Origin of the sequence: Arenibacter sp. F26102 (genome assembly GCF_023015865.1) — a bacterium.
In the GTDB taxonomy this organism is placed as follows: Bacteria; Bacteroidota; Bacteroidia; order Flavobacteriales; family Flavobacteriaceae; genus Arenibacter.
In genome coordinates this window covers 57672-115342 of the sequence record NZ_JALKBC010000010.1, presented here as the reverse complement: position 1 = coordinate 115342, position 57671 = coordinate 57672, and the positions used below count along the sequence as shown (strand labels likewise).

Sequence of the window (57671 nt, the reverse complement as noted above, 5' to 3'; positions counted from 1 at the left end):
GTTTACAAAAAGCAATTCCCAACAGGTTCCTGGCTAGGGGTAAAAGAATTGGCTCTTCCTGAATTTATGATCGAAATTGAAATGGAAGTGCATAAAGCGGAATAATAATAAGGCAAACCAATAAAATCACAATCAAATTAACTGTGCTATCCGACTATATAGCATTCTAAAAACCAAATGGTTGCGAATCTAAAATATTTGTAAATCATTTAAAAAATAAGGTAATCAATATTCACAAAAAAAGAGTTAAAAACAATTAAAATGAAACAAACAATAGTAACACGACATAAGGTAGGTAACATTGATACTTGGCTTAAGGGTCATAAAGACCGAGAAAAATTATTTTCACCTGTTGTATCCAGTTTTAGGACATTTCAGGACACAAATGACCCTAATTCCGTGGTTTTGGTTTTTGAGGATGCTGACATGGATAAGCTTGGTGCTATTATTAACGACCCAAAGAACAAGTCCATTAAAGATAAACATACCGTATTGGAACCAATCATATTATCATTACAAATAGCGCTGTAAAACGGACCTTAAACCCCATTTCTATTCTTTATTTAAAGGCAGGGCAATAAATTGAAAGAGATTACATTACGCTCCCCCATAGAATAAAAATAAAATCCACAACTGAACCCACTAGAATAGAAAAAAAATCAACAAAATTTTAATGGTCTATTACTGGTTACATCTATTATATGTTTTTATAGGTTCCAAATTATTTTGGAAGGAAGTTGATCTTACTTCTAATCAAACAAGAAAACGAAGGGTAAGCATTTTAGATTGCGACACCTTCAGGTATATGTCCAATGCCAAGTACGCTTATTATATGGACTTCATTCGATTTGAAAAAATGTTTCGGTCAAAACTATTTGATAATACTGTAAAAAAAGGGATGTATGCCGTTTTGGGGTCTCAAAAAATCATATATAAAAAACCTTTAAAAATTTGGTCAACTTTTACAATTACCCTTATCCTGGAAGGATGGGATGACAAATGGGTATATCACAGTCAGGTTTTTGAACAAAATAACCAAGTATGTGCCATTGGCTATACAAAAGCCGCTTTTTGGAAAGACAAGAAGGCACAGGATTTAGAAATGATATTTAAAAATTGCGGCGTTACAATTAATGAAATGAAAATTTCAGCGGAAATAGATGACATATTTAATAGTGATTACCAACTTTTAAAAAATACAACTGACATATTAACCTAATTACTATGCATCATGGAGACAACAACACAGATAACGCTAGATCCCTCAAAAATCATGCAGGTCGGTACCGGTTTTTTTGGCACCAAGACCCTGCTTACTGCAGTAAACATGGACCTTTTCACCATTCTTGCGAAACGGGAATTATCAGGTAAGGACATTCAATCCAGGCTAGGTTTGCATTCGCGAAGCCTATATGATTTTTTGGATGCATTGGTAGCCTTGGGCTTTTTAAAAAGAAAAGGAATAAAGGAAACTGCTCTTTACAGCAATGCGGAGGATGCCGATTTCTTTCTGGACAAGAACAAACCTAGCTACATAGGTGGAATTTTGGAAATGTGCAACAACCGTTTGTACCCTTTTTGGAACGATTTGGAGGATGGGCTAAAAACAGGGTTACCGCAAAATGAAACCAAAAATGGTGGGAAGCCTATCTTTGAAGCGGTCTATGCCGATCCTAAAAAACTTCGGGAATTTGTTGGAGCTATGGCCGGGGTACAAATGGGGAATTTTATGGAATTTGCCAATGTATTTAATTTTTCCAATTACAAGACCCTGTGCGATATTGGTGGGGCGGGAGGATTTTTAGCGGCACACGTTGCCATGAACAATAAACATATGCAATGTACATCCATGGACCTGCCCCAAGTAGAACCAATTGCAAAGGAAAACATTCAGAATATGGGTTTAAAGGATAAGGTAAAAATAACATCAGGGGATTTCTTTACCGAAGATTTTCCAAAATCCGATGTCATTACCATGGGCAACATTTTACATGACTGGGGCACCAACGACAAAAAGATGCTAATCAAAAAAGCCTATGCCGCCCTACCTAAAGGTGGTGCCTTTGTAGTTATTGAAAACATTATCGACACCGAAAGAAACAAGAATACCTTTGGACTTTTAATGTCCCTGAACATGCTCATTGAAACCGCCGAAGGATATGATTTCTCCTTTTCGGATTTTAATAAAATGGCTCTCGAGGCAGGATTTAAATCAACTTCATTGATGCCGTTGAAAGGACCAACAAGTGCGGCGATAGCCATAAAATAAATTGAGAGTACCAATTGTAATATGCACAAAGCTTACGCATTTTATGTAGTAGGGTATATATAATTTAATTTGGCAATTTATCTATGAAACCAAAAACCAACCGAATAGAATCTATTGATATATTAAGGGGTTTGGTCATGGTTATTATGGCTTTGGACCATGTTAGGGACTATTTTAACTACGGCTCATTTTTTATTGACCCCACAGATGTGGAAACTACTACTCCCATTCTATTTTTTACACGCTTTATAACCCATTATTGTGCCCCGGTATTTATATTTCTTGCCGGAACTTCTGCTTTTTTGTACGGCAGAAATAAAACCAGTGCACAACTCTCAATATTTTTGCTAACCAGGGGTGTTTGGTTAATTTTCATGGAAATCGTGGTCAACAACCTAATCTGGACGTTTGATCTTACTTACAGTTTCCCCATTCTTCAAGTTATTTGGGCCATAGGCTTTAGTATGATCTGTTTATCATTTCTTATTTATTTACCAAAAAAGATTATTCTTGTTATTGGTTTGGTAATTATTTTAGGACATAATCTTTTGGATGGTATTGTTATGCAGGGCAACAGCCTGCAATCTATAACCTGATATCTATTGCACCAAAATCAAACATTAGTACTCGGACCCGATAAAATGATTTTGTTTCATTACCCCGTTATCCCTTGGATTGGATTAATGGCCTTGGGTTATTGTTTCGGACAGCTTTACGTAAATGACTTTGATGCAAAACTAAGACGATCATGGTTATTGCGAATAGGAATAGGGGCTTTGGGATTATTCTTTGTATTGAGAGGATTAAATATCTATGGAGATTTAGTGCCCTGGACCACGCAGAACACAAATACAAAAACTATTATATCCTTTCTCAATGTAACAAAATACCCACCTTCACTGGCTTTTCTCCTAATTACGATTGGGCCGGCCCTTCTTTTCCTATATGCCATAGAAAATGTAAAAAACTCCATTTCCAATTTCTTCATGGTTTTTGGAAGAGTTCCCTTCTTCTATTATTTTCTACATGTATTGGTAATTCATCTAGTGGCCATAGCCGGGATTCTAATTTTTGGCGGTAATTGGAAAGACATGATACTAACTGCCGATGTATTTATGAATGAAAAACTGGCTACCTATGGATATTCTCTATGGATCGTATATTTGGTTTGGGTTGGACTAATACTTGCCCTCTATCCCTTAAGCAAAAAATACATGAATTATAAAGCAAATAATCGGGATAAATGGTGGCTGAGTTATTTGTGAAATTAATATTTATACCCTCTTTTAAGGGGTAGCGTTCTATTTTTCTGCTTCATACCCCAACAAAGACTTTTTTCTTTTGGGAAGTATATACCCAAAATGCAATTGTAATGGTCAATGTTATTAGAGTACCTCCTATATAAGAAATTTCGTTTGGCAATTGGAAACCTTCCGGGGCAATTAAAATATAGGTACTACATACCATAGTCATAAAAATTGCAGGTAATAGCGTAACCCAATAAGCCTTATTTTCATAGATCAAATAAGCCGTAATTGTCCAAAGCACGATCATGGCCAAGGTTTGGTTGCTCCAAGCAAAATAGCGCCATATTATTCCAAAGTCAATCTGTGTAAGTGCGAAGGCTATGATAAATAGCGGCAAGCTAATAAGTAGCCTGTTCAATATTTTTTTTTGGTTGGACTTGAAAATATCGGATAGTATTAAACGAGCAGACCTAAAGGCAGTATCTCCTGAAGTAATCGGAGCCGCTACAATTCCCAACAAAGCCAATACCCCTCCAATCTTACCCAACATGTTAAGTGATATTTCATTGGCCGCCCAAGCTGCGTTGTTGTTGTTGGCGAGCATTGCCCCATTTAATTCTTCCACATTTCCAAAGAAGGTCATAGCGGCTGCAGCCCAGATCAATGCTACAATGCCCTCCGTTACCATTGTTCCGTAAAAAATCTTTCTTCCTAGCGTTTCGTTATTCATACAGCGTGCCATTAATGGAGACTGGGTAGCATGGAATCCGGAAATGGCACCACAGGCAATGGTTATAAAGAGAATTGGAAACAATGGAGTTGCCTCAGGGTCATTGGTCATATTTCTTAAATTACTGGGCACCAATTCAGGAATATTATAATCCCCAAAAAAAAGGGCTATTAATAGTCCAACGGCCATAAGTAACATGGCCACACCAAATATGGGGTAAAGCTTGCTTATTAATTTATCTATGGGCAATAATGTGGAAAGAATATAATAAACCAAAATGATGGCTACCCAAATCCAAACGCTCAAGATATTCCCGGTCATACCATCGATTATTTTTGCGGGTCCCACCAAAAAAACGGTCCCTACGAATATCAAAAGTACTACAGAGAAAAAACGCATAAATTGTTTAGCGGTGGTACCGAGATAAATCCCCACCACTTCGCTAATGCTCAGTCCATCGTGCCTTATAGACAGCATTCCTGAAAAATAGTCGTGAACTGCCCCTGCAAAAATACTCCCCAGTACAATCCACAAAAAGGCTGCAGGTCCGAACATGGCACCTGCGATAGCACCAAAAATTGGCCCCAAACCCGCTATATTTAAAAATTGGATCAAAAAAACCTTCCAAGTGGGCAATGTCATAAAATCTACATCATCCCTAAGCCTAACGGCCGGAGTCTCCCTATCCTTATCCACGCCAAAAATACGTTCCACAAATTTTCCGTACGTAAAATAACCAAGTATTAAAGCTACAATTGATAATAGGAATGATATCATTTAAATTATGTTTTATTTACTATTTTAAATTTATTGTAGGCCCATTCCCCTACCCCCTTTATTCAAATTCTTCCAAAAATTCGGCTACAATATAGGCGTAAGTATGGTTACCCGAATTTGTAAACCGCAAAAGCTGTGCGTTAATTTGTGGATTAGCCATTTCATTTTTTTCAATTGCCGCCAGGTAAGCTTTGAGCTGATTTTTTGTCATTAGCTCCAAATTGCCGCCCAATAAAACCAAAACCTCAACGGGAGCCTGTTGAATATGATTTAACAACAAACTTCTATTGTTAATATCTACTGCAGCAAAGCTTTCCCAAAAAGGCATTTGGAGATCTTCGGTTTCCCAGAACAATTTAGGAAGATTTTGTACAATATACGTACGGACCAAGGGAATACCCTTATTGAAAATTTGTACTATTCGGTCCTCATAATCAATATACTCTTCATCATTCAAAGACTTAAGCGCATACATTTGATAATCCTGCTCGTTGCTCATGAGCATATAGCCCTTCATTTCTTTATCAAAGTTGGATGTGGTATAATCCTGTAGTTCTCCCTTAATGGTTCCGTGCGCTATATTCCAAGCTACATAACAGGAATAAAGAGCCCCATCTACTACAGATTCCTTTACCTCGGTTATTGTAGCCCCCGCTTTGGCGTCTGCACCGTCGAGTTCTGAATCTTCGGGTTTTTCCACCAACTCATCAATCTTCTTTCTTTTCAGAATTGAATTGTCATCCATTAATAAGTGATGCAATTTTTCATAATCCTGTTCCAAGAATTCCTCATGATCATGTTTCGTCAATGTCTGGCCTTCCACCTTATCATAACCAGCATATGCTCCCAATAAATTCCAATAAAGTGTAAGATACATTAACCTGCATTCGCCATCTGCACAGACCGGAGTACAAATATCAACTGTATATAGTACTGGTCTATTCTGCGCGGTAACAAGGATATCAACGTTCTGATTGCCCAAGGTCTCTACTTCTATAAAATATGGGGTTGGTTTATTTTTTAACACCAAACCTTCCTGCCATTCCAAGGCAAAGAACTCCGGTTTTTTACTGAGCGTTTTATGTTGGGAAACACCATTAAGAGTCACGTCTGTTTTTTGAGTCCATACAAGTCCCAATCCACAAAATAGTAAAGTAGCAATTATTATTTTCATGATGATTTACATACTTCTTTCATGGATACAGAGGCGTTTTACAAACTATTTCTTGGATTCTGGAATAGGTATATATTTTTGTTTTTCTATTAGATCCATATATTCATCCAAATACCCTGTATAAATATCCCTAGGATTTACATCGTACTTTTTACAAAGTGATGCCGCAAAACCTACAGCGGCACCCATTTGCCCCGTGGTCCTCATTACCCTTGGTCCACCCAGGCCAACGTGGGAGGTACTAAAATTTCTACCGGCCATAAATAAGTTACTTATATTTTTTGAATACAAGCTTCGGTAAGGGATATAATATTTAGGAGTTTTATAAAAAAGCGCCTCTGAAATAAAGTCAGGATTTTTCTCATCCTCCAACACCGTTTGATAATGAACATCCACTTCCCTAGTTTCCTCCACAACCCCATCGGGGAAAGAGCGGCCGGATTTGGCATCGTTCAATGTAAATATATAATCCCCGACCAATCTTCTGGATTCGCGTTTACCAACTAGATAGGATACCCATTCCAATTTTCGATTGGCATTTTCAGGTAATTTTTTTGCATTGCCGAAAGAACCATAAATAGCCCTCAGCATATGATCGCGAATTTCCTCGGCATCGTCTATTTGATTAAGGTCATTACGACTAAACTCCCACTGCCATTCCCCTTTTACCTTTGCATAATCCCTGGCCACAGGCATGGCCCAAGGTACCTCTGGGAATTCTTCCAGCTGGTCCGCTTCATAGGAACGCCAAAGCACCGAAGATCCCATTACAGCATTGTCGGGTTGTTTTGGACTCCATAATTCCCCATGCTCTTTCCATTCTTCCCCATATTGATCAACACTTTCACGTCCATAAGAAAATTTTGCACCAGCCCAAAAACCTATCCAACCATCTCCCGTTGAATCCACAAAAAGTGGCGCCTCAAAGCGTATACGTTCTCCTGATGCTGTTTGACGAGCATCTACATAACTGATTTTACTTTCAACAGCTTTTGCATCATACGCCCTCCAATTTAAATAGAGGGAAATATTATCATAACTTTTTACATTGTTATCTCTTTTTATTTGGTCTTTATGTGCTTCGGGAGATCCATTGGGATAATGTTCCGTATCCAACTTTTTAAGAATCCGTTCAAAATTACCATATATACCCAGGGTATGTACCCTAATTTCGCTACTGGCATTACCTCCCAAAACAGGCCTATCGTGGATCAACGCAACCTGAAGCCCTTGCTCTGCGGCCGCTATAGCCGCTGCGCAACCAGCAATTCCTCCACCTACAACAACTAGGTCATATTTCTTGGTAACTTTGGGTGCCAACGGCTCCATAACAACAGTTTTCCTCCAAGTGGCCAACTTATTCATGGATGAAGGTGGTTCCACGTCGGAAGTAGTGAAATAGATGGCATCACAGCGACCGTTGAAACCTGTAAGGTCTACAAGTTCCAAAGTATTCTTTTTATTCGTTATCTGAACAGCTCCTGCATATTCCCAACCCCAACCAGAACGGAGGCCTAGTGTATTTTCCAACACCAAGGAATTTACCTTTATCTGGAATTTTCCCGGTGCTTCCCATTCTCCCGGTACCCAATTCTTGGTTCGTACCCAAACCTTATATTCACCATTCTTTTTAAAGTTCACCTGGGTTTGCGCATTTTGCACTGGTTCACCCATGCCATGGGCCTGAAGATAGGAAGAACCCATTTGTTCAATAAATTGGGGGTCAACGACCCACCCCCCTTTATCGTCAAAACTTTCCGCTTCCAGCAACAAATCTTGGGATATCGTTAAATTTATACTGAAAAAGCACAAAGTTAAAATCAGATATTTCATATTATTTTAATTGATTTTTAAAACATGGGTTTGCCCCTAGGGCGATAGCAGCTTAAATTTTAGTTATATTTTCTTGGTAAATTTATAAATGGCGAAATGTGGATATATTCATTTCTTCTAAGTTACATTATTATTTTTCTCGTCTACGGGATAAGTTAAAACAAAATAACAAATTACTCACAAGACATAATAAATACCTTTTTTAACCTTTAACATTGCTTATTATTATTCAAAAGTTAAAGTTCTTTTATAACATTTGTAGAGTTGAGAAAGTACCTTAATAAATACTAATTTGTAATTCTTAGTACAATAATCCAAAAACAAGTTTAAATATAAAAATTCATTTATTCAAGATAACAACGCACTTCAAATATTTTGGCCAGAGGGTCTCCATTGGTCCTTGTCACCCTAATTTTTAATTGCTTTATTTCAATGGGATCGAAACTATGATTAACAAGTCTTAAAAAATTATTTTCATTGTTAAGGAGTACTTTGTCAATATTTTTGCCCTTTACTTCAATACTATAATCCGCCACAGTTTCAGGCTGTTGGCCCCTAATTTGGTCGTCATTTACCCAGTCTTGTGCAGAAAGGCGTAAAAAGCGATCTAATCCGGTATCAAACATTAGCTGGATTTTATTGATTTTGACTGGTTTTTTCCAACTCAGCAATATCCATTGCTCACCATTTTCAATATTAGCACACCATTTATGGGTATTGCCATCGCCAACTTCCCTATTATACCCATCGATTATATTTATAGCTCGGCCATCCTCAGTTTCAGATGAAGCTGAAATCTTGGCAGATCTGGCCAAATCATTTTTATCCTCATTTTTCACACCAAGAAGTGCCTGGTCCTGTCTAAGTAATATTTGTTGAAGTATTTTTATATGCTCAGCACTATTTCCTAGCTCAGTAGGCAGTATCCCATTTTTATTGCAATAGTCCATTGCAGTTCCAATGGCCTGGCCAAGAGTGCTGCATGTAGCCATTACCCGGGTGGAAGATAGGGCCACGTGTGAAACACTTATATTTCGACCGGCAACCAGCAGATTATTTATATTTTTACTGTATAACGACCTAAACGGAATAGAATATGGGCCTTTTAGTGGAATGGAAACATATGGTACTTCTCCAGTGGTGTCCATTCCACCTGGGGGGTGATCATCCAAAGGCCATCCTCCATAGGCTACTCTATCTTCAAAAAGTGTAGCTGCTTGTACGTCTTCCTGTTTCATGATATAATCACCTTCCACACGTCTACTTTCCCTTTTACCTGGAATCATCCCTATGGAATCCAATGCCCAATTTTCAGAATCTGGGTGATTCCCCGAATTCTTAATATAATCCCAAACCCCAAAAAGAACTGCCAATAAATCCTTTCTATTCTGTTGGCCATCACGTACAATATCAATTTCACCACCTAATTCCAACCACCAATAACCGTATTCATAGGTTGAAATATTGCGATGCAAAAAATCCTTTGTCGTATACTTTCTAGCCCATTTTGGAGGCGTGTAGGGCATACTTTTATCATATTTCTTTGCCGTAAACAAAAGACTGTTGCCCATTGTTTTTTGATCTTCAACATCTACGGCCAGAGATTCACCCCATTTTGATTTTGCTTCCCTTCCACGCATATATTGTGCGCCCGCTTGAGCCGCCAAAGTGGCATCACCGGTACAGTCAGCATAAAATTTAGCCTTAATTACGGAAATCTCCTCGGTAGGTGAACAAAGGGCCATAATCTGATTAATTTTTCCATCTACTACCTCAGCATCGTATAGTGCTGTATCCAGCAATAGGGTTATATTCTCTTCAGAAATTAACTTATCGTACAAAATAAAATCCCACATTTCATAGGAGCGTTGAGGGTTTTGAACGGCTTCGGTCAATACAAGTTCTTCCAAAATACCGGTTTCCCTCCATATTTGATTTAACTGGCTGGCTCCAGAAATATGCATTCTTATTTCGCTACTGGCGTTCCCTCCCAACCTTGATCTATCTTGGATAAGAATTACCTTGCTGCCATTCCTGGCGGCGGCCAAAGCGGCGCATATGCCTGCCATACCACCTCCAGCGATCAACACATCGGTTTCGTAAAACTTTTTCCTGTAGACATCTGTATCTACAAGAGTTTGAGCTTTATTCGAATTTTCAGCATGCTTTCCAAATAATTCCGCACCGTCCACGGCGTCTTTGCCAAAGACAGATATAGGGCCCATTAAAAAAGCACCGGATCCCAATCCGATGGTTTTCATAAATCCTCTTCTTTTTGTCATTGTTTTAATTATTATAATTTGACATTAATGTTTTTCTATAATCATTCAATTTTTTGGAAACAGGCCTAAATTGGTGTTCATGGGTATTCAAAAATTGATATGCCTCCTTGGAAATCTCCTTATCCTCGGAATCCAATAGTAATAAAATTTCCTTAATTGATAAAGATGTAAGTTTGTCTTTATTGCGGTCAAGTATTTTAAATGCCTTCTTTAATTGGGATTTATCCAAAGAACCTAAATTAGAGGCCAAAACAGTCAGTGACTCCCCTTCCAAGTCTCTATCTACAAGCCTATTAAGTATTTCATTTTGCATTTTAAATTCCACCTTTTTTAAAAGACTTATTATTTGCGATTGATATTTGACTGATGACCATGCCCAGTCCGGTATTTTTTCAATAGCGAAATACGGGACATATGAACTGCCCTTAGATATCAAACCAATAAGGTAGGGTGTAAACTTTTCATCCTCGGAAGCAATCTTGTTCAAGGCATAGAATTGAAGATGGTAATTATCGGAATTTAACATTGAAACCAATAATTCCTCATTCATCAAAGATTCGGTATGGGCCACAATTTTATCCGCCACGTCTCCATTTACTATGTGCCACAGGGTATGTGAACTGTAGACCGCTCCGCGTACCACGGCTCCACTAAGTGATTTATAGGTGGCTCCTGCAACACCATCTATAACATCCGATTTAATTTGAATACTGTGATCTACCAAGTCCTCGGCCTTATAATTTGCAAGTAGAGAGGTTTTGTCCTTTAGTATTTCTTTCATTATAACATGATCGTCCGCAGTAAACTTGATATGATCAAATTTTGTAAATGGATCTAATGGCACTTCTGTATAATCCACGAAATTGCCTAAAAGATCCCAATATACTTCGGCGAGCAAATTATAACATACGCCTTCCTCACAAACCGGGGTAACTACATAACAGTAATACTGAATTGGCTCATTGCTGGAATTAAAAATCAAATCAACTTCCAGTTGCACGGAATCTTTAGTGTAGATTACAAATGCCCTTTCTTTTCCAGGGGTTGGATTTTGTAATTCCAAGGACATAAAAAGCCAAAGGATAATGAAAAGCACCAAAAGCTTAAAAGAATGCAAGAACTTGACAAACCTTTTAAGACCAATAGAAATTTGAGCTTTTGACATGAATTTTACCCCAGTTTCTTAGTTGTGTTTATTTGATATTTAAATCGAAACAGTAATTATTGGTTACGGACCAATTCCAAAAAGACATAGATAACCAATCTATTAAATGATTTTTTATTAGCATAATAACCTTGCATAAATTCATCTTATTTCTTCCCTAATACTATTTATCCCATTGGCAACTCCCAACCGTTGTGGTAATGGGCATTTATCAAAGCATTTGAACTGTCATCTGAAAATTTGCCCTCATAATTATCCCAATAAATTCTGTTGCCGGTTTTAAAAGCAATATTTCCCATATGGCACACCAAGGCCGCATCATAGCCAACTTTTAAAGGGGCTTTTAACTTGGAAGCATCACGGGATTGTACTGCCTCAATAAAATTTACGGTGTGTTTGTCTAGACCGTTGCCTTGGTTTTGCTGTAACGTTATGCTTTGCATTTTATCCTTTTCGGCAATTACCTCCCAACCATTGCGGTCCAAAACAAGGGTACCATTATTACCAATAAACGAGATTCCGTGATTGCGTCCGTAATTACCATTATCTATCCCTGTGGCATGTTCCCATAGAATTGAAAAACCATCATATTCATAAACGGTCTGCAATGTATCCGGAGTTTCTGAAGCATCATTGGGATAGGCAAATTTACCCCCCAAAGCCATCACCGATTTTGGTGTGTTGGCTTTCATTCCATATAATGCATAATCCATGAGGTGCACACCCCAATCTGTCATTAATCCACCTGCATAATCCCAGTACCATCTAAAATTAAAATGGAACCTATTGGCATTAAAAGGTTTCTTGGGTGCTGGCCCCAACCACATATCATAATCAACTCCGGCAGGAGTAGCGGTATCGGGAAGAACAGGAATAGAACCCATCCAACCTTGATAGGCCCAGGCTTTTGCCAAGCGAATTTCCCCCAATTTTCCGGAATGGACAAAGTCTATAGCATCCACAAAATGGGGCTGACTCCTTTGCCATTGCCCTATTTGAACCATTCGATCACTTGCCTGTACAGAATTTAACATAAGGTTACATTCCTCTATGGAATTGGCCAGAGGTTTTTCGCAATACACATCCTTTCCTGCCTTTACGGCATCGGAAAGTTGTAGGCAATGCCAGTGATCAGGAGTACCAATAATTACCACATCAACATCTTTATCCTCCAATAATTTTCTATAGTCCTTATATAACTTTGGTTTTTTTATTCCGGCCTTTTCCAAATCGGATGTTCTCTTTTTTAATACACTATCATCCACATCACATAGGGCTACAACCTCAATTTCACTCATTTTAAGCATGGAGCTTAAATCGCTAAACCCCATACCATTACAACCGATCAGGCCCACCCCGATTTTATCGTTGGGACTAATATTCCTTCTAATGGAAGCCAATAGGTCCATTGGAATTAAAAATGCAGCCCCAGTGCCCATAGCCAAAAGCGAGCTCCTTTTTATGAATTTTCTTCTATTTTGTATCATGGTAATATGGAATTTATAAACCCTGAATGTACAAAATATTATAACAAAAAAGCACCAACTTTTGGTTGGTGCCCTTAATACTATTGAAGAATAAATTTATTTCTTTTCGGGTGCGTTTAATTTTTTGCTCATCTCCATAGAAATAGAGGAACGATCAAATTTAATTTTCCCGGCCATGGTTTCTATAACACAAGAAAAGTCATTATCGTTCAACTCGGCGATTTTTCCGTGCATACCACTCTTGGTAACAACTTTATCTCCCCTTTTTAACTCCTCGACAAATTTCTTCTCTTGCTTTTGACGTTTTCTTTGTGGCGCGATCATAAAAAAATACACCACTACAAACATCAATATGAGCGGAAGATATGGATATTGTTCTAACATAATTTTATCTACTTATTTAACAGGACCTACAGGACCAGCTCCTTTTGGAGTTACAAATGCTTTTATTCTAAGTGTTTCAGTTCCTTTACTGGTATTGGCCGTAACAGTAATCGTTTTGGTAACCTGGTTTTGGCCAGAACCGTTAAACTTCACCAACATTTCACCTTTTTCACCTGGAGCTATCGGAGTATTTTTTGGAAATTCCGGAATAGTACATCCACAGCTACTCTTTGCATCAGTAATAATCAATGGAGCATCACCAGTATTTGTAAAGGTAAAAATAGTTTCTTGTGGTGCGTTTTGATCAATTGACCCAAAATCGTGCTCTATTTTATCGAACTCCATAACTGGAAGACTTTTTGAGGCTGCATCTCTTTCGGCTGCAACTTCAACATTGGAAGATTCGATTTTACTGGAGGCTTTTTCTTTACACGAAAAAAGCACAAGGACAGAAAAAACACTTAGGGATAAGAATAATCTTTTCATCTGTTTATATTTAATTGTTTTTTAAAAATCAGATATTAATCGCCATCAAAAATCTTGGTTTATTTCAAGAATTACTGTGGCTCATTTCATCTGTTTTAATTTTTATTTGCGCAAAATTAAGGAATATTTACTTATAATAAACCTCTGCCAACTTTTTTTAGTTTGCCATCCTCCTTATACTCCCTAACCAGCTTATCCAAAATTCCATTTATAAATATGCTGCTTTTGGGTGTTGAATATTCCTTGGCAATTTCCAAAAACTCGTTTATGGTAACCCTCTCCGGTATCGACGGAAAGTTCAGAAGTTCGCAAATTGCCATTTTTAATAATATGGCGTCAATGTCTGCAATACGATCTTTGTCCCAATTAGGCGTTTTACCTTCAATTTCTTGTTCCAATTTGGAATTGTTCAACAGCGTTTTTGTCAGAAGTTTGTTGGCATACACCATATCATCCTCATCTTTAAAAAGCGGTGGTAAAAAATAAGATGGAACACTGCTTTCCTTTACTTTTTTAAACTGCTTTAAGAGATAGGTGTTCACTATGGGAATATCATCTACCCAGGTTAACTTGTCATCTTCGAAATAATCATAGATCTTTTCATTAGGTGCAATAATCTCCCGGAACAACTCTATAACAAGCTTTTTGTCTTCCTCATAAGTACTGTCGGCAATGGACATATATTTATTATATATTTCACTTTCCATTACCTCTTTGTAAATAATCTTAATGTATTCTTCGTTTAAATACCAGTTGTTCAGTTTTCTTTTGGACAACTCATCCTTTAGAGATTTGTTACCAGAAATTTGGAGAAGTAATTTATTACCCAGGAATTTTTCCTTGTTTGGATAGGAATCGGAGGTGTTCTTTAAATATTTTTTGGAAGAAAGATTTACCTGATCCTGTGCCCTTTCATGCAATTCTATAAAAAGACTCAGCATTAACAAGTACAGGGTATACATGTTTTCTATGCTTACTCTCAAAAATTTTTCTTGTTTTGCAAGCGAATCATCCTTCGATTGTGTCAATGCATAAATACATTGCATAACTTTAACCCTAATGTGCCTTCTTGTAAGCATTTTTAAAGAACTTTAGTAAAATAAATATAACTTTCGGGTACAAAAGTAGGATTATATTTTTTAATCCTAGCTACCTTTTTCGGTATTATCTTATGTGATTTATAACATTTGTTTAAGATTCAAAAAACTATCTTTGCCGAATTGTAATCCATAATGCTACAATTCCTGTTTCCTATCGGATGAAAGAACTTAAACATCTAAATAAATATTTTAAAAAGTACCGATTTAAACTGCTTGTCGGTATTGTAATTACCATGATAGCCCGTATTTTTCAATTGGTTATGCCTTCCTATGTGAAGAAATCAATTGAGGTCGTGGAAGGTTTTATAGGCAATGATATTTTGAAGGCCGAAGCAAAGGAAATGCTTCTGGAATACATACTAATTATTGTGGGAGCGGCTTTGCTATCTGGCTTTTTTACATTTCTAATGCGCCAGACTATCATTAATGTTTCCAGATATATTGAATACGATTTAAAGAATGAAGTATTTGATCACTACCAACTTTTAAGCCTTAATTTCTACAAAAAGAATAGAACTGGCGATTTAATGAACAGAATCAGTGAAGATGTCAACCAGGTAAGGTTATACGGCGGTCCGGCCATAATGTACGGTATTCAAACACTAACACTTTTCGTGTGCCTGGTTCCGCTCATGTTTATAAAAGCGCCAGTTTTGGCACTATACGCATTGTTACCCTTACCCGTCCTATCTGTATTAATTTACCAGATCAGCAAGATTATTCATAAACGAAGTACCATTGTACAAGAGTTTTTATCAACCCTTTCGACCTTTACCCAAGAATCCTTTTCAGGAATTTCGGTTATTAAAGCCTACGCCTTGGAACCTCAGGTAAACACCGAACTGGAAAATTTAGCAATTGATGGAAAAAATAAAAGTATGGACCTTGCCAAGGTGAATGCCTGGTTTTTTCCACTAATGATCCTTTTAATTGGAATAAGCAATATTTTCGTGATCTACGTCGGCGGTAAACAATACATTGATGGTGAAATAGCATCGATTGGAATTATTGCAGAATTTATTCTCTATGTAAATATGCTGACATGGCCTGTAGCAGTCGTAGGTTGGGTTACCTCCATTGTTCAGCGGGCAGAAGCCTCGCAAAAAAGGATAAATCAGTTTTTGCAGGAAGAGCCCAATATAGTCAGTACGGTAGATAAGGAAACCCCCATAGAAGGAAAAATAGAGTTTAAGAATGTAACCTTCACTTATGAGGATACCAACATTACGGCCCTAAACAATATATCATTTACCATCAACAAAGGGGAGACGGTTGCCATTCTAGGAAAAACTGGATCTGGTAAATCCACGATATTGGATTTAATTGCCCGCTTGTACGATATCGACTCTGGTGAAATTCTGATTGATGATGTTCCTATCAAAAAATTAAATCTTCAAAGCTTACGAAAATCAATAGGAGCTGTTCCTCAGGATGCTTTTCTATTTTCCGACACCATTAAGAACAATATTAAGTTTGGTAAGGAAAATTCCACGGATGAGGAAATTATTACCGTAGCCAAGAAAGCGGTAGTACATGAAAACATAATGGGTTTTAACAAACAGTACGAAACCATCTTGGGAGAAAGGGGCATTACCCTAAGTGGAGGCCAAAAACAACGTGTTTCCATTGCCCGCGCACTCCTCAAGGACCCACAGATTTACCTTTTTGACGATTGCCTTTCTGCCGTTGACACGGAAACCGAGGAGGAAATTTTGAATCAATTAAAAAACGAATCTAAAAATAAAACCACTCTAATAGTAAGCCATAGGGTCTCATCTGCCAAAAATGCCGATAAAATTATAGTTTTGGAGAACGGAAAATTAATGCAGGAAGGGACACACGAAGAATTAAATTCTGTTGACGGATACTACAAAGAGCTGTATATGCACCAACTTTCTGAGAAAGAAAAATAGAAAAATGTTGTTAGATTAGGTTTTTTTTTCCACTTTTGACAGATATATACCTATGAAAAATTAACTATACACTAGACGAAATGAGCGATAAAGATTTAATGGACCAAGAAGAAATTTATTCAAAAGTTTTACGAGCAGGAAGAAGAACTTATTTTTTCGATGTTAGAAGTACAAAGGCAGGAGATTATTATTTAACTGTTACTGAGAGCAAAAAGTTCACCCATGATGATGGTTCTTTTCATTATAAGAAACACAAGATTTATTTATACAAAGAAGACTTTACCGCCTTTAAGGAGAATTTGGATGAGATGATGGATTACATTATTGATGAAAAGGGTTCTGAAGTAATTTCCGAACGTCATCAAAAAGATTTTAAGAAGGAAGATTCTGAGGGAAATGGATCTATAAATTCCACAGACAGTTTTACAGATGTAAGCTTCGACGATATTTAATTTAATCGTGTTTTAATAAAATAAAAACGGCCCCTGTATTCAGTGGCCGTTTTTATTTTATCACTCCCCAGATTATTTATCCGGTAGCCCTGTATTCTGCTATTCCTTGCATGTCTACTTTATAAAAACACATAATTAAACTTATGGGCCAACATTACCACTGCAATTTTACAAGAACTACATTTAGGATTAGGTAAGTCAAACAAATCATTGAGGCTGCCGGCCAACTAAAGAGCATCAACAACCCAACCAGCAAAACGAGACACTGCAAAGGATAAATCAATAAGGCAAACATAAAGCGGGTAGTACTCAAAAATTCCTTATCTGTTACTTTGGGTTTAATAAATTGTGACCATAAGATTATCATGGGAAAATTCAACACCATAAAGAACGCTTTCCACAAGTACTTAAATGGCGATACTTTTCCTTTGGATTTAGGATTGAGTATTGCCTCGTTTTCCAAAACTAGATTAACCGCTTTGGGATTTAAATAATCCACATCGGAGCGGTCCAATTTTTGTACTATATCATCATACCTAGCCTCTTCTTCAATGTGTGTAGTAAGTTCTTTTAATTGATGATATACTTCCTCCTTCAAACGGCTTGTAGATCCAGATATATCGTCTTTGTCAAAAAAATCCTGAACCTTTATTTCTTTACCATAATACAATGCCGCTTTGTCAGGGAATTCTGCCCCATTTGCATAGTTCACCCCAATAGGTACAATACCTATCTCCATTGAAGGATTACTTTCCAAAGCCAAAAACAAAATACGGGTAAAGCCTTTACTTAAAGGTCGGACCCTACGTTTTAAAGAATGGTTCCCTTCTGGAAAAACAAGTATAGCCTCTCCCCTTCGCAATAGATTGGAACAACGTTCAAAAATGGCCGTATTCCTTTTTAAGGAATCCTTACCATCCCTTATCCTATAAACGGGAATCATCCTCAAAAATTCGAAAAGCATCATTAATGCCGTCGTTTTAAACACATCGGATCGGGTTAAAAAATAAGGCTTCCGATTGCAATGGGTTGCTACTAAAAGGGCATCAAGCAAAGCATTTTGGTGATTTGCCAAGAACATAATAGGCTTCCCTGTAGGTAAGTGATGCAAGCCTTCAATTTTTATTTTGGCAAAATAGAAGGTCAATGCCGTACGCAACCAAACCCTAAAAAAATGATATCCAATTTTCCTCAAACAAATTCCTCTTTATCAATTGGTCTATATCCCCATAAAGTAGCTAATGTTAATCCGGACACCAGGTGCCAAATTCCCCAAAAAGCTGCCAAAAGGGCCATCCCTCCCATACCCTCAAAAAAAGTAAATATCAGGAGCAGGCCCAATCCTGAATTCTGGATTCCCGTTTCAATGGCTATGGTCCTTTTGTTCCTTTGTGTCAGCCCCATAAGATTTGCCACTGAATAACCTGTAACAAAAGCCAACAGATTGTGTAAGAGCACGATCCAGAATACGTAGAGAACATACTCCATAAAAGTATCCCTATTGTCATATAAGGCCACGAAAATGAGCATAACAAAGAACATTAGGGAGAGCACCTTCAAAACTCTAGCAGTTTTGAAGGCCCAAATTGGACTTATATGATTTATCCACATGCCCAAAATTAGTGGCAACCCCAAGAGTAAAGCCACCAGTTTTACCATAGCAAAAGGTGAAATGGCCACTTCCTGTAATAGGACGGCTGTTGGACCATAAAAGGAACCCCATAATTGAAGATTCAAAGGAGTCATCACCACTGCCAATAAAGTAGCTACAGCTGTTAAGCTAACGGACAAGGCCGTATTGCCTTTGGCCAAATGCGTAATAAAATTGGAAATATTGCCACCTGGACAAGCAGCTACCATAAACATGCCCAATGCAATACTGGGCAAAGGCTCTATCAGTATCACCAAAACAAAAGTTATAGCGGGCAACAATACAAACTGACTCAAAACACCTACGAAAAGAGGTTTTGGTTTCCTTGCCAATCGTCTAAAATCATCCAGGGAAATATCCAAAGCAATCCCAAACATCACGAGGGCCAGAGCTATGTTCAGCACCCAAAGAGATTGCTCATTAAAGTCTATAAGGATCTTGTCCAGGGGGATAGATGTCAAATATTAAGAAATTTTAAGTCCATTGTCCACTTTGGCCTCCGGCTGCAACAATATTACATCGGAACCGTCAACAGCCCCTAATATAAGACATTCGCTCATAAAATTTGCAATTTGTTTTTTAGGAAAATTTACCACCGCAATTACCTGTTTTCCCAAAAGTTCTTCCTTGGTATACCTTTGCGTGATTTGGGCCGAAGATTTCCTTATCCCCAGATTCGCACCAAAATCCACGTGTATCTGGTAGGCAGGATTTTTGGCTTTTGGAAAATCGTTTATTTCAATAATGGTGCCCACTCTCATATCTATTTTGGAGAAATCGGGCCATGTAATAGTTTCGTTCATTTAACAATTCTGACTTTATCATTAATATCCTTGGGCAGATTACCTAAAAATGAACCATAGGCGTCTCTCAAAAGGCCTCATTTCTCAGCATGAGGATTCAAAGACACATAGGACTGTGCAAAATTATTCCTTCTGCCTGCAGCATTCAACTACATTAAAATTCCTTGTGGTCCCATATTGTTGCATAAAATATCTTCCAGTCCCTTTCATGAAGGTTCATTTAAAAACAACTAATGCACAATCCTTATACAAAAATCTACAATTTCCTTTAACTTTGTATAGGATCTATCCTCAAAATATTAAAGTCATGGCGAATACACCAAGTAATATGTTGCCCTTGGGCACAATAGCCCCTAACTTTAAATTGCTCGATACTACATTGGAAAAATACATAAGCCTTCAAGAATTAAAGGGCTCCAAGGGCACTGTTATTATGTTTATTTGCAACCATTGTCCTTTTGTTAAGCATTTGAACACAGAAATCGTTAAAACCGCAACGGAATATCAAACTAAAGATATTTCATTCATTGCAATATCCAGTAACGACGCTGAAAATTATCCGCAAGACGCTCCACATTTAATGAAATTGATCAGTGTGGAGCAAAAGTATTCTTTTCCTTATCTGTATGATGAGACACAAGAGGTAGCCCAAGCTTATGAGGCAGCCTGTACACCTGATTTCTACCTATTCGACGCTAATTTAAAATTGGTATATCGTGGTCAGTTTGATGACTCCCGTCCTGGAAACGGAATTCCTGTGACCGGAAATGATCTAAAAGCTGCCATGGACTCCCTATTGGAAGGAAAGGAAATAAACGCAAACCAAAAACCAAGTATGGGTTGCAACATAAAGTGGAAAAAACAATAACCCCAATTAGACTTCTACATTATCTTATCTTGTAATGGATTGCAAATAGGTTTAGCATAGTTATAAATTGTACAATTCCAACAGAATTTATGGAATATTCCAACCTTTCCGGTCTATTAAACTTTCTATATGTGCCAAATGATGATTGCCATGCCAAGCATATTTTCCAATATTTTCCATAAGGCTTACCTCTACATTGCCATCGGGATGAATGTAAACCCTTTCCAAATCTACCTTGGACAAACCCTTTAAAAGGTAAACCAATTTTGCATGCAGTGCCTTAAGGTAATTCAACGACAAAATAATTGGTGCATGATTGGCATCAAATAAATTACTCCATTCTTTTTCATCATAGGCTTTGATCACTGGTCTATTCTCCGTCAAAGCCCATTTAAACCTGGTATAACTGTGATGATGGCTATCCGCAAGATGATGGACCACTTGTCTTATAGTCCACCCATCTGGACGGTAAGTAGTATTCAATTGCTCCTGATTTAAATCAATTACCAAGTCTTCCAACCGGGTAGGCAGTGCCTCCAATTCAGAGATCCAATCGGACAAAATTACATCACTTACTTTTTGGGTAAAAACAAAATGTCCAATGGGATATTTCAATTCTTCTAAAGTTTTTTCTTCCATACCATAAAATTAAAGAAGTTTGGTTCAAATTAATAGATGTCCAATTAAATAACTGTGTTGATATTATAAATATTCCCCTTTTGATCCGGTTCCCAGGTATGACCTTAAATTTGGTTTCTTATTTGATCCCAATTACTTCTTTTGTAGATATATTTTATAAAAAAATAAATCAAAATAAATACACTACGCCTTGATTTTTAAAATGTTATAAGCCATCAAAAAATGAAACAAAATTGATTTTAATAATACTTAAAGGACTATTCATTTTTGTTAAATTTTAATACTTTTTTAACCTTTTAAAAAAGTTGATTCCGATGTAATCTACTAATTTTATAGGATATTAATCTTTAATTAAATCACTAAAATATGGCAACTATACGATTGGGCGATGCGGCCCCTGATTTTACAGCAGATAGTTCGATGGGAATGATCAATTTATATGATTATTTAGGCGATGGATGGGGTATCTTATTTTCACATCCTGCAGATTTCACTCCTGTTTGTACAACCGAGTTGGGAACAGCTGCAAAATTTAAAGCAGAATTTGACAAACGAAACGTTAAAATGTTGGCTCTTAGTGTTGACGGAGTGGCATCGCACGGAGAATGGATAAAAGACATTAATGAAACACAACACACCACTGTTAACTTTCCTATTATTGCCGATGAGAACAAAAAGGTTTCCACCTTGTACGATATGATTCATCCAAATGCAAATGACAGCTTAACAGTACGTTCCGTTTATATTATAGGTCCGGACAAAACGGTTAAACTAATAATTACGTATCCCGCATCTACAGGTCGTAATTTTCACGAATTGCTAAGAGTCATAGATTCGCTTCAATTAACGGCCTATCACAAGGTAGCTACTCCTGCGAACTGGGAAAATGGCGATAGGGTTGTAATAAGTCCTTCCATAAATACAGAAGATGCGAAAAAAATATTTACGAAAGGGGTGGAAGAAATTAAACCTTATTTAAGGATGACACCGCAGCCAAATATTTAATTTCTCAACACCTAGTAATAATTTTAGAACAATGAAGTCTTCCAATAATTAAGGAGGACTTTATTGTTTAAGAACACTAGATTCTCGACAATATTTAATTGAAGACAGCAAGATATTAATATATAGCACTATCGCCAGAAACATTTAAGCATGTTTCATTATCATTCAAATAAGGAAGAAGTACAACATAAAATTTGATTGGTTTGAGAAAAAAGTATTGGACCAAGACCATTAACGCACAGTTAATTAGCTGTTTAATTTTAATACCCGGACATATCCCGACCCTATCAAATAAATATAACTATCAAAAAATCATGTAGTTAAATAATTAAACCCTATCTTCGCACATAATTTAATTTTTTTAATTTTTTATAATGAATAAAGGAACAGTAAAATTCTTCAATGACTCCAAAGGTTTCGGATTTATCACTGAAGATGGCTCAAGCGAAGATCACTTTGTACACATTTCTGGTTTAATCGACGAAATTCGCGAAGGTGATGTTGTAGAATTTGAATTACAACAAGGTAAAAAAGGATTGAACGCAGTAAATGTAAAAGTGATTTAATAATTACGGTACAATTTTTTTTAAAAAATAGAGCCCATCCACTAGGATGGGTTTTTTTATTGAAACGAAAGTCAATTACCTCAAGGCATGCCCATTTGGCATATGAAAGAAACTACCGATAACATTTCGCCTCCGGGCTGATCGTGTGGCCGGGCCTTCCGGACCCTTTCTAGGTGGGCCCCTGCCCGTTCCGTTCAGGCGGTCAATCGCCGGAACATTCAAATCTCACTTAGTGAGTAAAGTTGAATAACAACGGTACTCAAAATTATTCCCTTCCAGATCAAACACTACAGATTTATCTCCAGCCCAGGTAATATATATTTTTTTTACGCAACCTTTCAAACCTTTTATCATCTACCAAAAAAAACACTGAGTATACACCATTATAAATAACTATATCATGACCACTTTTTTCACCATCCTATTGTCCTTGTTGGTAATAAATATTGCACTATTGGTATTAAGTCTTAATAGGACCAAAAGATAAAAATAGATTTAACAAAGTAACTTCTTTGCTCCATCCCATTCTAAGCCAACGGGGTTAATGTCTTATATCGGCCTATGATCTCCCTACCTTTGGCCACAAAAAAAGGCTCTAATTTCTTAGAACCTTTCAAATTTATATAGCTTAGGTTTTTAACCAATCCCCATTAATTCAACATCGAATATCAGGGTCGCATTTGGTGGAATTACCCCTCCTGCTCCAGCACTACCGTAGCCCAAATTAGATGGAATAACAAACCTGGCTTTGTCCCCTACTTTCAATAAGCTTATACCTTCGTCCCATCCTGGAATTACCTGACCAACACCTAACTGAAAGCTTATAGGCTCCTTTCTCTTATAAGAAGAATCAAAAACTTGTCCGTCCAACAAAGACCCTTCATAATGAACGGAAACATTTTTTCCACTTACAGCCTTGGTTCCTTTTCCCTCTTGAACAATTTTATACCTAAGTCCAGTTTCAGTTTCGCTAAAACCAGCCGCTACTTTGTCCAATTCGGCAGCCATTTTTTTCTTTTCTTCCGCCAGTCGCTTTTCCCTAGAGCCTTCAAAAGTTCTAAATGCTTCAACCGCATTCCATTTTTCTGCTTCGGCCCCAACTCTTTCAATAGTTAAACTTTCAATTTTATCACCTTGTTTAATGGCATCCACTATATCCTGCCCTTCAATAACATGTCCAAAAACAGTATGCTTGTTGTCTAACCAAGGAGTAGCCACATGGGTTATAAAAAATTGGGTTCCATTTGTTCCAGGACCTGCATTGGCCATTGAAAGTACTCCAGGTGCGTCATGTGTAAGATCTGGATGGAATTCATCGTCAAATTTATAACCACCATCGCCAGTTCCTGTTCCAAGTGGACACCCACCTTGAATCATGAAATCTGGAATAACCCTATGGAATTTTAAACCATCATAATATGGCTTACCTTGTGCTTTGATACTATTCTCCAAATTGCCCTCTGCCAAGGCTACAAAGTTACCAACCGTCCCAGGTGTTTTATCATGAGAAAGCTTTACCAGTATTTCTCCTTTCGAAGTATTGAATTTTGCGTAAATTCCGTCTTGCATATCGCTGTTTTTTTATTAGTCTGCAAAGGTAAGGATAAGTTTTCTGTTTAGAAAAATCTAGGGAACATAGAAAGTACAATAGGAACTCCTATTTTAATTAAAAGAAATCTAGGGTTCCTCATGAATATCTTAAATAATTGTTTGGCTGCCGTCAGCAATTATTTAATCCCATATTGATCAAAGAGATAGATTAAGCTGGCCATAGAAGCCGCTCCAAGCTCCAGTTCCCTTTTATTTACATGAGCAAAGGTGTCATTTGCCGAATGGTGGTGGTCAAAATAACGTTGGGAATCAGGTCTTAGGCCTGCTAAAACAATATTGTCATTTTTTAAAGGTCCAATATCCGCACCACTCCCTCCTTTAATGAACAAATGCACCAAATAGGGTTCAAACAAACTTTTCCAGCTTTCTACCTGACTAAAATTAGCCTGGTCACAATCAAATGAAAAGCCACGGGGGGTGAATCCACCAGAATCACTTTCCAAGGCAAAAATATGTTTTTCATTATTCTTGGCGGCCTGCTCCGCATAAGTTTTACCCCCGCGAAGTCCGTTTTCCTCGTTCATGAAGAGTACCACTCTTATGGTCCGTTTAGGCTTATATCCGGTAGCTTTTAACAACCTTAGGACTTCCATACTTTGAACACATCCAGCACCATCATCATGCGAACCATCTCCCAAATCCCAGGAATCCAAATGGCCACCTACCACTAAAACCTCATTCGGATAAGTACTCCCCTTTATCTCCCCTATTACATTAAAGGAATCTGTGTCCGGTAATATTTTACAATTTTGTCTAAAGAAAAAATTTATACTGGGATTCAATTTTAGGGTGGTACTGAGCAATTCGGCCCCGTTTGTACTGATGGCCGCTGCGGGAATCCTATCTCCCATTGGAGTATCCCCATAACTCATTGCCCCAGTATGGGGAAAATCGTCCAACCTCAGATTTAAAGATCTAACAATTACTCCTACGGCACCATATTTAGCGGCTTCGGCAGCACCTGAATAGCGCTGGTCCGCGCAACCTTTATAAGACTGAAAGGTGTTAATATTGATAGGGTCCATAGGTTTATTAAAAAACACGATCTTCCCTTGTATTTTTTCTTTCCCAAAAGCTTTTAATCCTTCAATACCATCTACTTCCACTACCCCAGCCTTAATACCTCCAAAAGGTGTAGCAACAGACCCTCCCAATGCGCAAATAGGAACATTATTAGTTAATCCCGGGTCACTTTCTATATAGGCAAATTCGGGAGTACCCCTTACCCATTTAGGTACCTTTACGGGCTGGAGCCAAACCCGATCCAGGCCCATGGAATCCAAGATTTTTTTGGTGTAATCTACCGCCTGCTGTGCCTGTAACGAACCGGAAAGTCGCCCGCCTATTTGGTTGGACAGATAATTTAACCAAGCATAACCGTTACCATTGGTAAGGGCCGAATTATAAATTTCCTCAATCTTATTTTGATCATTATTCTGCGCTTCTATATGTGTTGCAATAAGTAAAAATACTATCAATAAATACCTCATTCGTTTTCCAATTGTTTTTTATATTCTTCTAAATTAGCCTTTATTTTATCATCCAGTTCCGGTTCCCTTATATCTTTGTATTTTTTTAACTCTTCCAGCAAAATAGCGGCAACAATGACCCGGGCAGCCTTTTTATTGTCAGAAGGAACCACAAACCAAGGGGCATGAGGCTTTGAGGTATTGTTTATTGCCTCTTCATAACACTTTTGGTATTTATCCCATATTAGTCTTTCCTTTAGATCGGCCGGGGAAAACTTCCAATTTTTCTTTCTTAATGCCAACCTACGCAACAAACGCTGTCGCTGCTCTTCTTTGGATAGATGCAGAAAAAATTTAAAAATAATAGTTCCGTTTTCTGCAATGTGGCGCTCAAAATTATTTATTTGTTCAAAACGTTTGTCCCAAAAACTTTGGTCTATATCCGACACATTGTGGATTCCAGGGATATGTTCATTCATAATATACTCCGGATGCACCCTTGTCACCAATACGTTCTCATAATGTGTGCGATTAAAGACCCCAAATTTACCCTTGGCCGGAAGGGCTATGTAGTGTCGCCAAATATAATCGTGTTTTAATTCCAACTCAGTTGGCACCTTAAAACTATGGACCACCACTCCCCTAGCATTAAAATCTTTAAATACCTCCCGAATTAGGCTGTCCTTCCCTGCTGTATCAGTACCCTGCAAACAAATTAGCACGCTGTATTTGCCATGGGCATACATGGTATCCTGAAACTCCCCCAGCTCAATCCTAATATTTTTCAGTGCCCTCCCCAATTTTTTATCAGACGAGTCTAAATCTTCCCTAGTATCTAAATTCACCAAATTAATTTCGCTATCAACCCTATAAGTCCCTACCTCTATATTTTTCATGGATAATGTTTAGTGCTCACATTATGAGCAATTAAAAACAAAAAATATATGAAATTATTCAATTTACCTAAAAGTTAAAGCTTCAATTTCTAAGGAAACCGGTTTTCCATGATATTTGAAACAAATTTGAAGACTGCCTAAAACATTATGGCAACAGAAAGCTAATCATAGAGAACTAAAATTTAAGGAATTACTTTACCTTATTAGTAGACTATTGAAGAGAGATTAAGGATTTTATCGATTGACCATCGGAAAAAGATGAAAATAAATTCACCATATATCCGAAGAAAGCTTCAGTTCGTCTAAAAATAAAACCTACTAAGGTACTTCGTCGAAAAAACATGGAAAAATAAAGTCGTAGGATTACCTTTACAAGGTTATATTTCCCAGTATATCAAGAAACTAAAACCTACTTTATGAGACTTTCCGTTATAGCTGTTTGTTCTTTTGCAATGCTTATTTTCTCCTCATTTAAGAATAATAAAGCCTGCGAATACGCAGGTTCCAATATTGGCTACATTCAATCACAAACTGAAAAGGCAATAGCCACCGAAGACATTAATATGTCCAAGTATTTTGCTTATAAGGCATTGAATGCCATAGTTAAATCCAAGTCCCAATTGGAAGATTGCGGCTGTGATCATGCCATGGAGCTTATCCATGAGAGTTCTGTTAATTTAACCAACGCCACCAAGGCGACTTCCCTAGCAAGTGCCAAAATATTACTTAAAAAAGCATTGGACAACGCCTCTGGAAGCTTAGAAGCCCTGGATGAACACGACTCCCATGATAGTAGATACAATAATGATGTTTTGGCCATGAATACCAAGACTTCAATAGCAGAAAAAAAATCCCATCAACCTTTGGACAATAAAACCCTTGAAAACAAAGTAGATATCGCCTTGGAAAAGTTTAAAGTATCCTTGGCCAAGGTAGTGGAGTCGGTGGATTGTAAAGAAGCCTTGGCATTCACACAAAACGTTTATGATATCTGTGAACAGCAACTTTTGAAACCAAACCTTTCCGAAGGCAAAAAATACTATAATCTGAAAACCAAGGAAATTGCAGCCAAGGCCCTTGAGCGACTTGGTGACTGCAAAAAATAGCAACTGTCCCTATGCATTGATCACAAAGCATTCCATAAACTTGATCTGGGCAACCCCATATTGCAAAGATATAGCAGTATCAACGCTTTGGTAAGCTACGGCAAGTTTTCATTCTTGAATTTCAATTCACCTTTAAAGACGTAAAGGATGAATTAAGTTACCAAAATATGCGACCTACTTACTCGCAAACAACTTTACGTCCTCTTCGGTTACTTCATTTCCTCCAAGAATTATAAGTCGTTCCACAACATTCCTTAATTCGCGAATATTTCCCGTCCAATCATATCCCTTTAATAAGGAAATAGCCTTTGAAGAAAATTTCTTGGGTGCGCTTCCTTGTTCGGAGGCAATTTTTTCGGAAAAATGCTCTATAAGCAATGGAATATCGTCCCTTCTCTCGTTTAGATCAGGAACCTTTATTAAAATAACTGCCAGTCTGTGGTATAAATCCTCACGAAACTTTCCGCTTTCTATTTCCTTCTTTAGGTTCTTATTTGTAGCGGCGACCACCCTAACATTTACCTTAATATCTTTATCGGAACCAACCCTACTTATTTTATTTTCTTGTAATGCACGTAGTACTTTTGCTTGTGCCGACAGGCTCATATCCCCTATCTCGTCTAAAAATATGGTGCCATTATTGGCCGCTTCAAACTTACCGGCCCTATCCTTGACCGCTGATGTAAAAGCTCCTTTGACATGCCCAAAAAGCTCACTTTCAATTAATTCGGACGGAATTGCCGCACAATTTACTTCTATCAAAGGGTGGGCATTTCTCTCGCTTTTTTCATGGATCCAATGTGCCACAAGTTCCTTTCCCGTACCATTGGCTCCCGTAATAAGGACTCTGGCATCTGTAGGAGCCACCTTCTCTATCATCTCCTTGATTGCTGAGATTTCCTTGCTCTCCCCAATCATTTCATAGTTCTTACTGACCTTTTTCTTTAAGATCTTGTTCTCTACTACCAATTCCTTTCTGTCCAAAGCATTGCGTACCGTAGTCAATAACCTGTTTAAATCTGGTGGTTTGGAAATATAATCAAAGGCTCCGATCCTCATGGTGTTCACTGCCGTATCCAGATCCCCATGTCCGGAAATCATGATAAAAGGAATTTCAGGTTTTATTTTACGTGCGGCTTCCAAAACCTCTACACCATCCATTTTGGGCATTTTTATATCGCATAAAACAAGGTCAAAATCATCTTTTTTTATGGTTTCCAACCCTATCAAACCATCTTCAGCCTCCTCTACTTTATAGTTTTCATTCTCTTCAGAAAGAATTTTAACCAAAACCCTTCTAATAGCCGATTCATCCTCAATAACCAATATTCTAGACATAACTAAGTATTTTAAATTCCAATTCTAAAACCCGTTCTAAAATAGAAACTAGGTTGGTCGTTCAATGTAAAAATATTATTTCGATCATCATCCCTCAATACCCCTGCTTGAAACAAGGTATGCCCGGCATAACCGTAAAAGAATATATTTTTGGCCACAGCGTATTGATACCCCAAAGTAAACAAGGCAACAGAAGTTGAAATGGAAGAAGCAATCCCGGAATCGGAGCTAATCACCGTATTCTGTAAATTTACATAATATCCGTCCACTATAAATTCTGTTTGAAGCATATGTTTGTCATTAAAAAAGTATTTCATTCCACTCTTGGGCGCTCCAACAACGTATGCCCAATTGGGATGAAACCTCTTTTCAAAATAAACCAAAGGCAATGGAATTCTTACCGCCACAGTTGAATTATAAGCCACTCCCAATACTAATCGCGTTGGTTTTTCTATATTCGGCCTATCCCGTAATGCCCCAACGGTAACGTTCAAGGACACATCGCCATCACCTATATCGTTGGTCAATGTAGACGACAATCGAGGAGTAACGACTCCTACAAAGCGCCAGTCCTGATTGTACTGCAATATGTAAGCCATATTTAAATCGGCCACATGAAATGTTTCTGTTATTTCATCTTCATATGGCGCCCCACGATTAAGATCAAAGGCTATACGATTGTATTCTGCTCCAACAATAATATTGTCGTTCTTACCAACTTTAATAGGCAAGTTGGCCACCAATTTTATTCGTGATAATTTTGCTTCAGCTGTATTTCTGGGCATCAACATATACTCCAGCCTAAAAACATCAGGTGTCTGCGCAGGACTAAAATTCACCAACAAAAGGAATCCAAATATAAATCCTAATTTTTCTATTTTAATTCTCATTCCCTGCACTATTTTTTTCTACCTGTGTTGTTTGTAATGGACGGGATTGAAACAAATGAATATCCCTTTGCGGAAAGGGTATACTTATTTCGTGTTCCCTAAATTTGGTATCTATTCTATACCTCATAGCACTTTTAATTTTTGGATATCCATAACTGTCGTTAACATAAAAATTAATGGAAAACAATAAGCGGTATCCCCAAAATCCTCAAAGAGGATAAATGGTTTGGGATTTTTAAAACTCCTTTTTGATCACTGGCGATATTTTCCAATATTTTGGTCACCAAATTGACATTGTTCCCATGCACCACCCCAATCTTAACGCTCTCTTTAGTGCTTTTATGATTTTGGGTATAATTATAAATACTATCTGTTAAAAATTGGTGGTTTGGAACTATGATTACCTTGTCATCCCTGGTAAGTGCCCTGGTAGTCCTTAGCCGTATTTCAAAAACCTGCCCTACTTTTTGATTTACCTCAACAATATCCCCTACAAGTAGGGACTGATCCATATTTATCCAAATACCAGAAATGATATCCTGAAACAAATATTGCAAGGTAAACCCCAAGCCCACAAACAGCGCAGCAGAGACGGTCAACAGTACAGTAAGATTACCCTCGGAGGTACGCAGGACAACCAATACCACCATGATATAAAATAGGTGCCTCAAAAATCCAAAAATACTGATAAACTTATTTTGATGCTCCTCTGGCAACTTTGACGTAACCAATTTGTGGACCAATTTTAGTGTGTAGGTTACAACAATTACAGAAATAATAATCGTTAAAAATGTGCCTGCAGTAATATCTACCTTATCACCGTCCAAAATTTTATAGGCAAGAAAATCATTTAAGGCCTTGACAATATTCTTTATTTCTACCATACTAATATTTCAGCCATTTAAGCAAATCCCTATAGGATGGCTTTTTCCCGTACATCAAAATCCCTACCCTATAAATTTTTGCCGCCAGCCAAACTATACCTATAAAGGTAACGATCAACAAAAGAATGGACACTGCCACCTCCCAAATTGGCACGCCACCTTCTCCTATACCTCCCGGCAGTCGCATCAGCATTACAATGGGCGATGTTAGAGGAAATAAAGAGAATGCCACAGCTATTGGGCCATGGGGGTTATTAAAAACAGAAAAGAAACCCACATAAATGGCTAACATTAAGGGGAGAATAATAGGAAAAATAAACTGTTGTGTATCAGTTTCATTATCTACCGCAGCCCCTATTGCCGCATATATTGAACTATAAATTAAATACCCCAATATAAAATAGATCAGAAAAAAAGTGATAAGCATAATCCAAGGTATCCTAAAAAGTTCATTGGCATATAATTGCATGGCGGAATCTGATGCTGCCATATACGCTGCACCCCCAACCAAGCCAGGAGCATTGGAGGCCCCTGAATTCAATCCCGATGGATCAATATCGAAAACCAGAATTAACACTCCAAACATTAAAATGGCGGAAATGATCCAAATAGCAAACTGGGTGACCCCTGCCAAGGAAGTTCCTATAATTTTCCCCAACATAAGCTGAAAAGGCTTCACCGAAGAGATGATAACCTCTATTATCCTAGTTGTTTTTTCCTCTATCACACTTCGCATAACAAATCCACCATATATAATGATGAACATCATGATCAGGTACCCAAATGCCCCACCTATAAACGCTTTTATTTCAGTTATACCTTTCAGATTCTGTTCGCCGGAAAAATTGGCCGTATTAATTTCAAAGTTATTACCTACGCTTTCAAAATCGGATACAGAAACTCCTAATTCCTGTAATCTTCTCAATCTCAAACGATCCTCAAAGACATCTTCCAAATTGTCCAAAATATTAGATCCCGGAGAATCCTTGGTATAAAAGAAAGACCTACTGGCTACCTTTTCCAAGTCCGGCTCGTCAGGGATATATAGCAGACCATAAAACCCAATTTTTTGGACTGAATCTTTGGCAGCCTCCAAATCAATATCCCTGATCTTAACAAAGGAGGTACTTTCCGTACCCTGAAAATCGGTTGAAAAATAATTGCTCTCATTCAAGACTCCAATAGTCCTTATTTCATTATCATTTATCTTGGTTAAATAAACAACAAGAGCAACCATACCGACCATAAGGATTGGACTTAAAAACGTCATGACCACAAAGGATTTATTTCGAACCTTTGCTAAATACTCCCGTTTTATGATGAGTGATAACTTACCCATAAATATTATTTAGTTTGAACGGTTCTAATAAATATATCGTTGGCCGATGGAATTGTTTCCGTGAAATTATTAACATTTGCCTTACCGGACAAATGGGAAAGAAAAGGGCCTGTATCATCAGAAGGCAATTGAACTGTAAAATTTAACTGAATACCTCCATCCACATATTCCGAAGAAAGAATATGAAATTTATCTTTTAAATCTTCCAATAGCCCATTGGTACTTTGAACACCCAGTCCCACTTTATAAATATTGTTCTTATAAGCTTTTTTTATATCACTAAGTTTTCCATCCAAAAGTTTTTCCGACTTGTGTATGAGTGCAATATATTCACATAATTCCTCCACCGATTCCATTCTATGGGTAGAAAATATAATGGTGGTACCCTTATCCCTTAGTTGAAGAATTTCATCCTTAATAAGATTGGCATTTATGGGATCGAACCCACTAAACGGTTCATCAAAAATCAAAAGCTTTGGCTCATGCAAAACCGTGACGATAAACTGAATCTTTTGAGCCATTCCCTTCGAAAGTTCCTGTATTTTCTTATTCCACCAATCCCCGATCTCCAAGCGATCGAACCAATATTTTAATCTGCTTTTTGCATCAGCCTTGGAAAGTCCTTTTAATTGGGCAAGGTATAGGGCCTGCTCCCCTACTTTCATACTTTTATAAAGCCCCCTTTCCTCAGGTAAATATCCAATCATGGATATGTGGTGGGGCTGTAAAGGCTTGCCATCAAAATAAATTGCCCCTTGATCTGGATATATAATTTGATTAATTATCCGTATTAAAGTAGTCTTCCCTGCTCCGTTAGGACCTAACAGACCGTAGATACTGTTTTTGGGAATTTCCAATGAAACTTTGTTGAGAGCTATATGGTTCCCAAACTGCTTGGAAACCTCTTTAGCGACCAATATATTATTCATGCACGCAATTTCCTCAAAGATATATAATTGCCATGTAAGAGATAGGCTGGAATTTTATAAATTATTCCTTTTTAAGCTTTTTCACATAATTTTACCATGATAGTATTATGAGCCAAGGCCCAAGTGAAATATTAAAATAATATATCCATAAAAAAGAAGACAAATAAAGCCTCTACGATGCATATCCCCATTAAAAATGGCTAACTATACAATGTTTCATTAAAAAAATACCAACCTAAAAATCGGGTTTCAACAAAAAACCTTAACGTGGATTAAATCGCCAAAAAAAATAAAAAAGGCGGGATTAGTTCAACCTGCCGTGTTCATTGTGCCACTTTGGAGCTTATAAACACGGGGTTTCACTAAAAAACAAAACCCACCCTTAACGAATCAAGGATGGGAAAAAAAATTGCTATGAAAAAGAAAATAATACTGGTTTCCCAATATTATCTCAAATATACGTTTTTTATTTAAAACCTAAATTTGCACGCTATTTAGGAGAACATATCCTTAACCTTTTCAAAGAAAGACTTATCTGATTTTTCTGGTCTAGGCTCAAAATTCTCGTTATTCTGCATGCGTTCAAAAAAATCTTTTTGCTCTTTATTCAACTCCTTGGGCGTCCAGACATTTACATGAACCAGTAAATCCCCACTGCCATACCCATTAAGGCTAGAAATACCTTTACCTCTTAATCTAAGGATTTTACCGGATTGTATACCGGCCTCCAATTTGATTCTTACCTTACCGCCCACGGCGTCAATCTCTTTTGAGGTACCCAATACGGCTTCGGAGATACTGATATATAGATCGTAATGAAGATTATCTCCTTCCCTCTTTAAAGTTTCATGCTCTTCAGTTTCTATTGCAACCAACAAATCTCCTGGAACTCCATTTCCTGGGGCATCGTTTCCTTTATTAGGTACTTTCAACTGCATGCCATCCTCTACTCCTGCAGGAATATTAATACTAACAGTTTCCTCTGCAACCTTTAATCCATTGGCATCCGCATCGCTGGGTTTTTTATCGATCACCTGTCCACTACCCCCACAGTTGCTACAAGTAGCTGCGGTCTGCATTCTACCTAAAATTGTATTGGTAATTTTGGTTACTTGGCCACGACCACCACAGGTACCGCAGGTCTGGTATGTAACACCTTCTGCCTGAATCTTTCTCCTTACCTTAATTTTCTTTTCTACACCATTGGCAATTTCCTCCAAGGTTAATTTAACCCTAATTCTTAAGTTGCTTCCTTTTACACGTCGCTGACCACCACCACCGCCAAATCCGGAAAAACCACTAAAGCCACCGCCGCCAAAGGCACCACCAAATATATCCCCGAACTGACTAAAAATGTCATCCATGTTCATTCCGCCGCCGCCAAAACCGCCGCTGCCATCAAAGGCTGCATGTCCGTATTGATCATAACGGGCCTTCTTATTGGGGTCACTTAGAACCTCATAAGCCTCTGCCGCTTTTTTAAACATTTCCTCAGCCTTAGCGTCACCCGGGTTTTTGTCAGGATGATACTCTATTGCCTTTTTGCGATAAGCCTTTTTTACTTCAGCCGCTGTGGCATTTTTTCCAATGCCCAAGATGTCATAATAATCCTCCTTCATAAAATATTTTTAATTTCCAACAACTACTTTTGGATGGCGTATAATTTTATCGCCCAGTTTAAAACCTTTTTCTACTACATCTACTATTTTGCCTTTCAACTTTTTACTAGGAGCTGGAATTTGGGTAATGGCATCATGTAATTCCGCATCAAAGGCATCTCCTTGCTTTACTTCAATTTCTTGAAGTCCCTTATTTTTCAATGTTTCCTTGAACTTATTGCTTATTAATTCCACTCCCTTGAACATCTCCTGATTTTCAGATTTGGAGACTTCCTTTAGTGCACGGTCAAAATCATCGATTACTGGCAATAATGATACAATAACTTCTTGGCCTGCAGTTTTAAACAAGTCCATTCTTTCCTTCGAGGTACGCCTTTTATAATTCTCGAATTCCGCAAAAAGACGTAAAAATTTGTCTTTTTCCTTATTAAGATCTTCCTGTAATTGCTCTTCCAGGCTAAGTTCTTCCTCTTTTTCTAAATCTTCGTTCCCAACAGATGAATTGTCCTGTTCCACTTCTTGACTTTCTATATTATTCAGAACATCATCTTCCATTTCTTCTGTTTTATTTTCGTTGCTCATTTAAAATATATTTATATACTTCCGATTTGAAGTGGCAAAAGTACTGCCAATTCTTTAAAAATGTCATAATGTCATTAAACTTTATAAAAAAAACATCCGTCAATGACGGATGTTCACAATTCTCCTATTCCCTAATAACTTCTAGGAAACAAACTCATTTCTATAAAGTGTATCACTGGGCAATTGTTCACCCATGTCCCCATAAATATTTTCCAGGGCCCTACATATGTTTGGGTAGATAAAATCAAATCCCGAATCTTGAATTTTTTTACAACTTACCCGCTGACTAACAAATAACAAATAAGACATTTCTCCCAAAATTAAACGCATCATCGACTTCGGAATATTGGGCAGAAATAGGGGCCTATCCAAAACCCTTGCCAGTTCTTTTGTTAGCTTAACATTGGTTACGGGATTTGGTGCCACACCGTTATATATCCCGGTCAGCTCCTTGGTCATAACTTGTAGAAATATCCTGCCCAGGTCCTGTAGGTGAATCCAGGATTGCCATTGGTTCCCAGAACCCATGGCTGCCCCAAGATAATATTTTATAGGCTTGGCCATTTCGGGCAAAGCTCCTCCTTTATTGGACATAACCAAACCTATCCGAATTTTGGCGGTTTTAATATTGACTTTTTCAAATGCATCTACCTCCTTCTCCCAAATGGATACTACCTCCCCCAAAAAACTGTCATCCACCGCTTCTTCATCTTCCCTATAATAGTGGGATAAGGAATTAGGATAGATGCCTATTGCGGATGCGGATACAAGTGTTTTAATACTATGCATACCTTCTTTGGGTATAGCCCCCAATAAAGTTCTTAAGGAATTTACCCTACTATTTAGTATCTTCTTTTTATTATTCTTGGTCCATCTCTTGGAAATACTTGAACCCGCCAGATTGATTATTGCAGTAACCCCTTTAAAACAATTTATATCTATTTCATTCTTGTTGGGATTCCAATAAAAACCATTATAGCCCGTTTGAGAAACGATTTTATCCTTACTGGTGGTCAAGTAATTTACAGAAATATTATTCTGTGTACACAAATTTACAATTTCACTCCCCACCAAACCTGTTGCACCTGTTACTAGAACCTTCATACCCTTTCTATCTTTCCATCAACTTGGATATAAATATATGGGTTTTTAATATTGAAGTAGTTGACTTTAGTTTAGGTTTAACAGTCCTAGGACCTTAGTTGTTAAGTAATCCATAATAAAGGACAAATATTTATGAAATTTTTAAGGCACGGAGCATTTCTCTTTTACCTGGCGGCCCGGGCAACCGTTCCACGACAAACCCTACAGCCTGCATAGCCCTCCTTACACTTCCCTTGGCAGAATAAGTAACCAGCACACCATCTTTTTTCAAAGCCTTGTACATTATTTCAAAAATTTCCTCTGTCCAAAGCTCTGGTTGTACCCTGGCACCAAAGGCATCAAAATAGATAAGATCAAAGTTATTGACATCGGAAATTTCCTTAAAATCCAACTGCTGCTTTGTCAAGGAAAAACCAGGGGTAATTTGATGTATTTTACCCCAGGAAGTTTGGTGCATCTTAAAAAAATACTGTTCAAAATCCTTTGCCTCCAGCGCTGCACTATATCCCAATTGCTCCAATTCTTTCGGGAGTACCGGATAGGCCTCAACTCCATTATAAGACACCTGCAAACCTTGCTTCTCCGATTCCAATAAAGTTATAAGGGCGTTCAATCCCGTACCGAAGCCAATTTCCAAAATAGACAAAGACCTATCTTGGAACAAGGACAATCCATTCTTTATAAAGACATGATACGCTTCCTGCACAGCACCGTGAATTGAATGGTACTGTTCGTTCCACTCTTCAATTTGAATTGTTTTGGAACCATCTGCAGTTGTAATTATTTTTCTTTTCACATTATTTCTTTAGTAATACTCCATCCGCTACAAAGGCATAGGTTCTCTTCACTTCGGTTATTAGGGCAATTTCCTCATCGGATTTGCCGCCATCATACGCAAAATGCCTTTGGTCTTCAACGCTCCTTTCTTCAACAAAGGCGACACCATTTACAATTACCTCCCTACCTACAATGTCCCGTGGCACAAAAAAACTATAATTCCTAAATTTAACCATAGTTTCTTCCCCGTTCCCCAATTCCAATTTCATCCAACATCCCTTTGCTTTACAAACCTCGGTTACCCTACCAGAAAATTGGGAAGCAAGAGTGTCGGTCTCAACCATTCCTTTATATTTTTTTCGCATCATACCATTGGTCATGGCGTTGGAATCAATTATTTGGGCTCCGAAATATTCATAGGTTTCCCCTGCCAAGGGCTCCCTAATTGGTTCCTTGGATTTGTTTTGCGGCTTGCAAGCTGAAAACACAATAAAAATCGCAATCAAAATGTTAAAATGCCTCATAATAGACAGAATTTAAATCACTTTACAAAACTGGGTCTTTTTTGACAAAAAAAGAAGCACTACTAATGATATTTGCTTAATTTTATTGCTTTAAATTAAATCTTTATGCAAACTGTTTCAAATTCAATAATAGTTGAGAAAGTTAAAACCTCGAAAATTGATAAAGTAGATTTTAATAATTTATCGTTTGGGAAGTATTTTACAGATCATATGATGGTCTGCGATTACAAGAATGGAGCTTGGGAAGCACCAAAAATAGTCCCCTATCAACCCATTACGCTTGACCCGTCCGCTAAAATTTTCCATTATGGGCAATCTGTTTTTGAAGGAATGAAAGCCTACAAGGATGAAGACAAAAATGTTTGGCTTTTCCGTCCCTTAGAAAACCAAAAGAGAATTAATATTTCGTCCAAAAGACTTGCAATGCCAGAGTTCCCTGAAGATTACTTTATGGATGGCTTAAAGGCCCTTTTAAAATTGGACCATAAATGGATTCCTACTGAGGAAGGAAGTTCATTGTACATTAGACCCTTTATGTTTGCTACAGGAGCAGGTTTCCATGCATCACCTTCAAGCGAATACAAATTTATTATTGCGTGTTCGCCGTCTGCCTCATATTTTGCAGGTAAGGTAAAGGTTTTGATTGAAGAAAAATACTCCAGATCGGCTAATGGCGGCGTTGGATTTGCCAAGGCCGGAGGTAATTACGCCGGACAATTTTACCCCACCCAATTGGCAGTTGAAAAAGGATACAATCAGGTTATTTGGACCGATGACAACAACCACGAATATATTGAGGAGGCTGGCGCCATGAATATATTTATTCGAATAAATGACACTTTGATTACCAGCCCTACAAGTGATAGGATATTGGACGGTATAACCAGAAAGAGTATTATAGACATTGCCAAGGATGAAAAAATAAATGTGGAGGTTAGAAAAATTACTGTAAAAGAGGTTGTTGAAGCCTCAAAGAACGGCAGTCTTAAAGAAATGTTCGGCGCAGGTACCGCTGCGGTGATTTCACCTATTTCCACTTTCGGTTTCCAGGGCAAGGATTATGATCTACCAGAATTAAATGATAGTTATGCCTCCTTATTAAAAAAGCGCATTACGGATATTCAATATAATAAGGCCGAAGATAAATTTGGTTGGAGATATCAAGTGAATATAAAGTAGTATTCCTGGTACACCATAAAAAAGCCCCTTATCTTTTAAAGAAGAGGGGCTTTTTTGATTCATTACTACGAGAAATTGGATGTACTATTTTTTATCCAAAATATCCACTATGTTGGGCTTAAAATAATTGGGCCCTTTTAGCACCTTACCATCCTCCCTGTAAATTGGTTTGCCATCTTTTCCCAATTTACTCATATTGCTTCGCTGAATTTCCTCAAAAACTTCCTCAATTTTGTATTGCATACCATGCTCCAGTATAGTACCACACAAAATATAGAGCATATCACCAAGGGCATCCGCAACTTCCACTACGTCATTGTTGGTGGCAGCCTCAAGATACTCCTTATTCTCCTCATCCATCAAATTAAACCTTAGCAAATTCTTATCCTTTCCCAAATCCGCCTTAATCTCCTTGGAAACACCCAACCCAAACGAATTATGGAACAACTCTACCGCACTAAGTTTACTTTTCATTATTGTGATTATTTAAGTTAGATTTGCGTAAAAATATAAATATGTTCAGTACCGGACAATTAATTTTTGCAGGCCTATTTTTCGTTGCATTTGTAGTAATTACCATAATTTCCTATCAAAAAGATAAAAAATTACACAAAAAAAATTACAAGGGTGTTAAATGGGTAGGACTTTTCTTCACATTATTCATAGTAATATTATTTCTTATTAAATATTTCCTTAAAAATTAACATTTATTTTTGATTCCCCATAAAAAACACTTCCCCCAACAACAATATGAATTTTTGCAACGTTTAATATACGAAAAGACGTAATTTTGCGTTTGGTAACTAAATCGTTTAGTTGTATGGTAACTTTTTTCAGTATTTTAATAGTTCTTATTGGTATAAACGCATTACTTTTTTTAGTTAGTTTTAACAGTAGTCCAAAAAAGAAAGAAAAGTCCGTCAAAAATATTTCAGAATCTACAACAGTAATCTTCCCCCTAGATTTAATTAACTCGAAATATAAAAAGGCAGTTTAAATCTAGTCTAAAAGGAAATATGTGCATCTTTGCATAAATACTATCTTTTACAGTATTTATGACTCTGTATTTCAAATTTTTAAGAACTCTTTATATGGTGATTTTTATTTACTTTAATAAAGGAATAAAAATTAAAACCCTATGAAGCAATTTTTACTCGTCTTTTTGGGAGGGGGCTTAGGAAGTGGGCTTCGTTTTTTATTGAGCAAAACTTTCAACAACACCTTTCACAATTTTTTTCTCGGTACTTTTATTGCAAACATTATAGGTTGCTTGCTGATTGGTTTTATTATTGGACTTTCATTTAAGAACAATTTACTTTCCTCAAATCAGACCCTAATACTAACCACTGGCTTTTGCGGTGGCTTCACTACTTTTTCAACCTTTGCCCTAGAGCAACACTCGTTTTTAAAAACTGGTGATTTTGTTAATTTGGCCGGTTATACTCTTGCCAGTCTCATCATTGGAGTCCTAGCCGTGGCCGCAGGATTCTGGTTTTCCAAGTAATACACCCCCTCTACTCAATATTAAGCATTTCTTACCATTTCCTTTTATTAGGCAGATTCCTTCAATTTTCTGCATTATCAACAGCAAAAAGACTAAAAAGACACGAATCTTTCAGATTTTCGCCCAAACAAGTGTTAATTATATTAACATATCAACAGATATGTCAAATTTAAAACACAATACCCACAAAATACATAGGTTAATTTTATTTAAAATGTAATTATGACGCATATACCCCCCAAAAAATAGGGGGGTATTAAATTAATATATATTTTTGTTTCATAAATAATAAATCAATTATGAAAAAAATCGAGGCAATTATTAGGAAATCAAAATTTGATGACGTAAAAAAAGCGCTACATCAAATTGAAGTAAACTTTTTTAGTTACTGGGACGTAACGGGAGTTGGAAATGAAAAAGAAGGCCATGTCTACAGGGGCATTTCTTATAGTACATCCGACATTCAACGCAGGTATCTTTCTATTGTAATATCGGATGAGTACCTAGAACGCACCGTTAACACCATACTGGAAACAGCATACTCAGGTAATGTAGGTGATGGTAAAATTTTCATTTCGGAAGTTTTGGAAGCCTATCGAATTAGAACCAAGGAAAGCGGAAAAGCAGGCATTAACTAAAAAAATTAAGAACCAACAAACAATTACAACATGGACGTAGGATTATTTACAGCAAATAACGTTTGGATGATGATATGTACGGCTCTCGTATTCTTCATGCATTTAGGATTTTCACTTTTAGAAATTGGCCTAACCAGACAAAAAAACACAATCAATATCTTATTTAAGAATGTATTCATCATCTGTATGGGGTTACTCATATATTATGTAGGTGGATTTAACCTAATGTATCCAGGTGATTTCAACGGATATCTTGGTTTTGCGGGATTCGGCATTGAAGCCCCAATACTACCAGATGGCAGTTTAGACCTTACCTATAGCGAAGGGTATACGTATTGGACAGATTTTCTTTTTCAAGGAATGTTTGCCGCAACAGCAGCTACTATAGTTTCTGGAGCAGTGGCTGAACGTATTAAACTTGGTGGATTCATGATTTTCACCATAATCTATGTAGGATTGGTTTATCCTATTGTAGGATCTTGGCAATGGGGCGGTGGATTCCTATCCACACTTGGAGGTGATGATGCCGGATTCCATGATTTTGCAGGATCTACACTTGTGCATTCCGTTGGAGGATGGGCTGCGCTGATCGCTATCTATATATTAGGACCTAGAATTGGCAAGTTTGGCGAAGACGGAAAACCTAATGCGATTCCTGGACACAACATTCCATTGGCAGCTGCAGGTGTACTTATTCTGTGGTTAGGCTGGTTTGGATTTAATGGTGGATCGGTTTTATCCGCAGATCCAGCTGGGACTTCAATAGTATTGGTTACAACTTGCTTGGCAGCAGCAGCAGGTGGAATGGGATCATTTATCTTCTCTTCAATTCTTTACAAGAACTATGACCTTACCATGATGTTAAATGGTATCCTAGGTGGTTTAGTAGGAATAACTGCCGGTGCGGATTTAATGTCACCTTTTGAATCTATTATCATAGGTCTAATAGCTGGGGTAATCATTGTCCTAGGCGTTGCTTTGATAGACAGATTAAAATTGGATGATCCAGTTGGTGCAGTTGCAGTTCACCTTATCTGTGGTATTTGGGGTACTTTGGCCGTGGGTATTTTCGGAGTTAAGGCCGGACTATCACAGTTTTTATACCAACTATCGGGAGTAGCCGCAACAGGCATTTTCTGTTGCCTTACCGCATTCATCATCCTTTACACAATTAAGAAAACTTCAGGAATCAGAGTTTCCAAAGAAGAAGAATTGGAAGGCTTGGATTTACATGAGCACGGAATGGATGCTTATGCCGACTTCAGGATGAACCAACACTAATAATACAAAAGGTAACGGAGCGTTTTGCAGAACGCTCCGTTAATTACCTTTTCAACCACAACAACTCAATATAATACCTAACATCCTAATATTAGGATATAAACAATTGAATTATGAAAACGATTATTTATACAAAATACGCAAAAAATTTACTATTACTTGCATTTGCCCTCGCATCAACAGTAACTTTCGCCCAAGAAGATGAAGAAGAAGCCAAGAAATTTAGCCTAAGTGGAAGTGTGGATGCCTACTACAGAACTAACTTAAACGGAGACAACGGTTTTGACGATGGTTCTGGCCTGCCTAATGCAGCTCCTGGATCGTCATTTGCTAACTTACCTGGTTTTGCTTTGGGGATGGCCAATGTGATAGCCGCATACGAAGGTGAAGATGTAGGGTTTGTAGCCGACCTTGTTTTTGGACCTAGAGGAACAGATGCTATTTTTGCTTCTCCTTTATATTCAGCTACCGGAAACATTGTTAACCAGTTGTACGTATACTGGAATGTAAGTGAATCAGTGAAATTAACCTTTGGTAATTTCAATACCTTCCTAGGTTATGAAGTAATTTCTCCTGTAGCCAATTTTAACTATAGTACATCTTACTTATTTTCATATGGTCCTTTCTCACATACTGGTTTGAAGGCTGACTTCACCCTATCCGAGGACTTCAGCTTAATGTTGGCAATAATGAACCCAACTGATCAAACTGAATTGAACCCAACCGAGAAATATGCTTTCGGCGCTCAATTGGGCTACAGTGGTCAGTTCCTAAACTTCCTTGCCGATGACGGGGCTTTCGAAATCGATTTCACAGGTGGATTTGATTTATCAGAATCATTCTTTTTAGGAATCAATGCAGCGGTGTACGATAATGATGATGTTGGTTTTGCCGGTGCAGCTCTTTATCCGCAATACGCTACTTCTGAAAACTTTACCTTGGGACTAAGAGGTGAATATTTCGTAGAAACAGGTGATTATGGCGCAATTGGAACAGGAGTTGAAGATTCCAGTGTTTTTGCAGTAACGCTTACAGGAAGTGCCACTATTGGAAATTTAATCATTAAGCCAGAGTTGCGATTGGATAGTGCTTCTGATGATTCCTTTAGTTTCTTAGATACGGATTTGGCACCACAAAAGAGTTTATCCTCATTTGTACTTGCAGCCGTTTACTCTTTCTAAACAAAATTGAGTTTATTATTTATAGCCCCGCTTAATGCGGGGCTTTTAATTTTTATCATTTTTTAAATGCCTTCACCCCTGCTAAAATTTCAATATCTAGTCTATTTTGTTTTGGCACCAACGGACAGGAATATTTGGGATTATAAGCGCAATTTGGATTATATGCCCTATTAAAATCCAACAGAATAGTATCACCGTCAGGTATAGTCAAGTCCAAATACCTACCTCCACCATAGGTTTCCTCTCCATTGGTAAGGTCCGCAAAGGGCAAAAACAAATAATCCCTATACTTTTCCTGCTGCATTAACTCCTGATTTTGATATACTTCCAATTTATGATTGCGTCCATTTAGGCTAAAAGTCACTACCCCATACACAACCTCCTCAGTCTGTCTTTCAGTGGTCGTTGGCATAAGGAAGGGTAAGGCCTCAGGTGTTCTAGTGAATTTTGCGGTTATCCTATATGTAGTATCGGGTTTATAAAAATCCAAAGTCGTAAAATCCTTTCTAAACCTATCCGGTAAGGGCGAAGTTTCAGGGTTTTTGAATTCCTCATTCATTTTTTTCTGAAATCGCACTATATCCTCCAAAGAACTGGATTCCACTACGGCCATTTTCCCCTGCTCCTCGTCGTGATATCTTTTTTCCTTACAACCCAACGTAAATATCACCAAAATCAAAAATAACTGCTTCATTTTCCTGCTTTTGGCATAAAAATACAACTTCCGCATTTCTGAATAAAAAATTTCTTGAAACCGACCAAGTTTAAGGTATTTTCGGAACGGAAACCCGCAAACTGGAAACTTGGGAAATTTCATTCAGATGGGGTTTCCGAATGAAACATAAGAACTATTTTTTTTATGTGGTTTATTCCCCATTACCGAATGTAAATTAAAAGACTTCAGATAACCTAAGTCCAGGAGCAAAGACAATGATCATAGCCATAAATCTCCAATAATAGCAGCGTCTATTCTTCAATGATATCGTAACGGGCGTCCTTTAAATATTTAGCCACAATCTCATTGAACTCAGGGGTAATCCGTAGCAGGGCCGTACCCTCCAAACTATATAATTCAGCTTTATCGGCATACCCCTTTTTCAATAATTCCTCCAGATAAAACAATGATGTTCCATAGTCTTCCATTTGGGCGCTGCTGGCTATTATTTTTAGATAATAACTATAGTCATCGGGATCTGTTATTGTTTTTAACATCCAAAGTAGACTTAGCACTTCCTGATCTACCTGACTCCCCGCACTAACAATATCTATGTTATCTTCGATCAAAGCATTAACGTAACCCAAAAGCCGTTTCCCCATTTCCTTTTCAGCCTCAATTTTACTTTTGTCATACTTCTTTAATTCCCCCATTTGGTATATCCACCAGCCCAAATTATTGTAATTATAAGTGGCTAAATCCTCCTCCAAATAATAGACATAATCCTCCTTTATAAATGACTCCTTTAGCAATGTATTGTTTTCATTGCGAGTCATTGTCTTAAAAACCTTGTCCTTTTTCAGTTCTCGCTTTATTTTCTTCAAGGAATCGGTATCTTTAAACACTCTGTACACAGACATAACTTCCTCCAATAAATTATCGGCCTGAATCAAGTTGTTAGACCTAATTAAACGATTTATTTCCTGCAGATTTTGAGCATAGGCACTATCCACATAAGCCTCATCCTTCCCAATTTTACCCTTGGCCATGGCAGATAAAGTGAATATTTCCAAGGCTTTTTCCAAATATTGGGTATCGGGCCATGCATGACCTCCTTTAAATAACAACAAATGATTAGGGAATTTTAATCTACCAAGTACGGATTTCCCAATCAACATTTCGGGATAGGCATAATCTTCCTTACCAACAATTCCTATAAAATGAAATAAATTGTTCCCGTCCAATATTTCCAAATTTGGATACCCTGCACCACAGGAAATTACCCCATCAATACCCTTTACGAAAATTGGCAGGACGGAGGCAAATCTGGCGCCGCTATCGAATCCCGCACTATAGGTTCTATCCTTTTGAATAGGCAATAGCGTGATAATTTCATTGAACATTCTCCCGGTTATGAGAATATTTTGGGAGGTGGTCAAAGTGTCGTTAACATTGTTTGAAGCCGCTAAGATATACCCTTGCTTTTCAGCAGCATCCTTAAACATGCGAATAGCCTGTTTACCCTTTCCTGCCATGTCAAAAACAAAAAGAATAGGCCAATTTTTCTCAACTTCAAAGCTAGTAGGAAGATATAGTGAAAAACTTTCCGATATGGAATCCTTAACAGCGATCGAATCCATTACAATGCCTTTCTTCAAGGTTATCTGCTGCGAATTACCAAAAAAAACCGTTCCAAGGAACAGTAATAATATAAATTTCTTCATAGACTTATTGTCATCAAATATCTAGCCAAATTAATAGAGTGTACTTAACCTTCCAACGTATATAAGATTCAGAAAACTGATCTTTTAGGCAAAATTCAAACACGGACAACTTTCCAATTGGTCCGTTATAATACATTAAATTAAATAATAAATACTTTAGCACCAAAGGGGTAAAGCTGTTTTAGTTAAAAATTCCCTTGGTAATAGCATTAAACACCGCCTTAAGCTTCCCTTTTTCTTATTGGAGCATTGGAAACCACATCGGACAGGATAATATGGGTCCGAGTCTCTCCATATTGAATGAGCTTGTCAATAAATTTTTCCAAGTGAAATTGATCTTTTAAAACCACCAACATTATAATATTCTCGTTTCCGGTAATCCGATAACAATTAACGACTTCCTCATAAGTATTTACAATTTCTAAAAACGGTCGTAATTTCCCCATAAAAGCACGTAGGGTAATTATGGCTTTTAACTGATAGCCTGTATGCGAATGGGATACCACTGCTTTGTACCCTGAGATAACCCCTATATCTTCCATTTTTTTTACCCTTTCCGCAACCGCAGGAGGGGTTAACCCTACTTTTCTTCCAATATTGGCAAAAGATTCCCTGGCATTTTCCTGTAGCAATTTCAAAATCTTCCAATTAAGGACATCTATCTTTGTATTCAATATATAAATGATTAAAATTATTAACTTTCAATAGCTAATTTACAATTTTACTTTATATTATAAATTCATTTTCTTTAATTTCTACGTAATTTTATATAACAAAAGTTGCAATAATAAAATGCCTTACAAAAACTTAAGTACGATTCCGATTTATCGCAAATCCTTGGATCTTTTACAGATGAGCAGGGAAATTGCTTCGTACCTATCTTATAATAAGGATTTGCTAAAACTATATCAATCCAACAGCCTTCGGGATATTATGGTAGACTCCCTATTAACGGATTCCATTTTAATTCCTCAGCAAATAGCAGAAGCAGAGCGCTCCGATTGTCAAGCTGCTAGAATGAGAAGCGCCACTTTCATCAATGTTATCATAAGAAACATAAACTCCTATTGCACAGGTTTGGAAAAGGATGGGGTGAAGGAAAAAGAATACCTAAATCTTTTGAGAAGCGAAATAAAAAGTTTCCGAAGATTGTACAAAGTATGGAGACGATCCATTCGGAGTTAGGATCTCTTCCTCAAAACATATTCCTACTAATAAAATCAGTCACCTATATTGCTAGAGTTTAAAGGAATTACGAAATCCTTCAACTGGCAGTAATCTCTTTTAAATAGACCAAATCACATATTCCTCCTATACTGCCCTCCCACGCCAAACAATGCTTTGGTTATTTGCCCTAAGGAACAGAACTTGGTAACCTCCATAAGCTTTTCAAAAATATTATCGTTTTTAACAGCTACGATCTGTAATTCTTCCAATTGCTGTCTTGCCGAATCGCCCATTATAGCGTGTAAATTTTCCAAAGTACCAATTTGAGCCTTCTTTTCGGCCTCAGTGGCCCGGATTACCTCTGCCGGTAAAATTGTAGGCGACCCTTTGGAACTTAAAAAGGTATTCACCCCTATAATAGGAAATTGCCCGTTGTGCTTTAGAGTCTCATAATACAGGCTCTCTTCCTGAATTTTAGATCTTTGATACATGGTCTCCATAGCTCCCAATACTCCCCCGCGTTCCGTAATACGGTCAAATTCCAACAGAACGGCCTCCTCTACCAGATCTGTCAATTCTTCTATTATAAACGAACCCTGTAATGAATTTTCGTTTTTTGTCAAGCCCAATTCCTTGTTTATTATCAATTGAATGGCCATGGCCCTACGAACGGACTCCTCAGTTGGAGTGGTTATTGCCTCATCATAGGCGTTGGTGTGCAGTGAATTGCAATTATCATAGATGGCATATAGCGCCTGTAGAGTGGTACGGATATCATTAAAATCTATTTCCTGGGCATGCAAGCTGCGGCCTGAAGTCTGAATATGATACTTTAACATTTGAGCCCTTGGATCTGCCCCATATTTAAGGTTCATTGCCTTTGCCCAGATTCTACGGGCAACCCTGCCAATTACGGCATATTCGGGATCAACCCCATTGGAGAAGAAAAAGGACAGATTGGGTCCAAATTTATTGATATCCATACCTCTGCTCAGATAATACTCCACATAGGTAAAACCGTTGGATAGGGTAAATGCCAATTGGGTAATTGGATTGGCTCCTGCTTCGGCAATGTGATAACCCGAGATAGATACAGAATAAAAATTGCGCACCTCGTTCTGTATAAAATATTCCTGCACATCACCCATTAGTCGCAAGGCAAATTCCGTTGAAAAAATACAGGTATTTTGGGCCTGATCTTCCTTTAAGATGTCTGCTTGTACCGTGCCCCTAACTTTATTCAAGGTTTTGGCCTTAATTTCAGCGTATACATTGCTCGGCAAAACCTGATCACCTGTAATACCTAAAAGCATTAACCCCAAACCATTATTACCTTCGGGCAGATTACCTATATATTTTGGTCTCCCCATGCCCTTTCCCTTATAAATAGCTTCTATCTTTTGTTCAACCCCTTTTTCCAGTCCATTTTTAACAATATATTTTTCACAATTTTGATCAATGGCGGCATTCAGAAAATAGCCCAATAACATGGGCGCAGGACCATTTATAGTCATACTTACAGAGGTTGTAGGACTGCACAGATCGAAGCCGGAATACAACTTTTTGGCATCGTCCAAACAGCAGACAGAAACTCCTGCATTGCCAATTTTACCATAGATATCCGGCCTGTAATCGGGATTATGTCCATAAAGCGTTACCGAATCAAAGGCGGTGGACAAACGCTTGGCCGGCAATCCTAAGCTAACATAATGAAAACGTCTGTTGGTTCGTTCGGGACCACCCTCTCCGGCAAACATCCTAGCTGGATCCTCTTCTGTTCTCTTAAATGGATAAAGTCCGGCAGTGTAGGGAAACTCCCCAGGAACGTTTTCCTGAAGAATCCAGCTAAGAATATCTCCCCATGCCTTATATTTTGGCAGCGATATTTTAGGAATATTGGTTTGAGCCAGGGATTTGGTATGTGTTTCAATTTTAATTTCCTTTCCTCTTACGTTGAAATTGAAGACTTCTGACCTGTAATCTAGAACCTTTTTTTTCCAATTCGTAATAAGCTCCCAGTTGTGGGGATCCAAATTCATTTTAAGTTTATCGAATTCTTTGAACAAGAGTTTCAACAATTGTTTTTTATCATCAGGCATTGCCAACTTTAGAATGCCTTCAGTGTTTATCCCGTTTTTCCTCAGAAACCCACTAAAATCCACATTGGCCTCCGCTCCGGATATAGACTGAATGGTTAAAAAAATACCATATAATTTTTGGGCCAGATCTGCTTGATAAATGGCCTTTTTATCATAAGCCCTATTGTTTTCAGCTATTTCAGATAAATAGCGAGTACGGGCAGGAGGTATTATAAAAATTTTCTGTGGATCGGTATTGGCAATTTCGAATAGGGAATTCAATGCCGTTCCTGTTTTGGCTGCCAACTTGTCCATGACCAACTTATACAGCCGATTCATTCCGGGGTCATTAAATTGTGAGGCAATTGTTCCGAAGACAGGTAGCTCATCCTGATTTGCCTCCCAAAGCCCATGATTGCGTACATATTGCTTTTTCACATCCCTCAAAGCATCCAAAGCCCCTCTTTTATCAAATTTGTTAATAGCCACAATGTTGGCAAAATCCAACATGTCTATTTTCTCCAACTGCGTAGCTGCACCAAATTCCGGTGTCATCACATAAAGCGAAACATCGCTGTGTTCAATTATCTCAGTATCCGATTGCCCTATTCCCGAAGTTTCCAAAATAATTAAGTCGAACCCTGCCACCTTTAAAACCTGTACGGCTTCATCCACATGTTTGGACAAGGCCAGATTGGATTGCCGTGTAGCCAAAGAACGCATGTAGACTCGGGGATCGTTTATGGCATTCATGCGAATACGGTCTCCCAACAAGGCACCACCTGTTTTTCTTTTGGAGGGGTCCACAGAAATTATTCCAATTGTTTTATTGGGAAAATCCATTAAAAATCTTCGGACCAATTCATCTACCAAACTAGATTTTCCTGCCCCTCCGGTGCCTGTAACTCCTAATACCGGCACAGTGCCATCCAATGGCTTCACACCAGAAAATAACTTAGTAAATTCACCATGCCTATTTTCGGCCAAGGAAATTAGCCTTCCTATTGCCTTTACATCCTTATCCTTTAGGAATTGGACCAAAGTGTGGCCTTTCTCAATTTTAAAGGAGGGCATTGGAAAATCGCTTTGCCGTACCAAATCATTTATCATCCCCTGCAGACCCATGGTCCTGCCATCATCCGGGGAATATATACGAGTTATTCCATAGTCCACCAATTCCTTGATTTCTTCAGGCAAAATAACCCCGCCGCCTCCGCCAAAAATTTTAATGTGGTCTGCTCCTCTTTCCAATAAAAGATCATGCATGTACTTGAAATACTCATTATGCCCCCCTTGATATGAAGTTATGGCTATGGCATTTACGTCTTCCTGAATGGCACAATCCACAACTTCCGAGACACTGCGATCATGACCTAAATGTATTACTTCCACACCGGTAGACTGAATAATACGTCGCATTATATTAATTGCAGCATCATGACCATCAAAAAGGGAGGCTGCAGTAACAATACGGACTTTATTCTTTGGTGTATATGGTGGCTTTTGCTTCATAATAACAATACTAATTCCCTTTTAAGAATTAAATGAAAACCACCTTTTATACAATTGTTCCCTATAGTGGTTATTGGAGCAATTGAAATAACTAGTCGTACACATTTTAATAGACAAAAAAAGGACAATTATACGGGTGCAATTTAACGAAATCGCAAATTATACAACCATAAAATTAGAATATTATAAAAATACCCTGTAACCAGAGTACTTCATTCCTAAAATCCTAATTTTACGACTTAAAACAAATTAACCTTGAAGACAACCATCCTCATTAATTGCCCGGACCAATCTGGAATAATAAGTTCCGTAACTGGATTTATACATAAGAAAGGCGGCAATATTATTTATATAGACCAACACGTAGATAAAGAAGCGGGGGTCTTTTTTATGAGACTGGAAAGTGATTTTGAAAAGAACATTCCGGCGGTGAAGAATTTGAAACAAGAATTCGAAAAGGAATTGGCCCAGTCTTATAATATGGAATGGAGTTTACATTTGGGATCTTTTAGGCCAAAAATGGCACTATTCGTTTCTAAATACAATCATTGTTTATACGATTTGTTAAGTAGGTACAACTCAGGGGAATTGGAAGTTGAAATCCCCTTTATTCTTAGTAATCACAGTGATCTGGAATATGTTGCCAAACAATTCGATATTCCCTTTTTCCACATACCGGTAACGAAAAGCACAAAAAATGAAGCTGAAAATCGTCAACTGGCGCTTCTAAAAGAATATCAAATAGATTTTATAGTATTGGCCAGATATATGCAAATTGTAACTGGCAAAGTAATAGACCATTATCCCAATAAAATTATCAATATACACCATTCCTTTCTCCCTGCATTTGCCGGGGCCAAGCCTTACCATGCTGCCTTTGAAAGGGGCGTTAAAATTATTGGAGCTACTAGCCATTATGTTACCGAGGAACTGGATGCCGGCCCTATAATAGAGCAGGATGTTACTACCGTAACCCATGCGCATAGTATTAAGGATTTTATAACCAAGGGACGGGATTTGGAGAAAATTGTACTATCCAGGGCGGTAAAGCTTCATATTAGAAGGAAAACTATGGTCTACAACAACAAGACTGTAATTTTCTCGTAGTCCACGTACTAAATTCCTATAGCTTAAGTTATAGTTATAACTTTAAAATTTAGAAATGAAAAAATTATTATTAGCCGTAGTCCTATTTCAATTCGTTGGATGTTCGGAATTACAACAGGTGGTCAATCAATTACCGCAAGGTGGAACCATTGGCAATGACGAAATTGCAAACGGACTTAGAGAAGCCCTCACGATGGGTATTGATAAACAGGTAAGTAAACTAACCCAAGCCGATGGCTTCTTTGGCAACGAATTGGTGAAAATTATGCTGCCCGAGGAATTACAAAAAGTAGACAAGACCCTGCGGGATATAGGACTTTCCAATTTAGCGGATGAAGGACTTAAAATACTTAACAGGGCAGCTGAGGATGCCGTTAAGGAAGCTACGCCGATATTCGTTAACGCAGTTAAGGGCATCACCTTTAGTGATGCTAAAAATATCCTATTGGGCGCAGATAACGCAGCCACCATCTACCTTACCAACGCAACACAAACAGAACTCTACAACAAATTTAATCCTGTTATTAAAAATTCCTTTGAAAAAGTGGGGGCAGATAAAATATGGAATAATCTGATTACCAGATACAACAATATTCCCCTTACCAATAATGTTAATCCAGACCTAACAGATTATGTTACGCAAGAGGCTTTGAACGGTGTTTTTACGATGATCGCGGTGGAAGAAAAAGAAATTAGGACCAAGGCATCTTCTAGAACCACAGCTGTTTTGAAGAAGGTTTTTGCGCTGCAAGATTAAAAGTGTCTGATTTATAGATAATTGATACAATAAATCTATTTTATGATCGTTACAATTATAAGTCTGGATGACAGCCTATAAATTGCCCAAGTAGCAATACAATTATAAAATAAAAGTTTGAGTTAGTATTTTTTGAGTTAGTTAGTTTAAAACCGGTGGGAGCACCGGTTTTTTTTTGTTTTAATAGCAGTTAATGTAGATTAAAAACCATTTCCATAAGGGCTATAATTTCAATAAAAAAAATTTCAGAAGTTATAGGAAAAATACCTTTGATCTATTTTATTAAAAGATATTCTATTACCGTATCATTAAAAAATTGAGGTTGCTCAACATTCACCACATGCCCGCAGTTCTGGACTACAATCAACTCAGAGCTTTTATGGTCCATTACTATTTGTTTAATGGTAGGCAAGAACAGATAATCCTCTGCACCCATTACATAGAGTGTAGGAATCTTTATATCCACTGTCCTGAAAAAATGTAGTAGCGGATTAATTTCCGACGTCAACTTAAACCATCGAATGAATTCCTTTTGATATAATTTCTTGGCCTCGCGAACAAAAAGTGACCGCGATTCCTTATGGTTCTTATTGGGCATAATTACAAAGGCAAAAAATTTATATAGCCACAAATAAGGGACTATTGATTTTAAAATAACTCCCAACCTCATTAATATTTGCGACCTCAGGTTCAATTTCATAATGGCTCCTCCCATAATCATGCTCTCCACCCGATGGGGATGTTTCTCCGCTAAATTTCGAATTAAAATGGTACCTAAAGAAATTCCAATGAAATGAGATTTTTCAATCTTTTCAAAATTGATTACCTCCAATATATCCTCGGTTATATTGTCAAAAGTATATTTATTCTTGAAGGCATCCTTAAGAGGTACTTTAGAGTTCCCATGCCCCCTAAGGTCCAAAAGCAGTACATTAAAATGTTTTTTAAATTCCCTTAACTGCTTATACCAAATGGTAGAGCTACCCCCTGCACCATGCACAAAAGTCACCCATTTCGCGGACGTATTATGGATATGTATATTATAACTGATCAATATGCATTTTTTATAAAAGTAGCATTAATTTCGACATCCCATATAAGTCCTAAGTATTTCGAATTATACCATTGGTATTAATCCAAGGTTAAAAAATAGATAAATTACCTGATTATTAGACCAATACCCCCTTATAGAGCGGACACAAACTTTGTTTCTATTTATATTTGTAAAAAAAAGTTTATGAAAAATCAATATTGCAAAGTGGGCTCAATAACACCTATGGGCAATGGCACTGATGAAATAAATCTTTTGGAGCACCAATACCAAAGTTTTATGGACAAGGCTTCACGTATTAAACATTCAGATTTAAAACTTGCCGAATTTTTTGAATTGAAGGCCATGAAAATCCAAAAAATAATCCAAAATCTGGTTTAATAAATACCTTAGAGTTTTTTCAGCTCCATACTCATTTCCAGTTGCAGCTCCTTGGCCTTTTCAGCCGACACCTGTGCAAAGTCCTGTTGGTTCGAGGCGTAAATGATTCCTCTTGAAGAATTTACCAAAAGACCAACATTCTTACTCATTCCATATTTACACACTTCGGACAAACTGCCGCCTTGTGCCCCAACCCCTGGAACCAACAGAAAACTCTCTGGGATAATTTTTCTTATTTCTGTCAAGAAAGTCGCCTTTGTAGCGCCGACTACGTACATTAAGTTTTCCGAATTTTTATAGGATTTGGAAATTTCCAAAACCTCTTTATACAGCTCTCGGCCATCTACCATTTTGGTCTGAAAATCAAATGCCCCCATGTTGGAAGTAAGTGCCAACAATATGGTGTGCTTATCCTTAAAAGCTAAAAATGGCTCCACGGAATCCCTTCCCATATAAGGAGCAATAGTTACCGAATTGAACCCTAAATCTTCAAAAAAGGCTTTGGCATATCTCGAGGAAGTGTTGCCTATATCTCCACGTTTGGCGTCTGCGATAGTAAATATTTCGGGATAATTACTATTTAAATAGTCGATCGTTTTTTCCAAAGCCTGCCATCCCTTTATTCCGTAAGCCTCATAAAAGGCCGTATTGGGCTTATAGGCAACACATAAGTGGTGCGTAGCATCGATAATGGCCTTGTTAAAAGCAAAAATGGGATCATCCTCATCTAAAAGGTGTTTTGGAATTTTATCCAAATCGGTATCCAACCCAATACAAAGAAAGGATTCCTTTTTTCGAATCTGTTCAACTAAAAACTGAGTGGTCATAGGAATTAAAATATCTCAGAGGCTTCCTTTAGTTTCTCCGTATTCTCAACCAAACTCAATTCGTCTATTATACGTTGAATATCCCCATTAATAATGTTTTGCAAGTCGTAAAGCGTTAAGCCGATTCTATGGTCCGTAACCCTACCTTGCGGGTAATTGTAGGTTCTAATTTTAGCGGAACGGTCACCACTGCTCACCTGGGAGTTTCTCTTGGCAGCATCTTCCTCCTGTTTTTTCGCCAATTCCATATCATACAACCGCGAGCGCAATACTTTAAATGCCTTTTCCTTGTTTTTATGCTGTGATTTCTGATCTTGACACTGTGCTACCAGTCCCGTTGGAAGGTGGGTTAAACGTACAGCGGAATAGGTTGTATTCACAGATTGACCTCCCGGTCCTGAAGAACAGAAAAAATCTATTCGGACTTCTTTTGGGTCAATCTGTACATCAAAATCTTCTGCCTCTGGAAGCACCATTACGGTTGCTGCACTGGTATGCACCCTACCCTGGGTTTCGGTCTGCGGAACACGTTGAACCCGGTGCACGCCTGCTTCAAACTTCAGGGTACCATATACATCCTCTCCCGTTACCTCGAACTGAATTTCCTTATACCCTCCACTTGTTCCCTCACTTAGGTCAATAACATTCGTTTTCCACCCTTTGGATTCACAATATTTAGTGTACATTCTAAAAAGATCACCAGCAAAAATACTGGCTTCATCACCTCCAGTACCTGCTCTTACCTCAACCACTACGTTTTTGGAGTCTTCAGGATCTTTGGGTATCAGCATCAATTTGATTTCCTCCTCCAATTTCGGCAATTTTTCCTTGGCCTCATCCAACTGCATTTTGGCCATATCTACCATTTCCTTGTCACTACCATCGGCCAAAATCTCCTCCGCCTCAGAAATGTTATTGGTAAGCTCTAAATAAATAGTTCTCTTATCTACTAGCTGTTTTAAGTCCTTATATTCCTTATTAAGTGCCACATAACGCTTCTGATCGGAAATAATACCAGGCTGAATTATAAGGTCCGAAACCTCATCAAAACGCTGCTTTACTATGTTTAATTTATCTATCATATACAATCTACACTTGGACTGCGAATTTACGATAATTTTGTACATTTAAGCATATACCATTAAGAGATGAATTCAATTTTCAATTTTAGAACCTATCAATTGAGTTTTCTCTTTGCCAAACCGTATCTATGGATATCCTTTCTCCTAACCGTTTTTATGCTGTTTAGCGGCAAGCTTATTTTTAAGATTTCCCACCCAACAATAATGATCCTAAGTTCCAAATTATTGTTCTACTTAGGCGTTTTTCTATTTTATTTTGAAATTGGCCTGCGAAAACGTTTAACGTTTTACCAAAATTTCGGCATATCAAAAACAGTCCTTTTTGTTCTTGCATTACTGTTCGATACTTTCATTACCTCGGCATTCATGAACCTTATCCATTTATTTTGATATTGGAAATAGACAGCGTTGATTTGGAATTCGATGGGAAAAAGATCCTATACGGCATTTATATAAAGTCTGAAAAAGGAAAAGTTACCGGAATCCTCGGAAGAAATGGCAGTGGAAAAACTTGCTTATTGAGAATTCTGTTCGGTGACTTACAACCAAAATATAAGAACATCCGCAGCAATGAAAAGTGCTTCCCCAAACCTTTGTACCAAACAGGTATAATTGGCTACCTGCCCCAATATCCACTTTTACCAAAGACTTTAAAAATCAATTTGGCATTTAAGCTATTTAATGTTTCATGGGAGTCCTTTACCGGCCATTTCGAAAGCTTTAAAATATATGGTAATGCAAGGATCAAAGATTTGTCTTCAGGAGAGATACGGGTTATTGAAGCCTATTTAATACTGCTGTCCCAAAAGGAAATTATACTGCTGGACGAACCATTTTCCTTTATTGCACCACTATTTGTAGAGAAATTCAAAGCATTGATCAAGGAGGTAAAAAAGACAAGTATTATTATTTTAACCGATCACTTTTACGAAGATATTATTGAGGTAAGTGATACCATTTATCTTCTTAAAAACGGATGTTCAAAAGAAATAGTAGAAAAGGAAGAACTTGTTGGCGAGGGTTACTTGAACTAACAACTAATCGAATAAAATACCACTACTATTGTGCATCTTATTTTTGTCATCCACAATAATTACCTCTGTACCTTTTATTTGATTTATCAACGCCATTCCCGAATCCAGGCCAAGTACAAAAATAGCCGTAGCCAAAGCATCCGACCATTCGGCGGTTTTGGAAAAAACAGAAACACTATTTATACCCGTCGTAGGTAGTCCTGACCTGGGATCTAATATATGGGAGTATTTCTTTCCGTCAAAGGAAATAAATTTATCATAACTTTCAGAGGTAGCTACTGAAGATTCCAAAACTGGTAGCCAGGAAAATATCTTATCCTTACTAAGCGGATTGGCTATACCGATCAACCATTTTTCCCCTGTAGCCTTTGTTCCCCAAGTGGTAAGATCTCCTGAAGCATTGATAACACCGGCACGAACCTGCTTTTCCACCATTAGTTCCTTGGCCTTATCCGCGGCATATCCCTTAGCTATGGCGCCCAAGCCAATCTTCATGCCTTTCAGTTGTAAGAATACGGTATGATTGTCCTCATTGAGGACAATTTTCCTGTAACCTACCTTACTTACGGACTGTTTAATTTGTTCCTTGGTAGGCTTGTATTTCATAGAGCCGT

General features: G+C 37.7%; 58 protein-coding genes (2 of these 58 cut by a window edge). 22 read left to right on the top strand and 36 right to left on the bottom strand.

What is annotated here, in order from left to right:
- The 6 genes from MWU78_RS14965 to MWU78_RS14940 form a co-directional block, all read left to right on the top strand.
- Window positions 1–105 carry the end of a RidA family protein gene (locus MWU78_RS14965; protein ID WP_246999160.1) on the top strand. The gene continues 405 nt to the left of window position 1, outside the view, so only the last 105 of its 510 coding nucleotides appear in the window; the start codon falls outside the window, past its left edge; it ends in the stop codon at window positions 103–105.
- Between the two features lie 156 nt (window positions 106–261).
- Complete coding sequence (locus MWU78_RS14960; protein WP_246999158.1) at window positions 262–531, top strand: hypothetical protein; 270 nt, start codon at window positions 262–264, stop codon at window positions 529–531.
- 142 nt (window positions 532–673) lie between these two features.
- On the top strand, window positions 674–1219 hold the full coding sequence (locus MWU78_RS14955; protein ID WP_281503850.1) for an acyl-CoA thioesterase: 546 nt from the start codon (window positions 674–676) through the stop codon (window positions 1217–1219).
- Between the two features lie 12 nt (window positions 1220–1231).
- Complete coding sequence (locus MWU78_RS14950; RefSeq protein WP_246999156.1) at window positions 1232–2269, top strand: acetylserotonin O-methyltransferase; 1038 nt, start codon at window positions 1232–1234, stop codon at window positions 2267–2269.
- Between the two features lie 83 nt (window positions 2270–2352).
- Window positions 2353–2865, top strand: coding sequence for a heparan-alpha-glucosaminide N-acetyltransferase domain-containing protein (locus tag MWU78_RS14945; RefSeq protein ID WP_246999154.1), 513 nt, complete (start codon window positions 2353–2355; stop codon window positions 2863–2865).
- Between the two features lie 45 nt (window positions 2866–2910).
- Window positions 2911–3534 carry a hypothetical protein gene (locus tag MWU78_RS14940; protein WP_246999153.1) on the top strand — a complete coding sequence of 208 codons (624 nt, stop codon included), beginning with the start codon at window positions 2911–2913 and terminating at the stop codon, window positions 3532–3534.
- Window positions 3535–3583: 49 nt separating this feature from the next.
- Here MWU78_RS14940 and MWU78_RS14935 read toward each other — a convergent pair whose 3' ends face one another.
- From MWU78_RS14935 to nusB, 9 genes are all read right to left on the bottom strand, one after another.
- Window positions 3584–5023, bottom strand: a complete 1440-nt coding sequence (locus MWU78_RS14935; RefSeq protein WP_246999151.1) for a carbon starvation protein A — start codon at window positions 5021–5023, stop codon at window positions 3584–3586.
- Between the two features lie 58 nt (window positions 5024–5081).
- Window positions 5082–6197 carry a hypothetical protein gene (locus MWU78_RS14930; RefSeq protein ID WP_246999150.1) on the bottom strand — a complete coding sequence of 372 codons (1116 nt, stop codon included), beginning with the start codon at window positions 6195–6197 and terminating at the stop codon, window positions 5082–5084.
- 45 nt (window positions 6198–6242) lie between these two features.
- A complete protein-coding gene (locus MWU78_RS14925; protein ID WP_246999147.1) occupies window positions 6243–8030 on the bottom strand; it encodes an FAD-dependent oxidoreductase in 1788 nt (595 codons plus the stop codon).
- Between the two features lie 344 nt (window positions 8031–8374).
- Window positions 8375–10312, bottom strand: a complete 1938-nt coding sequence (locus MWU78_RS14920) for an FAD-dependent oxidoreductase (protein ID WP_246999145.1) — start codon at window positions 10310–10312, stop codon at window positions 8375–8377.
- Between the two features lie 4 nt (window positions 10313–10316).
- Complete coding sequence (locus tag MWU78_RS14915; RefSeq protein ID WP_246999138.1) at window positions 10317–11477, bottom strand: hypothetical protein; 1161 nt, start codon at window positions 11475–11477, stop codon at window positions 10317–10319.
- 167 nt (window positions 11478–11644) lie between these two features.
- On the bottom strand, window positions 11645–12964 hold the full coding sequence (locus tag MWU78_RS14910; RefSeq protein WP_246999136.1) for a Gfo/Idh/MocA family oxidoreductase: 1320 nt from the start codon (window positions 12962–12964) through the stop codon (window positions 11645–11647).
- A gap of 96 nt (window positions 12965–13060) precedes the next feature.
- Entirely contained in the window at window positions 13061–13348 is a 288-nt protein-coding gene (yajC, locus tag MWU78_RS14905) for a preprotein translocase subunit YajC (RefSeq protein ID WP_246999134.1), read from the bottom strand.
- 12 nt (window positions 13349–13360) lie between these two features.
- Entirely contained in the window at window positions 13361–13834 is a 474-nt protein-coding gene (locus tag MWU78_RS14900) for a DUF1573 domain-containing protein (protein WP_246999125.1), read from the bottom strand.
- A gap of 131 nt (window positions 13835–13965) precedes the next feature.
- Window positions 13966–14913: a transcription antitermination factor NusB gene (nusB, locus tag MWU78_RS14895; protein ID WP_246999123.1), complete on the bottom strand. Its 948-nt coding sequence runs from the start codon at window positions 14911–14913 to the stop codon at window positions 13966–13968.
- Between the two features lie 179 nt (window positions 14914–15092).
- Here nusB and MWU78_RS14890 point away from each other — a divergent pair, with 179 nt between their 5' ends.
- The gene (locus tag MWU78_RS14890) at window positions 15093–16847 is read left to right on the top strand and encodes an ABC transporter ATP-binding protein (protein ID WP_246999119.1); all 1755 of its coding nucleotides are present in this window, start codon (window positions 15093–15095) and stop codon (window positions 16845–16847) included.
- Window positions 16848–16927: 80 nt separating this feature from the next.
- Window positions 16928–17299, top strand: coding sequence for a PUR family DNA/RNA-binding protein (locus MWU78_RS14885; RefSeq protein ID WP_187583364.1), 372 nt, complete (start codon window positions 16928–16930; stop codon window positions 17297–17299).
- A gap of 154 nt (window positions 17300–17453) precedes the next feature.
- On the opposite strand, the gene MWU78_RS14880 is transcribed toward MWU78_RS14885, so the two are convergent.
- The 3 genes from MWU78_RS14880 to MWU78_RS14870 are packed head-to-tail and all read right to left on the bottom strand — an operon-like array spanning window position 17454 to window position 19753.
- Entirely contained in the window at window positions 17454–18494 is a 1041-nt protein-coding gene (locus MWU78_RS14880; RefSeq protein WP_246999117.1) for a lysophospholipid acyltransferase family protein, read from the bottom strand.
- The gene (locus MWU78_RS14875) at window positions 18491–19411 is read right to left on the bottom strand and encodes a bile acid:sodium symporter family protein (protein ID WP_246999115.1); all 921 of its coding nucleotides are present in this window, start codon (window positions 19409–19411) and stop codon (window positions 18491–18493) included. Before MWU78_RS14875 ends, MWU78_RS14880 begins: the two co-directional genes overlap by 4 nt.
- Before the next feature lie 3 nt (window positions 19412–19414).
- Complete coding sequence (locus MWU78_RS14870; RefSeq protein ID WP_246999113.1) at window positions 19415–19753, bottom strand: tRNA-binding protein; 339 nt, start codon at window positions 19751–19753, stop codon at window positions 19415–19417.
- A gap of 307 nt (window positions 19754–20060) precedes the next feature.
- On the opposite strand from MWU78_RS14870, the gene MWU78_RS14865 reads away from it, so the two are divergent.
- Window positions 20061–20621: a thioredoxin family protein gene (locus tag MWU78_RS14865; RefSeq protein WP_246999111.1), complete on the top strand. Its 561-nt coding sequence runs from the start codon at window positions 20061–20063 to the stop codon at window positions 20619–20621.
- A gap of 87 nt (window positions 20622–20708) precedes the next feature.
- Here MWU78_RS14865 and MWU78_RS14860 read toward each other — a convergent pair whose 3' ends face one another.
- A complete protein-coding gene (locus tag MWU78_RS14860; protein WP_246999109.1) occupies window positions 20709–21260 on the bottom strand; it encodes a YfiT family bacillithiol transferase in 552 nt (183 codons plus the stop codon).
- Between the two features lie 366 nt (window positions 21261–21626).
- Here MWU78_RS14860 and MWU78_RS14855 point away from each other — a divergent pair, with 366 nt between their 5' ends.
- Together MWU78_RS14855 and MWU78_RS14850 are read left to right on the top strand one after the other, a co-directional pair.
- Window positions 21627–22265 carry a peroxiredoxin gene (locus tag MWU78_RS14855; RefSeq protein WP_246999107.1) on the top strand — a complete coding sequence of 213 codons (639 nt, stop codon included), beginning with the start codon at window positions 21627–21629 and terminating at the stop codon, window positions 22263–22265.
- 374 nt (window positions 22266–22639) lie between these two features.
- A complete protein-coding gene (locus MWU78_RS14850; RefSeq protein ID WP_103442091.1) occupies window positions 22640–22831 on the top strand; it encodes a cold-shock protein in 192 nt (63 codons plus the stop codon).
- Window positions 22832–23467: 636 nt separating this feature from the next.
- Here MWU78_RS14850 and MWU78_RS14845 read toward each other — a convergent pair.
- From MWU78_RS14845 to MWU78_RS14835, 3 genes are all read right to left on the bottom strand, one after another.
- The gene (locus MWU78_RS14845; RefSeq protein WP_246999106.1) at window positions 23468–24400 is read right to left on the bottom strand and encodes a peptidylprolyl isomerase; all 933 of its coding nucleotides are present in this window, start codon (window positions 24398–24400) and stop codon (window positions 23468–23470) included.
- A 158-nt stretch (window positions 24401–24558) separates the two neighbouring features.
- The gene (locus tag MWU78_RS14840; RefSeq protein ID WP_246999104.1) at window positions 24559–25932 is read right to left on the bottom strand and encodes a M20/M25/M40 family metallo-hydrolase; all 1374 of its coding nucleotides are present in this window, start codon (window positions 25930–25932) and stop codon (window positions 24559–24561) included.
- Window positions 25929–26807, bottom strand: coding sequence for a PPK2 family polyphosphate kinase (locus MWU78_RS14835; RefSeq protein WP_246999094.1), 879 nt, complete (start codon window positions 26805–26807; stop codon window positions 25929–25931). Before MWU78_RS14835 ends, MWU78_RS14840 begins: the two co-directional genes overlap by 4 nt.
- Window positions 26808–27223: 416 nt before the next feature.
- Between MWU78_RS14835 and MWU78_RS14830 the strand changes: the two genes are divergently transcribed.
- Complete coding sequence (locus tag MWU78_RS14830) at window positions 27224–27913, top strand: hypothetical protein (protein ID WP_246999092.1); 690 nt, start codon at window positions 27224–27226, stop codon at window positions 27911–27913.
- Between the two features lie 174 nt (window positions 27914–28087).
- On the opposite strand, the gene MWU78_RS14825 is transcribed toward MWU78_RS14830, so the two are convergent.
- The 11 genes from MWU78_RS14825 to MWU78_RS14775 all read right to left on the bottom strand — a co-directional run bounded on the left by MWU78_RS14825 (window position 28088) and on the right by MWU78_RS14775 (window position 37899).
- Complete coding sequence (locus MWU78_RS14825; protein WP_246999090.1) at window positions 28088–29251, bottom strand: sigma-54 dependent transcriptional regulator; 1164 nt, start codon at window positions 29249–29251, stop codon at window positions 28088–28090.
- An 11-nt stretch (window positions 29252–29262) separates the two neighbouring features.
- Entirely contained in the window at window positions 29263–30141 is an 879-nt protein-coding gene (locus tag MWU78_RS14820; RefSeq protein WP_246999088.1) for a DUF6268 family outer membrane beta-barrel protein, read from the bottom strand.
- The gene (locus MWU78_RS14815; RefSeq protein ID WP_246999086.1) at window positions 30131–30268 is read right to left on the bottom strand and encodes a hypothetical protein; all 138 of its coding nucleotides are present in this window, start codon (window positions 30266–30268) and stop codon (window positions 30131–30133) included. The genes MWU78_RS14820 and MWU78_RS14815 overlap by 11 nt, the downstream gene beginning before the upstream one ends.
- A 46-nt stretch (window positions 30269–30314) precedes the next feature.
- Window positions 30315–31025 carry a mechanosensitive ion channel domain-containing protein gene (locus MWU78_RS14810; RefSeq protein ID WP_246999084.1) on the bottom strand — a complete coding sequence of 237 codons (711 nt, stop codon included), beginning with the start codon at window positions 31023–31025 and terminating at the stop codon, window positions 30315–30317.
- Between the two features lies 1 nt (window position 31026).
- Complete coding sequence (locus MWU78_RS14805) at window positions 31027–32364, bottom strand: ABC transporter permease (RefSeq protein ID WP_246999076.1); 1338 nt, start codon at window positions 32362–32364, stop codon at window positions 31027–31029.
- 5 nt (window positions 32365–32369) lie between these two features.
- Window positions 32370–33293, bottom strand: a complete 924-nt coding sequence (locus MWU78_RS14800; protein ID WP_246999074.1) for an ATP-binding cassette domain-containing protein — start codon at window positions 33291–33293, stop codon at window positions 32370–32372.
- Window positions 33294–33787: 494 nt separating this feature from the next.
- The gene (gene dnaJ / locus MWU78_RS14795; RefSeq protein ID WP_246999072.1) at window positions 33788–34912 is read right to left on the bottom strand and encodes a molecular chaperone DnaJ; all 1125 of its coding nucleotides are present in this window, start codon (window positions 34910–34912) and stop codon (window positions 33788–33790) included.
- A 9-nt stretch (window positions 34913–34921) separates the two neighbouring features.
- A complete protein-coding gene (locus tag MWU78_RS14790; protein ID WP_246999070.1) occupies window positions 34922–35494 on the bottom strand; it encodes a nucleotide exchange factor GrpE in 573 nt (190 codons plus the stop codon).
- A 141-nt stretch (window positions 35495–35635) separates the two neighbouring features.
- Window positions 35636–36598, bottom strand: coding sequence for a TIGR01777 family oxidoreductase (locus tag MWU78_RS14785; RefSeq protein ID WP_246999068.1), 963 nt, complete (start codon window positions 36596–36598; stop codon window positions 35636–35638).
- A 130-nt stretch (window positions 36599–36728) separates the two neighbouring features.
- On the bottom strand, window positions 36729–37394 hold the full coding sequence (mnmD, locus tag MWU78_RS14780) for a tRNA (5-methylaminomethyl-2-thiouridine)(34)-methyltransferase MnmD (protein ID WP_246999066.1): 666 nt from the start codon (window positions 37392–37394) through the stop codon (window positions 36729–36731).
- Between the two features lies 1 nt (window position 37395).
- Entirely contained in the window at window positions 37396–37899 is a 504-nt protein-coding gene (locus MWU78_RS14775) for a DUF4920 domain-containing protein (RefSeq protein WP_246999064.1), read from the bottom strand.
- A 105-nt stretch (window positions 37900–38004) separates the two neighbouring features.
- On the opposite strand from MWU78_RS14775, the gene MWU78_RS14770 reads away from it, so the two are divergent.
- Window positions 38005–39078 (top strand): branched-chain amino acid aminotransferase, encoded by a 1074-nt coding sequence (locus MWU78_RS14770; protein ID WP_246999062.1) that lies wholly within the window; start codon window positions 38005–38007, stop codon window positions 39076–39078.
- An 84-nt stretch (window positions 39079–39162) separates the two neighbouring features.
- On the opposite strand, the gene MWU78_RS14765 is transcribed toward MWU78_RS14770, so the two are convergent.
- On the bottom strand, window positions 39163–39552 hold the full coding sequence (locus tag MWU78_RS14765; RefSeq protein ID WP_187583405.1) for a nucleoside triphosphate pyrophosphohydrolase family protein: 390 nt from the start codon (window positions 39550–39552) through the stop codon (window positions 39163–39165).
- 664 nt (window positions 39553–40216) lie between these two features.
- On the opposite strand from MWU78_RS14765, the gene crcB reads away from it, so the two are divergent.
- From crcB to MWU78_RS14740, 4 genes are all read left to right on the top strand, one after another.
- Window positions 40217–40582 carry a fluoride efflux transporter CrcB gene (gene crcB / locus MWU78_RS14755; protein WP_246999058.1) on the top strand — a complete coding sequence of 122 codons (366 nt, stop codon included), beginning with the start codon at window positions 40217–40219 and terminating at the stop codon, window positions 40580–40582.
- A gap of 299 nt (window positions 40583–40881) precedes the next feature.
- Window positions 40882–41220 (top strand): P-II family nitrogen regulator, encoded by a 339-nt coding sequence (locus MWU78_RS14750; RefSeq protein WP_246999056.1) that lies wholly within the window; start codon window positions 40882–40884, stop codon window positions 41218–41220.
- 30 nt (window positions 41221–41250) lie between these two features.
- Window positions 41251–42501, top strand: a complete 1251-nt coding sequence (gene amt / locus MWU78_RS14745) for an ammonium transporter (RefSeq protein ID WP_246999054.1) — start codon at window positions 41251–41253, stop codon at window positions 42499–42501.
- 113 nt (window positions 42502–42614) lie between these two features.
- Complete coding sequence (locus MWU78_RS14740) at window positions 42615–43682, top strand: outer membrane beta-barrel protein (protein ID WP_246999052.1); 1068 nt, start codon at window positions 42615–42617, stop codon at window positions 43680–43682.
- Between the two features lie 55 nt (window positions 43683–43737).
- Here the strand turns inward: MWU78_RS14740 and MWU78_RS14735 are convergent, their stop codons facing one another.
- The 3 genes from MWU78_RS14735 to MWU78_RS14725 form a co-directional block, all read right to left on the bottom strand.
- Entirely contained in the window at window positions 43738–44376 is a 639-nt protein-coding gene (locus tag MWU78_RS14735) for a DUF1684 domain-containing protein (protein WP_246999050.1), read from the bottom strand.
- A gap of 272 nt (window positions 44377–44648) precedes the next feature.
- Window positions 44649–46061: an alpha/beta hydrolase gene (locus MWU78_RS14730; protein WP_246999048.1), complete on the bottom strand. Its 1413-nt coding sequence runs from the start codon at window positions 46059–46061 to the stop codon at window positions 44649–44651.
- 221 nt (window positions 46062–46282) lie between these two features.
- The gene (locus tag MWU78_RS14725; RefSeq protein ID WP_103442068.1) at window positions 46283–46735 is read right to left on the bottom strand and encodes an Lrp/AsnC family transcriptional regulator; all 453 of its coding nucleotides are present in this window, start codon (window positions 46733–46735) and stop codon (window positions 46283–46285) included.
- Window positions 46736–46853: 118 nt separating this feature from the next.
- Between MWU78_RS14725 and MWU78_RS14720 the strand changes: the two genes are divergently transcribed.
- Complete coding sequence (locus MWU78_RS14720) at window positions 46854–47246, top strand: hypothetical protein (RefSeq protein WP_246999046.1); 393 nt, start codon at window positions 46854–46856, stop codon at window positions 47244–47246.
- Between the two features lie 113 nt (window positions 47247–47359).
- Here the strand turns inward: MWU78_RS14720 and MWU78_RS14715 are convergent, their stop codons facing one another.
- Window positions 47360–50818: a methylmalonyl-CoA mutase family protein gene (locus MWU78_RS14715; protein WP_246999044.1), complete on the bottom strand. Its 3459-nt coding sequence runs from the start codon at window positions 50816–50818 to the stop codon at window positions 47360–47362.
- Window positions 50819–51073: 255 nt separating this feature from the next.
- Here MWU78_RS14715 and purU point away from each other — a divergent pair, with 255 nt between their 5' ends.
- The gene (gene purU / locus MWU78_RS14710; RefSeq protein WP_246999042.1) at window positions 51074–51925 is read left to right on the top strand and encodes a formyltetrahydrofolate deformylase; all 852 of its coding nucleotides are present in this window, start codon (window positions 51074–51076) and stop codon (window positions 51923–51925) included.
- A gap of 55 nt (window positions 51926–51980) precedes the next feature.
- Window positions 51981–52682 carry a DUF4197 domain-containing protein gene (locus tag MWU78_RS14705; protein ID WP_246999039.1) on the top strand — a complete coding sequence of 234 codons (702 nt, stop codon included), beginning with the start codon at window positions 51981–51983 and terminating at the stop codon, window positions 52680–52682.
- Window positions 52683–52956: 274 nt separating this feature from the next.
- Here MWU78_RS14705 and MWU78_RS14700 read toward each other — a convergent pair whose 3' ends face one another.
- Window positions 52957–53736: an alpha/beta hydrolase gene (locus MWU78_RS14700; protein WP_246999037.1), complete on the bottom strand. Its 780-nt coding sequence runs from the start codon at window positions 53734–53736 to the stop codon at window positions 52957–52959.
- 183 nt (window positions 53737–53919) lie between these two features.
- Here MWU78_RS14700 and MWU78_RS14695 point away from each other — a divergent pair, with 183 nt between their 5' ends.
- Complete coding sequence (locus MWU78_RS14695; RefSeq protein WP_246999035.1) at window positions 53920–54114, top strand: hypothetical protein; 195 nt, start codon at window positions 53920–53922, stop codon at window positions 54112–54114.
- Between the two features lie 8 nt (window positions 54115–54122).
- Here MWU78_RS14695 and pyrF read toward each other — a convergent pair whose 3' ends face one another.
- Together pyrF and prfA are read right to left on the bottom strand one after the other, a co-directional pair.
- Complete coding sequence (gene pyrF, locus MWU78_RS14690) at window positions 54123–54941, bottom strand: orotidine-5'-phosphate decarboxylase (RefSeq protein WP_246999033.1); 819 nt, start codon at window positions 54939–54941, stop codon at window positions 54123–54125.
- 5 nt (window positions 54942–54946) lie between these two features.
- Window positions 54947–56023, bottom strand: coding sequence for a peptide chain release factor 1 (prfA, locus tag MWU78_RS14685; RefSeq protein WP_246999031.1), 1077 nt, complete (start codon window positions 56021–56023; stop codon window positions 54947–54949).
- A 386-nt stretch (window positions 56024–56409) separates the two neighbouring features.
- Between prfA and MWU78_RS14680 the strand changes: the two genes are divergently transcribed.
- Window positions 56410–57057: an ATP-binding cassette domain-containing protein gene (locus tag MWU78_RS14680; protein ID WP_246999029.1), complete on the top strand. Its 648-nt coding sequence runs from the start codon at window positions 56410–56412 to the stop codon at window positions 57055–57057.
- A 3-nt stretch (window positions 57058–57060) separates the two neighbouring features.
- On the opposite strand, the gene MWU78_RS14675 is transcribed toward MWU78_RS14680, so the two are convergent.
- A protein-coding gene (locus tag MWU78_RS14675) for an FAD:protein FMN transferase (protein ID WP_246999027.1) crosses the window boundary here: on the bottom strand, window positions 57061–57671 show its 3' portion. It continues 343 nt past the right edge of the window; 611 of the gene's 954 nt are visible here — the last part of the coding sequence; its start codon lies off the right edge, out of view; it ends in the stop codon at window positions 57061–57063.

Bases quoted from the DNA above. Each gene is read 5' to 3' on its own strand.
- MWU78_RS14960 (WP_246999158.1), top strand. From the start codon at position 262: ATGAAACAAACAATAGTAACACGACATAAGGTAGGTAACATTGATACT.
- MWU78_RS14955 (WP_281503850.1), top strand. From the start codon at position 674: ATGGTCTATTACTGGTTACATCTATTATATGTTTTTATAGGTTCCAAA.
- MWU78_RS14950 (WP_246999156.1), top strand. From the start codon at position 1,232: ATGGAGACAACAACACAGATAACGCTAGATCCCTCAAAAATCATGCAG.
- MWU78_RS14945 (WP_246999154.1), top strand. From the start codon at position 2,353: ATGAAACCAAAAACCAACCGAATAGAATCTATTGATATATTAAGGGGT.
- MWU78_RS14940 (WP_246999153.1), top strand. From the start codon at position 2,911: ATGATTTTGTTTCATTACCCCGTTATCCCTTGGATTGGATTAATGGCC.
- MWU78_RS14935 (WP_246999151.1), bottom strand. From the start codon at position 5,023: ATGATATCATTCCTATTATCAATTGTAGCTTTAATACTTGGTTATTTT.
- MWU78_RS14930 (WP_246999150.1), bottom strand. From the start codon at position 6,197: ATGAAAATAATAATTGCTACTTTACTATTTTGTGGATTGGGACTTGTA.
- MWU78_RS14925 (WP_246999147.1), bottom strand. From the start codon at position 8,030: ATGAAATATCTGATTTTAACTTTGTGCTTTTTCAGTATAAATTTAACG.
- MWU78_RS14920 (WP_246999145.1), bottom strand. From the start codon at position 10,312: ATGACAAAAAGAAGAGGATTTATGAAAACCATCGGATTGGGATCCGGT.
- MWU78_RS14915 (WP_246999138.1), bottom strand. From the start codon at position 11,477: ATGTCAAAAGCTCAAATTTCTATTGGTCTTAAAAGGTTTGTCAAGTTC.
- MWU78_RS14910 (WP_246999136.1), bottom strand. From the start codon at position 12,964: ATGATACAAAATAGAAGAAAATTCATAAAAAGGAGCTCGCTTTTGGCT.
- yajC (WP_246999134.1), bottom strand. From the start codon at position 13,348: ATGTTAGAACAATATCCATATCTTCCGCTCATATTGATGTTTGTAGTG.
- MWU78_RS14900 (WP_246999125.1), bottom strand. From the start codon at position 13,834: ATGAAAAGATTATTCTTATCCCTAAGTGTTTTTTCTGTCCTTGTGCTT.
- nusB (WP_246999123.1), bottom strand. From the start codon at position 14,913: ATGCTTACAAGAAGGCACATTAGGGTTAAAGTTATGCAATGTATTTAT.
- MWU78_RS14890 (WP_246999119.1), top strand. From the start codon at position 15,093: ATGAAAGAACTTAAACATCTAAATAAATATTTTAAAAAGTACCGATTT.
- MWU78_RS14885 (WP_187583364.1), top strand. From the start codon at position 16,928: ATGAGCGATAAAGATTTAATGGACCAAGAAGAAATTTATTCAAAAGTT.
- MWU78_RS14870 (WP_246999113.1), bottom strand. From the start codon at position 19,753: ATGAACGAAACTATTACATGGCCCGATTTCTCCAAAATAGATATGAGA.
- MWU78_RS14865 (WP_246999111.1), top strand. From the start codon at position 20,061: ATGGCGAATACACCAAGTAATATGTTGCCCTTGGGCACAATAGCCCCT.
- MWU78_RS14860 (WP_246999109.1), bottom strand. From the start codon at position 21,260: ATGGAAGAAAAAACTTTAGAAGAATTGAAATATCCCATTGGACATTTT.
- MWU78_RS14855 (WP_246999107.1), top strand. From the start codon at position 21,627: ATGGCAACTATACGATTGGGCGATGCGGCCCCTGATTTTACAGCAGAT.
- MWU78_RS14850 (WP_103442091.1), top strand. From the start codon at position 22,640: ATGAATAAAGGAACAGTAAAATTCTTCAATGACTCCAAAGGTTTCGGA.
- MWU78_RS14845 (WP_246999106.1), bottom strand. From the start codon at position 24,400: ATGCAAGACGGAATTTACGCAAAATTCAATACTTCGAAAGGAGAAATA.
- MWU78_RS14840 (WP_246999104.1), bottom strand. From the start codon at position 25,932: ATGAGGTATTTATTGATAGTATTTTTACTTATTGCAACACATATAGAA.
- MWU78_RS14835 (WP_246999094.1), bottom strand. From the start codon at position 26,807: ATGAAAAATATAGAGGTAGGGACTTATAGGGTTGATAGCGAAATTAAT.
- MWU78_RS14830 (WP_246999092.1), top strand. From the start codon at position 27,224: ATGAGACTTTCCGTTATAGCTGTTTGTTCTTTTGCAATGCTTATTTTC.
- MWU78_RS14825 (WP_246999090.1), bottom strand. From the start codon at position 29,251: ATGTCTAGAATATTGGTTATTGAGGATGAATCGGCTATTAGAAGGGTT.
- MWU78_RS14820 (WP_246999088.1), bottom strand. From the start codon at position 30,141: ATGAGAATTAAAATAGAAAAATTAGGATTTATATTTGGATTCCTTTTG.
- MWU78_RS14815 (WP_246999086.1), bottom strand. From the start codon at position 30,268: ATGAGGTATAGAATAGATACCAAATTTAGGGAACACGAAATAAGTATA.
- MWU78_RS14810 (WP_246999084.1), bottom strand. From the start codon at position 31,025: ATGGTAGAAATAAAGAATATTGTCAAGGCCTTAAATGATTTTCTTGCC.
- MWU78_RS14805 (WP_246999076.1), bottom strand. From the start codon at position 32,364: ATGGGTAAGTTATCACTCATCATAAAACGGGAGTATTTAGCAAAGGTT.
- MWU78_RS14800 (WP_246999074.1), bottom strand. From the start codon at position 33,293: ATGAATAATATATTGGTCGCTAAAGAGGTTTCCAAGCAGTTTGGGAAC.
- dnaJ (WP_246999072.1), bottom strand. From the start codon at position 34,912: ATGAAGGAGGATTATTATGACATCTTGGGCATTGGAAAAAATGCCACA.
- MWU78_RS14790 (WP_246999070.1), bottom strand. From the start codon at position 35,494: ATGAGCAACGAAAATAAAACAGAAGAAATGGAAGATGATGTTCTGAAT.
- MWU78_RS14785 (WP_246999068.1), bottom strand. From the start codon at position 36,598: ATGAAGGTTCTAGTAACAGGTGCAACAGGTTTGGTGGGGAGTGAAATT.
- MWU78_RS14775 (WP_246999064.1), bottom strand. From the start codon at position 37,899: ATGAGGCATTTTAACATTTTGATTGCGATTTTTATTGTGTTTTCAGCT.
- MWU78_RS14770 (WP_246999062.1), top strand. From the start codon at position 38,005: ATGCAAACTGTTTCAAATTCAATAATAGTTGAGAAAGTTAAAACCTCG.
- MWU78_RS14765 (WP_187583405.1), bottom strand. From the start codon at position 39,552: ATGAAAAGTAAACTTAGTGCGGTAGAGTTGTTCCATAATTCGTTTGGG.
- crcB (WP_246999058.1), top strand. From the start codon at position 40,217: ATGAAGCAATTTTTACTCGTCTTTTTGGGAGGGGGCTTAGGAAGTGGG.
- MWU78_RS14750 (WP_246999056.1), top strand. From the start codon at position 40,882: ATGAAAAAAATCGAGGCAATTATTAGGAAATCAAAATTTGATGACGTA.
- amt (WP_246999054.1), top strand. From the start codon at position 41,251: ATGGACGTAGGATTATTTACAGCAAATAACGTTTGGATGATGATATGT.
- MWU78_RS14740 (WP_246999052.1), top strand. From the start codon at position 42,615: ATGAAAACGATTATTTATACAAAATACGCAAAAAATTTACTATTACTT.
- MWU78_RS14735 (WP_246999050.1), bottom strand. From the start codon at position 44,376: ATGAAGCAGTTATTTTTGATTTTGGTGATATTTACGTTGGGTTGTAAG.
- MWU78_RS14730 (WP_246999048.1), bottom strand. From the start codon at position 46,061: ATGAAGAAATTTATATTATTACTGTTCCTTGGAACGGTTTTTTTTGGT.
- MWU78_RS14720 (WP_246999046.1), top strand. From the start codon at position 46,854: ATGCCTTACAAAAACTTAAGTACGATTCCGATTTATCGCAAATCCTTG.
- MWU78_RS14715 (WP_246999044.1), bottom strand. From the start codon at position 50,818: ATGAAGCAAAAGCCACCATATACACCAAAGAATAAAGTCCGTATTGTT.
- MWU78_RS14705 (WP_246999039.1), top strand. From the start codon at position 51,981: ATGAAAAAATTATTATTAGCCGTAGTCCTATTTCAATTCGTTGGATGT.
- MWU78_RS14695 (WP_246999035.1), top strand. From the start codon at position 53,920: ATGAAAAATCAATATTGCAAAGTGGGCTCAATAACACCTATGGGCAAT.
- pyrF (WP_246999033.1), bottom strand. From the start codon at position 54,941: ATGACCACTCAGTTTTTAGTTGAACAGATTCGAAAAAAGGAATCCTTT.
- prfA (WP_246999031.1), bottom strand. From the start codon at position 56,023: ATGATAGATAAATTAAACATAGTAAAGCAGCGTTTTGATGAGGTTTCG.